Below are 55,253 nucleotides of genomic sequence, written 5' to 3'. Positions count from 1 at the left end.
GCTGTGGTGGTGGCTGCGGGGGCGGCTCCGCAGACCTCGCCGCCGCGGTCCGGGAGGCCGTACTGGCGGTGGCCCCGGAGCTGACCGAGGTGGAGATCGTGCCGGACGGCGAGGAGCGCAAGGCCGCCCCCGCCTTCGTACCGCTGAACACGATCAAGCGCCGAGCCGTGCCGCAGGAGGCGGGGTGAGCGTGGACGGGGCACTCGGCCGGGTCATCCGCTCCGCCGCCGACCGCGCGGCCACGGCCGACGCGGAGAGCTGCGAGCTGTGCGCGGCCCGGGTGGCGGACGAGCACCCGCATCTGTACGACACCGGGGCCGCCGAGGTGCGCTGTGTGTGCGGCCCCTGCTCGGTGCTGTTCGCGGACGGCGCGGCGGGCGAGGGCCGCTACCGGCTTGTGCCCCGGCGCCGGCTGCGGCTCCCGCCGGTCGACACCGGGGTGCTGGGCGTCCCGGTGGGGCTGGTGTTCTTCGTGCCGCGTACCGACGGGGCGGTCACCGCGCAGGGGCCGAGTCCGGCCGGGGCGATGCGCTGGGAGGTGGACGCGGACGCCTGGCGGCGACTGGCCGCCGAGGTCCCGCAGGTGGCGTCCATGACCCCGGACGTGGAGGCGCTGCTGGTGAACACCGTGCGCGGGCTCTCGGAGCACTGGATCGTGCCGGTCGACGACTGCTTCCGGATGACGGCGCTGGTCCGCCGCGAGTGGCAGGGCCTCTCCGGTGGCGGGCAGGTCTGGGCCGCCGTAGAACAGTTCTTCAGGGACCTCACCGAACGGTCGTAGTCGTACGGCCTGGAAGGAGAGCGGACATGGGCACCATCCGAGTGGGCCGCCCCGAGGCGAAGCCCGACACCCCGAGCCATGTTCCCGGGCTGCACCAGGGCAACAAGGGCCCGTACCAGGAACAGACCGGACACCACCGGGACGGCAGCTCCGACGCGCGCCGCTCCACCGGTATCCACTGGAAGCGGCATGACGCCCTGGGCGAGAGCATGCCGAACATCTCGCCCGGCTGAGAGAACGGAAAGTGACCGCCATGAGCGATTGCAGAAGCAGAAGGCGCGCGCGATCGGGGATGTCCGGACGGCAGCTGCTGCTGCTCCAGGCCGCGCTGGTCGGCGGCGTGATCACCGCCCTGGTCATCAAGGAGTTCCCCGGGATCGTCCGGGAGCTGCGGATCTTCCGGATGACCGGCGGTCCGGGCGCGAACCGGCGCTACCCCTGAGGCGGCCGTGCACGAACTGTCGATCGCGTCGGCGATCGTGGAACAGGCCGAGGAGATCGCCCGCGCGGACGGTGCGGACCGGGTGTCCGCGGTGACCGTCCGGGTCGGCGAGCTGTCCGGGGTGGTGCCCGACGCGCTGGACTTCGCCTTCGAGGTGGCCCGCGACGGTACGGCGCTCGCGGACGCCCGGCTCGTGGTGGAGCCGGTGCCCGCGCTGGCGTGGTGCGACGGGTGCGCCGAGGAGTTCGCGGTGGGCATACCGCCGTTCTTCTGGTGCCCGCACTGCGACCGCCCCTCCCAGGAGCTGCGCAGCGGACGCGAGCTGGAGATCACGGGCGTCGACACGTAGGAAGCAGGAAGTGGTCCGGCCCCCGCCGAGGACGGCGGGGGCCGGATTTTTCCGTGGCGCTTGCGGTCCCGGTCAGCAGATCCGGGGCAGTTGCTCGCCCAGCGGCAGGTCCACGACCCGGGTGCCGCCGAGGCCGGTGGCGACGACGACCATGCCCGGGTGGTCGGCCACGCACTCCCCGATCAGCGCCGCGCCGGTACCCTGCGGATGGGCGTGCATGGCGGCGAGCACCGCCTCGGCGTGCTCGGGGGGCACGAAGGCCACGAGCCGGCCCTCGTTGGCGACGTACAGCGGGTCGAGGCCCAGGAAGCCGCAGGCGTTCGCGACCTCCTCCGGGACCGGGACGGCCCCCTCGCGCAGCAGCACCCCGGTGCCGGAGGCGCGGGCGATCTCGTTCAGGGAGGCGCCGAGGCCGCCCCGGGTGGGGTCGCGCAGGACGTGCAGGTCCTTGGTGACCTCCAGCATGGCCGCGACCAGACCGGCCAGCGGGGCGGTGTCGGAGACGATCTCGACACCGAACTCCAGGCCCTCGCGCACGCTCATGACGGCCACGCCGTGCTGTCCGATCGGCCCGCTCACGATGACCGCGTCGCCGGGCCGGGCGCGCTGCGGGCGGATGTCGACGCCGTCGGGGACCAGGCCGACGCCCGCCGTGGTGACGTAGACGCCGTCGCCGTGCCCGGACTCGACCACCTTGGTGTCGCCGGTGGCCACGGTGACGTCCGCGGCCCTGGCGGCGGCGCCGATGGCGCGGGCGATCCGCCCGACCACGGCCAGTTCCACGCCCTCCTCCAGGACGAAGGCGGTGGACAGGAAGGCGGGCCGGGCGCCGCTCATCGCGAGGTCGTTGACGGTGCCGTTGACGGCGAGGTCGCCGAGGCTGCCGCCGGGGAAGAACAGGGGCCGTACGACGTAGGAGTCGGTGGAGAAGGCGAGCCGGGCGCCGCCGAGGTCGAACACGGCGGAGTCGGTGAGGGCGGCGAGCACGGGGTTGCCGTAGGCCGGGGCGAAGACCTGCTCGATCAGCTCGGCGGAGAGGGCACCGCCGCCGCCGTGGCCCATGACGACGACCGGCTGGTCGCGCAGCGGGGCGGGGCAGGTCCAGTTCGCCGGGTCGACGGCGATGTCGGGGGCGGTGTCGGGGGCGGCGCTGCCGGAGGTGGCGAGGTGTGGGGCGGCGAGGTCAGCCAACGGGGTTCATCTCCTCCCGCGGGATCCGCGATCCCTGCGGTGCCGGGGTGTTCATGCGGCGGTAGAGGTAGTAGGCGGCGCAGGCGCCCTCGCTGGAGACCATGGTGGCGCCGAGCGGGGTGCGCGGGGTGCAGGCGGTGCCGAACGCCTCGCACTCGGTCGGCTTGATCAGGCCCTGGAGGACCTCGCCTGCCCGGCACACGGCCGGTTCCTCGGTGCGGATGCCCGAGACGTCGAAGCGGTGCTCGGCGTCGTGGGCGCGGAAGGCGTCGGTCAGCCGCCAGCCGCTGGCCGGGATCTTGCCGATGCCGCGCCAGTTGCGGTCGGTGACCTCGAAGACCTCCTCCAGCATGCGCAGGGCGGCCGGGTTGCCCTGCTCGCGCACGGCCCGCGGATAGGCGTTCTCCACCCGGTGCTCGCCCCGCTCCAGCTGGTGCACGGCGCGCCGGATGCCCTCCAGGATGTCGAGGGGTTCAAAGCCGGTGACGACGAGGGGGACGCGGTGCTTCTCCGCGAGGTCGGGGTACTCGGCGGTGCCCATCACGCTGCACACATGTCCGGCGGCGAGGAAGCCCTGCACCCGGCAGCTGGGCGCGGTCATGATCGCCTCGATGGCCGGGGGGACCCGGACATGGGAGACCAGCAGGCTGAAGTTGCCAAGGCCGAGGCGGCGGGCCTGGTGGACGGCCATGGCGTTGGCGGGGGCGGTGGTCTCGAAGCCGATGGCGAAGAACACCACCTCGCGGTCGGGGTTCTTGCGGGCGAGGTCGAGCGCGTCCAGCGGGGAGTACACCACGCGTACATCGCCGCCCTCGCCCTTGACCCGGAACAGGTCCCGGTCGGTGCCGGGCACCCGCAGCATGTCCCCGAAGGAGCAGAAGATCACCTCGGGGCGGGCGGCGATGGCCAGGGCCTTGTCGATGACGTCCAGCGGGGTGACGCACACCGGGCAGCCGGGGCCGTGGATCAACTCGACCTCCTCGGGCAGGAGTTGGTCGATGCCGTGCCGGATGATGGAGTGGGTCTGGCCGCCGCAGACCTCCATCAGGGCCCAGGGGCGGGTGACCGTGGCGCGGATCTCGTCCAGCAGCCGGCGGGCGCGCTCGGGGTCGTTGAACTCCTCGATGTACTTCACCGGACCTCACTCTCGTTCTCCTGGCGGGCCGCCTGTTCCCACGCGTCGCCGAACTCCTCTTCCAGCAGCCCGAGTTGGTCGAACAGCTCCAGGGAGGCGCGGGCCGACTCCTCGTCGAGGCGCTGGAGCGCGAAGCCGACGTGCACGATCACGTACTCGCCGACCCGCACATCGGGCAGATACTCCAGGCAGGCCTGCTTACGGACGCCGCCGAAGTCGATCAGGCCGGTGAGGGGGTCGGCCTGGTGGTCGATGGACACGACCTTGCCGGGCACTGCCAGACACATGGCTCACTCCGTCTCGTGATGGGGTGCGGTGGCCGCGACCATCAGCTGGCCGAGCGCCAACCCGCCGTCGTTCGGGGGGACTTCGCCGTGCCGCAGGACCGTGAAGCCGTCCGCGCGCAGCAGGGCCGTGCACTTCTCCTCCAGCAGGGCGTTGGCGAACACCCCGCCGGTGAGGGCGACCGTGTCGAGGCCGGTCGCGCCGCGGGCCCGGCGGCAGATCTCGGTGACGGCGCGGGCCACGCCCCGGTGGAAGCGGGCCGCGAGGACCGGGGCCGGGGTGCGGCGGCGCCGGTCGGCGAGCAGCGCCCGCAGCATCGGCGCGGGGTCGCAGGCGAGGGTGGCGCCGCCGGTGAGCCCGAAGGGGTACGCCACCGCGTCCGCGTCCCGTGCTTCGAGGGCCGCGGCCTCCAGCTCAAGGGCGGCCTGTGCCTCGTATCCGGCGCGGTGGCAGACTCCGGCGAGGGAGGCCACGGCGTCGAAGAGGCGGCCCATGCTGGAGGTGGGGACGCAGGCCACCTGGCGGTCCAACTGCCGCTGCAAGAGGGTGAGTTCGGACGGGGAGCAGGCGGTGACGCTGGGCAGTTCCGCCGCCCAGGGCAGGCCCGCGGCCCACAGCCGGGCCAGGGCCAGCCGGCAGGGGTTGGCCACGCCCGCGTCACCGCCGGGCAGCGGGGCGGGGGTCAGATGGGCGAAGCGGCGGTAGCCGGTGTAGTCGGCGAGCAGGATCTCGCCGCCCCACACGGTGCCGTCGTCGCCGTATCCGGTGCCGTCGAAGGCGACGCCGATGACCGGGGTGGTGCCGTCGAGGCCGTGTTCGGCCATGGCGGAGGCGATATGGGCGTGGTGGTGCTGGACCAGTCGCAGCGGGAGCCGGGCGCCCGCGCGTCTGCGGGCCCAGCCGGTGGAGTGGTACCCGGGGTGCCGGTCGGCGGCGATCAGCCCGGGGGTGACCTTGGTCAGCCGGCTCAGCTGCCGTTCGGCCCGCCGGGCGGCGTCCAGTGTGGCGAGGTCGCCCATGTCGCCGATGTGCGGCCCGAACCAGGCGAGTTCGCCCTCACCGAGGCAGGGCACGTTCTTCAGGTCGCCGCCGATGGCGAGCGCGGGCCGCACCGGGACCGGCAGCCGCAGCGGGCGCGGGACATAGCCGCGCGAGCGGCGCAGCACCTGTTCGGTGCCGTCGGGGCGGATCCGCAGCAGGGAGTCGTCGCAGGGCGCGGCGATGGGCCGGTCATGGGCGAGCCAGGCGTCGGCGAGTCCCGCGAGCCGGTTCAGCGCCTCGGTGTCGTCGGTGACGATGGGTTCGCCGGAGCGGTTGCCGCTGGTCATGACCAGTGCCCGGGGTCCGGGTGGGTCGCCGGGCAGCCCGAACAGCAGGGTGTGCACGGGGGTGTAGGGCAGCATGATCCCGAGGTGCGGGCTGCCCGGGCAGACCTGGTCGGCCAGCTCCCCCGCGGGGGTGCGGCGGCGGACCAGCACGATGGGGCGACGGGGTCCGCTCAGCGCGGCGCGCTCGGCGGGGGTGAGCACCGCGAGGCGCTCGGCGACCGCGAGATCGGCGCACATCACGGCGAACGCCTTGCCGCCGCGCTCCTTGCGGCCGCGCAGCGTGGCGACGGCCGCCGGGTCGGTGGCGTCGCAGGCCAGGTGGTAGCCGCCGAGCCCCTTGACGGCGACGATCCGTCCGGTGGCGAGCAGTTCCCGGGCCGCCGCGAGCGCGTCCGCGTCCCGTGCCGGGCGGACGCCGGGGCCCGTCAGGGTGAGCCGGGGCCCGCAGTCGGGGCAGGCGACGGGCTGGGCGTGGAAGCGCCGGTCGGCGGGATCGCCGTACTCCCGGGCGCAGTCGGGGCACATCGGGAAGCCTGCCATGGTGGTCGCCACCCGGTCGTAGGGCATGCCGGTGGCGATGGTGAAGCGGGGGCCGCAGTGGGTGCAGGTGACGAACGGGTGCCGGTGTCTGCGGTCTTCCGGGTCGGCGAGTTCGCGCAGGCAGTCGGCGCAGGTCGCGGTGTCGGGCGGGAGCTGGGTGCGGCCGCTCGCCCGTTCGGTGGAGCGGATCGCGAAGGGTCCGGCGGCGCCGGTGGCGGGCAGCTCCTCGTGGGCGACCCGGGTCACCGTGGCCAGCGGCGGGGGCCGGTGGGCCAGCAGTTCGCAGAACCGGGCCACCTCCGCCGCCGGGCCCTCGACCTCGATCAGCACGCCGTCACCGGTGTTCCCGACGAACCCGGCCAGGCCCGTCTCGGCCGCCAGGCGGTGCACATACGGCCGAAAGCCCACCCCCTGCACGGTGCCGTGCACGGTGAGCCGCCGACGGACCGGGCCGGTCCCGGTCGCGGGAGCGGTCATGCGACGGGCGCGGACTCGGTGTGGTGGTGTCCGTGCTGGTGGTGGTGTCCGTGCTCGTGGTGGTGTCCGTGCGGATGCGGGGCGAGCGGCGGCCGGTGCGCGGGGGCGCCGTCGCGGGCGGCGAGAGCGCGGTCGAGTACGGTGCCGACGCCGTCGCCGGTGCGGGCGCAGGACCGTACGATCTCCACCCCCGGGTTGACCCGCTGGACGTTCGCGCGGAACGTGCTCTCGTCGAATCCCGCGGCCTCGGCGAGGTCGGTCTTGGTGATGACGACGACATGGGCGGAGCCGAACGCGGTCGGGTACTTCAGCGGCTTGTCCTCGCCCTCGGTGACCGCCATCAGTACGATCCGCAGGTTCTCGCCGAGGTCGTAGGAGGCCGGGCAGACCAGGTTGCCGACGTTCTCCACGAAGAGCACCGAGGTGTCCTCGGGCAGCCAGCCCGCGAGCCGTTCGCGCACCTGGCGGGCCTCCAGGTGGCAGAGCCCGTCGGTGAGGACCTGCTGGACGGGGGCGCCGGAGCGGGCGAGCCGGGTGGCGTCGTTCTCGGTGGCGAGGTCGGCGGTGAGCGCGGCCACGGGCACGCCCCGCGCCACCGCGTCGGCGAGCATCCGGCCGAGGAGTTCGGTCTTGCCGCTTCCCGGGCTGGACAGCAGGTTGACGACGGCCACCCCCCGCTCCGCCAGTTCCTCGCGCAGGTGCGCGGCGAGGTCGTCGTTCTTCGCCAGGACGGCCTGTCGGACGTCGGACCGGCACATGGGCGCTGCTCCTCGGGTTCGGCGGCTGGGCCCCGGGCCGCGTCCCGCGCGGCCCGGGTGTCATCGATCTTGGGCCGTCGCGGACGTGGGGGCGGGCAGCGCAGCCGGGTGCGGCGGGCCGTTTTCCATCGAGCGGCCCAATGCGGTCGCCGGTGCGGCCGGGTCGGCCAGCAACAGCGGCACGAACGCGTGCAGCGCGGTGACGGCGGGTTCGACGGCGGCGCGCACGGCCGCGCTGAGCCCGGGCAGGATGTCCTCGTCCCCGGCGGGCAGCACCTCCGGTTCGCAGGCCAGCACCAGCACCCGGGGCAGCGGCTCCTCGCCCAGGTGGGTGGCCAGGGCCAGCACCTTCGCCGGATCCATGCCGTGGGCCTCCGGCGGCACGGTGCCGTCGGGGGGTTCGGCCTCGATCAGGGACAGCGTCCCGGGCCGCTGCCCGCGCCGGGCGGCGTCCACGAGTACGGCGGTGGCGCAGCCGCCGAGCAGGTCGTAGGCGAGGTCGAGGCCGCGGATGCCGTAGTCGCGCACCCGCACCTCCGTGGGCAGCGGGCGCTGTTCGAGGGCGCGGATCACCTCGGGTCCGAAGGCGTCGTCGGCGAGGAAGATGTTGCCGACACCGGCGACCAGGAGGGGGGCGGTCATCGGGAGGCTCCGGCTTCGGCGGGGCCGGTGCGACGGGTGAGCGGCTGCCGCGGGTCGGGCGGTGCGGCCAGGGGGCGGGTCGAGCCGCTCGGGGTCTTGCGGACGAAGGCCGCGCGATGGGCGTGGTACGGGGCGTGCGGGTCGAAGAACAGGGCGTGCATCCGAGTCAGTTCGGCCCGCCGGTACGCGGCCAGGGGCCGGTGCCGTTCGTCGGCGGCGCGGGCGGACGCCTTCGCGGCGATACGGCGGTCCAGGTCGGGGGCGGCGGCGAGGACGGCCGCGAGCCGCTGAACCGCCGCGGCGAACTCCCCCGGCGCGGCCGGTACGAGCCGGTCCACCAGGCCGATCCGTTCGGCGTGCGCCGCGCTCACCGGCAGCGCCTCCTCGGCCAGCCGGCGGGCCTCGTCCTCGCCGACGCGGCGGGGCAGGGTGTACGTCCAGAACTCGGAGCCGTACAGGCCCATGCGCCGGTAGTGCGGGTTGAGGACGGTGCCGGTGCGGCTCCAGACCTGGTCGGCGGCGAGGGCGAGCATCGCGCCGCCCGCGGCCGCGTTGCCGGCGAGGGCCGCCACCACGAGCCGGTCGGTGGTGCGCAGCACCGCCTCCACCAGGTCGTCCATCGCATTGAGGTTGACCCAGGACTCCTGACCCGGATCGGCGGCCGCCTCGATGACGTTGAGATGGATGCCGTTGGAGAAGAAGTCACGTGGGCCGCCGAGCACCAGGACCCGGGTGGGGCGGGTGAGCGCGTGCTCGTAGGCGGCGAGCAGCCGGCGGCACTGGTCGGTGCTCATCGCGCCGCCGGGGAAGGAGAAGCTCAGCAGGCCGACGTCGCCGTGCTGCCGGTAGCGGATGTCGGTGTAGGTGCACCGGTCCTGGGGCAGCTCCAACGGGGCCGGGATCTCCGGGAGTTCAAGGCCGGGATCAAGTGCGGCGAGGACCGCGGCGGCGGGGCGGCGGAAGGGTGCCGGGTCGCCGGAGTTCTTGCGCGGGCGCAGTTCCGGGATCCAGACCGCGCCGTCCCGGGTGGCCCGGCAGACCGCTCCCGCGCGGCGGGCCAGCAGTTCGCCGGGCCGGCCGCGCAGCTCGTCCTCGGGGTGCCCGCCGTGCAGGAACAGCTCCCGGCCGAGAAGTTCGTCGAGGACACCGGGCCGGGAGTCGGCGCCGCGCAGTTTGCGCAGCACCGTGGCGGTGTCGTCGTGCGCCCAGTCGACGCGGCGCCGCTCCTGGCGGAAGGGGTCCCGCCGGACGACGTCGATCGCGGGGTCGCTCTGCGGGCGGGGCTTGTACGCGCCCTCCGCGTACCGGCGTACGGCCGTGAGCACGGCGGTGACGGCGGCGTCGGCGACCTCGTTGCGGTACAGGTCGCTCTTGCCGACCGGCGCCACTCGGAACGGCTCGGCCGCCCAGAGGGGTCCCGCGTCCATCCCGGCCTCCGCCTGGAGCACGGTGACGCCCCACCGCGGGGCCCGGTCGGCGACGGCCCAGTCCAGCGCGGCGGGCCCCCGGTCGCCGGGCGGTCCCGGATGCACGATCAAGCAGGTGTGCTCCCGCCACACGTCCTCCGGCAGGGCGGTCGTGAGCATCGGGGCGATCACGAGATCCGGGGCCCGCTCCCGTAGGGCGGCCCGCACCGGCTCCGCGCCCTGCGCTGCCAGGACGACGTCCACGCGGTGCCCCCGGTCGGACAGTTCGGCGTACACACGCTGGCAGAGGCTGTTGAACGCGCTGGCCACGAGCAGGATGTCCATGACGCGGCATGCTCACCCCTGCGGCGCGCCCCGCGAAGGACCGCCACGGGGATTCACCCCCGCCGCGCGGCGCTCTTGCGCCATCCGGACCGCGCGGCCGGGATCCGGACGGCGCCCGCCGGATCGGCGAGGCGGTGGACCGGGCCTCACTCCTCGTCGGACGCCGGGATCAGCTCTATGTCGAGCACGCCCTCGTCCTGGAACAGTTCCGAGGTCAGCCGGGCCGGGTCCTGGGTGCCCTCCAGTTCGAGGAGGACGCGGGCGGCGTCGTCCGTGCGGCCGGGCAGCCGTTCGAGTTTGACCTGGATGATGCGGAAGCCGAGCCGGGTGCAGGTCTCCATCAGGCGGGGCAGCAGGGCGGAGCCGGTGCGATAGGTCAGCCGGGCCTCGAAGGCGGCGGCGGTCGTGCCGGGGACCAGCCGGCCGGAGAAGTACGAGTAGCCGCGCACCACCAGGAAGTGCAGCGCCGTCACCGCCAGCGCGAGCACGGGCAGCCCGCCGCCGCAGGCCATGCCGACGGCGCAGGTCAGCCAGACGGTGGCGGCGGTCGTCAGGCCCCGTACCGCGTCCCGTCGTACGAAGATCAGACCACCGCCGATGAAGCCGATGCCGGAGACGATCTGGGCGGCGACGCGGGAGGGGTCGAAGGAGACGTGCTCCAGGCCGAGCACCGCGGTGAACCCGTGCTGGGAGACCTCCATCATCAGCGCGCTGGCGATGCCGACCAGGGTGTGGGTGCGCAGGCCCGCGCTCTTCTGCTGGGCCGCGCGCTCCCAGCCGATCAGGGTCGACAGCACCAGCGCGAGTCCCAGCTCGGCCAGCTGTCTGGGTCCCTGGCCGTTGTGTATGTCCCACAACGGTGCCGCCAGCCACACTCCCGCCATGCACACCTCGCCTCTCATCGCGCCGATTCGTCCTGCCGCTGGCGTCTACCCCCGAGGTGGTCTCCTGACGCTACCGGCCCGGCTCGTGCGGCGCCCGTCGGCCATCCGCCGACCGGGAGAGGGGTACTCGGCCGGGGCAGTCGCGCGCCGACGAGGCTTCGTGCGGCGTGGGGAACGCGGGGAACGTAAGGAAGGGGACGGACGCATGCGGCACGACGAGATGATCGGAAAGGTGCAGGCACTCGCCCAGCTGCCCGACCGGGGCACCGCCGAGCGGGCCGCGCACGCGGTCGTGACGACGCTGTCGGAACGGCTGCCGTCCGGGCTGGCCCGGCATGTGGCCGCCCAGCTGCCACCGGACATGGCCGACGCGATGCGGCGGGCGGCGGACGCGGGGGCGATGGCCGGCCCCCGGGAATCGGGTGCGCAGGAAGCACGGGCACCGGGTTCGGGCGCCCGTGCCGCGGACGGCTCGGGCACGGCGGGCGAGCGGTTCGGGCTGACCGTGTTCGCCGGGCGCATCGCCGACCGGGCGGGCACCGACGAGGACACCGCGCTGCGGGACGCCGCCGCCGTACTGGAGGTCCTGGACGCCGCGCTGGCACCGGAACTGACCGAGCGGATGGCGGGCGCGCTGCCGGCGGACATCAGGGAGCTGCTGCCGGTGGAGCGGGCGAGCGAGGCGGACCGCTGAGCCGGGGGAGGGACACGGGCAGCCGCGGCGGTCAGCGACGCTCGGGCCTCACCCGGCGGCGTCTGCGCACGCGGGCGGTACGGGGCTTCGAGGGGCGGGTCACCCATCGGTCCTCGACCTGATCGAGACCGAAGAGCAGAAGGCTGAGAACGGGGAGCAGCAGAACCGCGACGGTGATCACTGGAGGCACACCTCCTGGCCGACGACACCCCGCGAGTGCCCCGACGCGAACCCGCCCACCGGGGAGAGTTGTGAAGGCCCCGTGACCGCCGTCCGCACCAGGGCCGCGTGGCCCACGTCCACTGTCACATCACTCGGCGCCCGCCACATCTCCTGGCGGGCGCGCGGACATCGGGGCCCGGCGGGCGGTCACGTTCGTGTGCGGGGTGTGACCCGGGCGCGGGCGCTGGGCGGGCCGGGTGGGTGGGGCTGTGCTTACGGTGCTTCCAGGAGCGTGGGACGGGAGCGACGGTGGGCGATGCGCGGCGGCGGGCGGCCGGGCCGGGGGGCGGCGGGCGCCGGGCGGGGCTCGGCAGCCGGCCCGCGTACTCCGTGCGGCTCGCGGCCTCCCCGCGGCCCGAGCCGTCGGAGCCGGTGACCGAACGCACCGTGCCCTGGCTGCGCGTCGCCGCGGCCTACGCCTGGCGGCTCATCCTCGTCGGCATCGTCGTCTACGGCGTGTTCATCGTCCTCGGCAGCTTCCAGCTGATCGCCGTCGCCCTGTTCCTGGCGCTGGTCATCACCTCGGTGCTGCGCCCGCTCGCCGACCTGCTGGACCGGTTCCTGCCCAGGCCGCTGGCCGTCGCCGCGGCGCTGGTCGGCAGCCTGCTGGTGCTCCTCACGCTGCTCGCGCTGGTGGGCAACGCGGTGGCGGGCGAGTCGCCCCGGCTCGCGGGCGAGTTCCGCGGCGGTGTGCACCGGATCGAGGAGTGGCTCCAGCGGCCGCCGTTCCGGCTCAGCCCCGGCCGGCTCTCCGCGCTCGAACGCCAATTCACCAACTACCTCGCAGCACACCGCTCCAACCTGCTCAGCAGCGCCGTCAGCGGCCTCGGCCGGGTGGTGGAGCTGGTGACCGGCGGGGCGCTGGCGCTGTTCGCCTCGGTGTTCTTCATCCACTCCGGGGAGCGGCTGTGGGCCTGGGCGCGCGAGCAACTGCTGCCGGCCGGGGCGCGTACGGCCTGGGACCGGGCGGGGCGGGCGGCCTGGCGGACCTTCGCCGGGTACACGCGCGGCATCATCATCGTGGCCGCCACCAACGCCGTCCTGGTCGGCGTGGCGCTGCTGTTGCTGCGGGTGCCGCTGGCGCTGCCGCTGACCCTGCTGGAGTTCTTCGCCGCGTTCGTGCCGCTGATCGGCTCGCCGGTGGCGCTCGCGGTCGCCACGGTGGTCGCGCTGGCCGGTCGGGGGCCGCTCACCGCCCTGGCCGTGCTGGCGCTGATCGTGGTGATCGGCCAGCTGGAGGGGCATGTGCTGCACCCCGTGGTGATGAGCTGGGCGGTCCGGCTGCATCCGCTGGTCGTCGCCGTGTCGGTGATCGCGGGCAGCATCGTGGCGGGGGTGATCGGCGCGATCGTCGCGGTGCCGCTGATCTCGGTGGTGTGGGCGGTGCTGCGGGCGCTGCGGGCCGTACCGCCCTGAGCGGCCGCTACGTCACCCGAACATGGGATCACCTGTTCCCTCGAACAGGTGGACGTCGTTCATCAGACCGCTCCGGCTACTCCGACCGGGTGATACTTACGTTGTGCGAGTGACGGGCTGCAGACCGTGTTCGAGCACAGGTCCCATCAGAGATACACCGCAAGGAGCAGCACGACCATGAACATCCTCACGAACGTCCTCGCCGGCCTCGTCCACCTCGTCGGGTGGCTGGTCTGACGCCGGGGGGCGAGTGAAGCAGAGCGGCGCCGCCTCCTCGTCCCAAGGAGGCGGCGCCGCCGTCGTGTCGCCCGGATCGGCCGGGCGGGACATTCAGCGCAGCGCCGCGGCCACCAGTCCGGCGATCTCCGCCTCCCGGACGCCGCCGCCGTTCACCAGCCGGTCGAAGACGAGCCCGTCCACGCAGAGCAGCAGCCAGATTGTCCGCTCCTCCGCGTCCGCCACGCCCTGGGCCGCGAGGAAGTCGCACACCGAGCGCCGCGCCAGGTTCTCGCGCGGCACGAGGATCTCGCGCAGCGCGGGGTCATGGACGCTCTCCACGGCGCAGGCATAGCGCGCGAGCGTACGACGCCGACCCTCCCCGGTGAGCCGCGCCCGGATCAACTCGCCGATTCCGGCGGCCAGTTCGGCGGAGGACCGGGGCACCGGCAGCAGCTCCCCCATCCGCTCCAGTTCCGCCTGGTCGAGGGCCACCAGACGGCGCACCAGCGCGGTCAGCAGCGCCTGGCGGGTGCGGTAGTAGGCGGAGGTGGTGCCGGCGGGCAGCTCCGCCGCGCGGTCGACGGCGCGATGCGTCAGCCCCCGGATGCCGGTGTCGGCGAGCACGGCGATGGCCGTGTCGGCGAGGAGAGTACGTCGATCTGTGGACACCCCCTCTTTCTACACCCCGCCTTCTACATCCGTAGAACCACGCTGTACGGTCTTCTACAGCTGTAGAAGCATCAAGGCGAAGGGGGCCGGCATGGGTGACACGGCGGTGGTGGTCGGGGGCGGCATCGGCGGGCTTGCGGCGGCCGTCGGACTGCGCCGGATCGGCTGGCGGGTACGGGTCGTGGAGCGGGCTGCGGTACCGGCGGACGCGGGTGCGGGCATCTCGCTGCACGCCAATGGGCTGCGGGCCCTGGACGCGCTCGGCGCGGGGGCGGCGGTACGGGCGGCGGCGCACCCGCAGTACACCGGGGGCACCCGCACCCCCTCGGGCCGCCGGCTGGCGCGTATGGACGGCCGAGCGCTGGAGTGGGCGCTGGGCACGCCGATCGTCGGCATCCGGCGCTCGGTCCTGCACCGGCTGCTGCGCGAACGGCTCCCGGACGACTGCCCGTACATCGCCGCGACCGTGCCCTCGCTGTACCGCTCCGACCCCGCCGAGGTGGGCGTGCCGCTCCCGGACGGCATCATGGCGGCGGACCTCGTGGTCGCGGCGGACGGGGTGCACAGCCGGATGCGCGCCCAGCTGTTCCCGGACCATCCCGGCCCCTCCTACAGCGGCTCCACCGTGCTGCGGGCCATCACACGGAGCCCGCTGGACCTGTCCAGCGACTTCGAGCTGACCTGGGGCGGGGGCGCGGAGTTCGGGCACATCGGCCTGGCGGACGGCCACGCCGAGTGGCACGCGGTGCTCAACTCGCCGCCCGGCGTACGGCATTCCGATCCGCTCGGCATGCTGCGCCGCCGTTTCGAGGGCTGGCACGAGCCGGTCCGCACCCTGCTGGCGGCCACCCGGCCCGAGGACGTCCTGCACCACGACATCCACGAACTCGCCGCTCCCCTGCCCTCGTTCGTCTCCGGCCGGGTCGTCCTGCTCGGCGACGCGGCCCACGCGATGACCCCGAACCTCGGCCAGGGCGCCTGCCAGGCCCTGGAGGACGCCGCGTCACTGGCCGCCGCGCTCGCCGAGGCACCGTCCCTCGCCCAGGCGCTGGCCCGGTACGACGCCGAACGCCGGCCCCGCGCCCAGGCGGTGGCCCGCGCCGCCCGCCGGGCGGGCCGACTGGGCCAGCAGCTGTCCGGCCCCCTGGCCGTCGGCCTGCGCAACACCGCGATGCGGCTCGTCCCGGCCAGGGCCGCCATGCGGACGATCTTGCGCCACGCCGACTGGACACCGCCGGTGATTCCGGTGGTGGATCGGGCGTCGTGACGCCGGGCGTGCCGTGCGCCACCGTTGCCGCGGGTCAGCCGGAGGCGAAGGTCTTCAGTTGTGCCGTGCTGCCGTTGAAGCGGTCGTGGTCGCCGACCGTCTTGCCGGTGGAGGTGTACTGCCACATCGTGTAGTACGCCCAGCCGGCCGGCAGCGTGCCCGCCGTCGAGGCGTAGCGGGCGATCCACAGCGGGTTGCTCGCGCTGAAACCGCTGTAGTTCCCGGTGCACTTGGTCCACCAGTTGGTGGCGGTGTAGATCACCGCGGCGCGGCCGGTACGGGTTTTGTAGCGGTTGAGGAAGTCACGGATCCAGGTGACCATCTGGCTCTTGGACTTGCCGTAGCAGTCGCCGCCGTACGGGTTCCACTCGATGTCGAGCACCCCGGGGAGCGTCCTGCCGTCCGCCGACCAGCCGCCGCCGTGGTTCACGAAGTAGTCCGCCTGGGCGGCGCCGCCGGTGGTGTCCGGGGTCGCGAAGTGGTAGGCGCCGCGCACGATGCCGACGTCGTAGGAGCCGGTGTACTGCTGGGTGAAGTAGGCGTTCTTGTACGACGTTCCTTCCGTGGCCTTGGTGTACGCCCAGCGCACCCCACTGCCGTACAGGGTCGACCAGGCGACGTTGCGCTGGTAGCTGGAGACGTCCACGCCCTCGGTCAGGCCGGTGCGGGAGTCGGAGAGCGAGTCGGCGGTGGGGCCGGGGGCGGCACCGTCGTGGGCGAGGACGCCCATGCCCATGTAGGCGCTGCCCCGCTCGGGGATCACGGCGCCGCTCTCGGGGACGGCGGCCGGGACGGACAGGGTGAGGAGGAGGCCGGTCAGCACGCCGGTGACGGTCAGGCGTGAGCGGCCGCGGGAAAGAACCATCGAGCTTCGCACGGCTTCCATCTGACCCGGCATCGGGCCGCACCGCACTCCGGGTTCCGCCCAGCGAAGGCGGCTACTCGCCGGTTTGGGCCATCCGGGTGGCCCGAAGGCCGGTCGGGGGCGCCCCTTGCGGAGCTCCCGCGACCGGCCGGGGGTCCGTCAGCCGTCGATGCGGTGCTGGGTCCAGAAGGAGGTCAGGTCCGTGCTGGTGGCGGCCTGGGCCGCGGCCTTGAACTCGGCCGTGGTGGAGACGCCGTACCAGTGCGCGGTCGCGTAGTCCTTCAGCAGCTTGGTCATGGCGGTGTCGCCGATGAGGCGCCGGAGGTCGTGCAGGGCGCACTTGCCGTAGCCGTAGACCACGGTGGAGTAGCGGGAGGAGTGGGCGTCCCAGTACGCCATCGAGTTGGTGATCTTCTCCGCGCTGGAGGCCCAGGAGACGCTGTTCCAGCAGTTGGCGCCGGTGATGCCCTGGGCGAGGTCGGTCGAGTAGTCCGCGAACGACTCGTCCAGCCAGGGGCTGTTGTACTCGTCGTCGCCGACGATGCCGTACCACCACTGATGGGCGATCTCATGGGTGAGCGCGGTGCTGCTGACCAGGTCGAGGACGAAGCCGGGGTACTCCATTCCGCCGAACCAGTAGTTGTTGTCGAGGACCGCGTCGAGCTCGCCGTACGGGTAGGCGCCGAAGCGGCCCGCGTGGGTGTCGACGGCGGACTTGGCGGTGCTGAGCATCGACTGGGCGCTGGCGGAGCTGATGCCGGACACCGAGTAGACGTTCACGGCGACACCGGCCGGTGAGGTGCCGGAGATCTTGCTGAAGGGCCCGGCGGCCCAGGCGAAGTCACGGACCTGGGAGGCGGTGGCCGTGGTGATCGTACGACCGCTCGTGCCGGGGGTGTCGGTGGAGGTGCCGGTGGCCGGGACCAGCAGGCTCGTCGGATGGTCGAGGGTGACCTTGAAGTCGGCGGCCAGGGAGTAGAAGGCCTCGCCGTTGTTCGTGTACGGGTCGAGGTGCCAGCCCGCGCCGTCCCGGATCGCGAGGACGGGCAGGGCGTTGCCGATGTTGCTGTACGCGCCGTCGTGCCCGAAGCGGTCGGCGCCGCTGGGCACGGTGATGCCGAGGTCGAAGCCGATGGTGGCGCTCTGCCCCTGGGCGAGCGGGGCGGGCAGTGTGATCTTCAGCGCGGTGCAGGCCACGGAGAGGTCGCCCGCGGTGCCGCCGGTGACGTTGGTGACCTTGATGGGCATCGCGGAGCAGGTGCCGTGGTAGTTGTCCCACAGCCGCAGATAGACCTCGTTCAGCGCGGTGGCGGAGGCGTTGGTGAAGGTCACGCTCTCGTGCCCGGTCCAGGCGGTGCCGCTGGAGTCGCTGCTGAGGTTCACCGTGTAGCCGGGTGCGGCGGGGGTGCGGGTGGTGTCGGTGGCGGGGGGCGTGCTGCCGCCGGAGGTGTCGAGGGCGATGTCGTCCAGGACGAAGCTGGTCTGGAGGCTGGAGTCCTCGGTGCCGGTGAAGGACAGGTTCACCGTCTGCCCGGCGAAGGAGGACACGTCGAAGGACTTCTGCACGAAGCCGGTGTTCTTGTCGAGGTTGGACCAGCTGCCCAGCGTGGTGCTGCCGATCTTGGCGGTCAGCTTGTCGTAGGCGGTGCTCGACGTGGTCTCGGCGGTGTCGATGTGCAGATAGAAGCTGAGGGTGGCCGCGCCGCACCCGCTCGGGATGGTGACGCTCTGGCCGAGGCTGTCGGTACGGCTCTTCCCGGTGCCGTCCAGCCAGGCGTACGAGCTGCCGCCGTGCGGGCTCTGCCCGGTGCGGTCGGTGATCACGGTCGACGGGGACGGGGTCCACGCCGGACTGCCGTTCTCGAAGCCGCCGTCGGTGACCACCTGGGCGGGTGTGCAGTCGGCGGCCGCGCGCGCGGGGGCGGGTGCGGTGTGCGCGGCGGCGGGTACGGCGGGGAGGAAGAAGGCGGCCAGTGCGGCGGCGGTGAGCGCGGCAACGCCTGCGGCCTTGTGGGGGGTCGGTCTCACACGCTACTCCTTTTGCGGCGGCCGGGGTTCCGGCCTGCTCGACGGCCGCCCGGCCGACTGGGATGCGCCGGGGCGGTCGGGTACGGGGCTTGCGCGAGCGCGGTGCTGAGGAAGCGGTCGCCGCCCCCGCTGGGGTCGGGGCGACGACTGCCGAAAGAGTGCCAGATTTGACCCGTCCATGCCAGAGCGTTCATTCCGGACGGCTCCGCCGGTTCGACGTGGGAGGGGTGGGGAAGGCGGGGCGGCGGGCGGGAATTCGGGAGCCGGACCGGAGCGGTCGGGCCGCTCGGCCGCCATCCGCACGGGCCGCCCGGCCGCCGTCCGCACGGGCCGCCCGGCCGCCGTCCGCACGGGGCGGGCGGCGGCCGGGCGGCCCGGTCGGGTCAGCGCTGGTGCACGGTCAGGAGTACCGCGCGCAGGCGGTCTCCCGAGGGCGCGGGCCAGCCCGTGGAGACATGGCCGAGGGCGGGCGTCGCCGGGACCGGGGGGTTGTCGTCCGCCGGGGTGAGGACGCGGTGCAGGCGCAGGGCCGTGCCGTGCGGGGTGGGCAGATGGGTGCCGTCCGCGTCGTCGGCCGGGGTCGGGGTGAAGCCCACGGGGGTGAAGGGCGCGCCCGTGTAGGCGTGGGTCACCTCGTGGTCCGGGAAGTCGGTGATGCTCTGCGCCATCGCCTGTGTCCGGCCCGCGACGAGCCGCAGCAGCTCGGTGACCAGCACCGGGTCGCGCATCCCGTCGTACGCCCAGCGCTTGCCCAGGACGCCGTGCTCCATGGTGCCGACGAGCGCGTGCTCGGCGCCCTCCAGCGGCGCGCCCCGGTAGCTCAGCGGCACCAGGTACGCGGTGCGCTCGGGGCTCGCGGTGTCGGTGGCGATCATGATCTCGATGCCGACCTCGCCCTCGGGGTCGTCCAGCCGGAAGCCGCCGGTCTTCTCCAGGACGGGGGTGCCGGAACCGCCGCGGTACCACGGGCGGGTGGGCAGCCACTCGGTGAGCAGTTCGACCTTGGAGGGGGTGAGGGTCGTGTGGTGGATGACGGCCATGACGGTGGTGGTCTCCCCGGTGTGAGCGTGCTGATCGGGCTCAGCCTCGCACACCGTCCGAGAACTCCAGCGCGGGACTCAACCCCGCCCAGGGATTGGGCCCTTCACCGGTCACCGGCCCGCAGACCCCGGCCCCCCGCTGCCGCGCGGTGCGCACCGCGAGCGGGACCAGGGCGGCGGGGACGCCGTACACCAGATGGCAGATCCCGTCGGGTGGCTGACGCGCCGCCCAGGACGGCCGGGTGAACGCGGAGACGTACGTCGACCAGTGTCCCTCGAACGTGACGGTGAGATCGGCGAGCCGGGCGTACCCCGGCGCCGGATGGACGCCGGGGTTGAGCACCACGCTGCCGGTGCCGAGCCGCCGCAGTTCCCGGACCAGGCGGCGGCAGTCGGGCAGGCCCTCGGCGGTCGCGGTGACCCGGTCGAGGAAGCAGCCGTCGGTCCGGTACCAGAGCCGGTGCCGGCGCACGTCCTCGGTGATCGCGGCCCGGTCCCGCGTCCCGTAGTCGGTGTCGACGTACCCGAGCAGCCGGGCGCCCGCCGTGCGCAGCGCCCGCGCCGCCGCGGTGTACGCGGGGTCGGGCGCGGCGCCGGGTCCGCTGGCGGGGTTGAGGACGACGGCGTGGGTGCGGGCGGCCGCCGTGATCAGCCGGTGCCAGGCGCCCGGGTCCTGTGCCGGGTGCACGTACAGCGGTATCAGCAGGCTCACGGCGTCGCCGCCCACAGCGCGGCGAGGGCGTCGTCCAGGCCGTGGGCCGGGCGCCAGCCGAGGGCGCGTTCGACGGCGCCGATGTCCGAGCACTGCCAGGACACCTGGGCGGAGCGCGCCGAGCCGCCGCCGTCCTCCACCAACTGCCCCTGGAATCCGGCGAGTCGGGCCAGACCGTGCACCAGTTCGCGCACCGGTACGGCCCCGCCGCCGCCGATGTTGAGCACGGGCGGCAGCGGTCCGGGCGCGGTGACGGCGAGGGCGACGGCCCGGGCCACATCGCGGACGTCCACGAAGTCACGGTAGGCCGACAGGTCCCCGAGCCGCAGCACGGCCCCGGGATCGGAGCCGGCCGCCCGCAGCAGCGCGGCCATCCGGCCGGGCAGGCTCGCCGCGGGCGCCCCGGGCCCCACCGGGTTGCCGATCCGCAGCACCACCGCGTCCAGGCCCGCCGCGGTCACCGCGAGGGTGCCGGCGAGCTTGGTGGCGCCGTACGGGGTGACGGGGCAGGCGGGCGCCGACTCGGTGACCGCCGCGCAGGGGGTGCCGGGGCCGTACTCGGCGGCGGAGCCGAGATGCACCAGGCGGGCCGCGGGGGCCGCCTCGCGCAGCGCGGCGCAGAGCACGGCGGGCCCCCGGGCGTTGACCTCCGCGAGCGTCACCGGGTCGCCGCCGGTGGCGCCCGCGCAGTTGACCACGGCGTCGGGCGCGGCCGCCGCCAGGGTCTTGGCCAGCCGCTCGGGCCGGTCGGCGGCGAGGTCGACGGCGTACTCGGCGCCGGTGCGGCCCCCCGCGAGCAGGTGCGCCCCCGGGAGGGCGCGCACCTGCTCGGTCACCCGGCGGCCCAGATATCCGGTGCCGCCCAGGACGAGAATGCGCATGCGGGACTCAGGCTCCCTTGAGCAGCAGGGACTTGCGGCTGGTGAACTCGGCGTTGGCCCGGTCGTAGTCGTCGGGGCGCCCTATGTCCAGCCAGTAGCCGTCGAACTCGTAGGCGTGCGGCGGGTTCTGGGCTCTGAGCAGGTCGAGGACGAGTTCGTCGAAGCCGAGCGGAAGGCCGGGGGTGTAGCCGTCGAGGGTGGCGCGGGAGAGGCCGTAGACGCCCATCGAGACCCGGTAGTCCATGCTGGGCTTCTCGGTGAACGCGACGACCTTGCTGGCGTCGGTGGTGAGCACACCGAAGTCGATGTGCACCTTGCGGGCATAGGTGGCGATGGTGAGCGGCGCGCCGGAGACGCGATGGCGGCGCAGTACGTCCGCGTAGTCGAGGTCGGTGAGGATGTCGCCGTTCATCACCAGGAAGTCCTCGGGCAGCCGGTCCTTCAGATTGAGCAGGGGGCCCATGGTGCCGAGCGGGCTCTCCTCGGTGGCGTAGTCGACGGCCATGCCCCACTGGGAGCCGTCGCCGACGTAGGCGCGGATGATCTCGCCGAGGTGTCCGATGGCGAGGGTGCAGCCGGTGAAGCCGGCCGCGGAGAGCTGGCGCAGCACGATCTCCAGGATGGCGTGCTGGTCGCCGATGGGCACGAGCGGTTTGGGCAGCGCGGTGGTGTAGGGCCGCAGCCGGACGCCCTTGCCTCCCGCCAGGATCACTGCGTGCATGGGGTGCCTCCTTGAGAAGACGACGTGACGTGCCGGACGGGTCAGATGTTGTAGATGCCGGTCTTGTAGCGGGCCAGGTTGGCCGGGTCGCGGAAGAACTCCACGGTCTGCGCGAGGCCTTGTTCCAGGGTGTGCACGGGCCCCCAGCCGGTGGCGGCGGTGAGCCGGGTCGCGTCCGCGACGAGCCGCATCACCTCGGAGTTCGCGGGCCGGATGCGCGCGGGGTCGGCGCGGACGTCGAGAGCGGTGTCCATGACCTTGCCGATCAGGGCGACGAGGTCGCCGACCGAGATCTCGCCGCCGGTACCGGCGTTGAAGGTGCGCCCGACGACCTGCTCGGCGGGGGCGCCGCCCACGGCGAGGAAGGCCCGCGCGGTGTCCTTGACGAACAGGAAGTCCCGGGTGGGCCGCAGATCGCCGAGGGTGATGGTCCGCTCCCCCGCCGCGACCTGTCCGATGACGGTGGGGATGACGGCGCGCATCGACTGGCGCGGTCCGAAGGTGTTGAACGGCCGCAGGGTGACCACCGGGGTGCCGAAGCTGGCGTGGTAGCTGTCGGCGAGCCGGTCTCCGCCCGCCTTCGAAGCGGCGTACGGGGACTGGGTGTTGATGGGATGGTCCTCGGTGATCGGCACGGTCCGCGCGGTGCCGTAGGTCTCGCTGGTGGAGGTGTGCACCAGCCGGGGGGTGCCGAGGGCGCGGACCGCTTCGAGCACGTTGAGGGTGCCGGTGACGTTGGTCTCCACATAGCTGTGGGGTGCCTGGTAGGAGTACGGGATCGCGATCAGGGCGGCCAAGTGGTAGGCCACGTCCGCCCCTTCGATGAGGCCGCGCACGGAGCCGGGGTCGCGGACGTCGCCGAGGACGATCTCCACCTGGTCCAGGACGTCCGGGGCGAGGGTCTCCAGCCAGCCGTAGGAGGAGAAGGAGTTGTACTGGGCCATGGCCCGCACCCGGTGCCCGGAGGCGACCAGGGCCTCGGTGAGATGGGAGCCGATGAAGCCCTCCGCGCCGGTGACGGCGGCGAGCGGTTGGGAGGTCAACTGGTTGGTCCTTCCAGTGAGTCGAGGAAGAAGAGGATCTGGTTCAGGCGTGCCGGGCCGGGCGGCCGAGCAGCCGCAGCGCGCACGCCAGCAGACACGGCACGGCGGCCGCGCAGGCGAGCGGCAGGGCGGCCGGGCCGGGTGGCAGATGCAGCGCGGTGACCGCGCCGGCCGTGCCCGCGGCGGCCAGACAGATCACGGCGGGCGGCCAGGCGGTCCCGAACGCCTGGAGGAGCAGCGCGGTCCACAGGGTGGCCGCGAGCAGCAGGAGCGGTGCCGGTGGGGCGCCCGTGAGGTACGCGGCGGGCAGCAGCGGCAGCAGATAGCCGAGCAGGCACAGGCCGAGGACACCGGCGGAGCGCAGCAGGAATCCGGCCGGGGTGGCGGTGGCGCGCAGGGCGGCGACGGACAGGCCGCGGTAGCGGTAGAGCAGCCATTCGGCGGGCCCCATGCTGAGGGTCAGCACGATCACCGCGTACGGCTCCCGGCGGCCTTCGAGCAGCACCAGCAGCCCGGCGGCAAGACCGAACAGGCCGTACGGCAGCGACCAGCGCAGCGGGGGGCGCCTGCCGCCGTCGGCGCCGGGCTCCTTGAGCAGGCCGCGCAGGGCGTGCGCGGTGACGGCGAGGGTGGAGAGCAGCGCCAGCAGGGGGAGGCCGAGGCGCGGTACGGGGCCCGGGTCCCAGCGGAGCAGGCAGGCGGCGCCCACGAGCAGCGGGCTCAGCGCGGCGAGCAGTGTCTTCTCCCGGGCCAGGACCAGCAGGACACCGGCGGCCGCGAGATAGAGCGACTGGGCGGCGACGGCGACCAGGACCGGGCCGCCGCCGGTGAGCGGCGCGGCGAGGGCGGTGGCGAGCGCGGCTCCCAGGGGTGCGCCCGCGGCCAGGGTGCGGGCGGCCTCCCGGGGGCCGGTCGCCTTGCGTAAGTGGGCGCGGTGGCCGAGCCCTTGGCCAAAGGCCCAGGAGATCAGGCCCGCGAGGATCAGCGCGGCGGCGTGCCGGCCGGGGTGCCACAGGGGCGCGGTGAGCGGGTAGGCGAGGCCCGGCAGGGCGAAGAGCAGCCCGCGCAGCAGACAGCGGAGATGGTCGGGACGCCAGGGGTCGGCGGTCGGCGCGGGCTCGGGGAAGGTGCGGGGCACCTGCTCGTAGAGGGCGGTGGCCAGCGAGAACAGGTTCGGATGGCCGTACCGGTCCTTGATCGTCTCGGCGGTGAGGCCCTCGGCCTCCAGCAGGGCGGCGACCTCGTAGGGGTGGACGGCGGGGCCGATCCGGTCGGCGAGTTCGGCGGCCAGCAGGCTGACGGCCGCCTCGTCGGTGCCGAGGGCGGGCAGCCGCAGGGACAGGGTGCGGTCGTCGGGGCGGGCGAGCCGGAGGGCGAGGGTGTCCTGTTCGGCGCCGCCCGGCTCCAGGGCCATGGGTCCGCTCATCCGGCCAGGCTCCCCGCGGCGGTCCGGCGCCCGGACTCGCGCTCCGGTGCGGCTGGGGTGAGGAACTCCCGTGTGTGATAGGGGAGTTCGAGGTATATCGAGCGGAAGGTGTCGATGGTCTGGCGGAGGGTGAACTGCTCGATCACCCGCAGCCGTGCGGCCTCCCCCATGGCCCGGCGCCGGTCGCCGTCGCGGAGCAGTTCCAGGGCGGCCGCCGCCATGCGTTCCGGGTCCCGCGGCGGTACGACGAGGCCGGTGTCGCCCACCGCCTCGCGCACCCCGCCGACATCGGTGGAGACGGTGGCCCGGCCGCAGGACATGGCCTCGATCAGGGTGAAGGGAAAGCCCTCGCTGATGCTGGAGAGCATCACCACGTTCCCGGCCGCGTAGGCGTCCTTGATGTCCTCGACGCGGCCCTCGAAGGCGACGGCGTCGCCGTGGCCCAGCTCGGCCGCCAGCGCGGCACAGCGCTCCCGGTACGCCTCGCCGCCGCGGGGCGTACCGCCGAAGAGCCGGAGCCGGGCCTCGGGTATCTCGGCCCTGACCAGGGAGAACGCGCGTATGAGCGTCTCCAGGTCCTTGATCGGGTCGACCCGGCCGGCCCAGCTCAGGGTCGGTGTCTCCGGTTCGGGTCCGGCGGGCGGGAAGGCGGCCGGGTCCACGCCGTTGTAGACGGTGCGGATGGCCTTCGGGTCGGCGCCGCCCTGTTCCTCCCAGAGCCGGTTGTAGCGGTTGCCGGGGGTGATCAGGGCGGCCCTGCGGTAGCTCTCCTCGGCGAGCAGCCGGAAGAAACCGAGGACGACGGCCTTCACCGGCCAGCGGTAGGGGGCGGTGCGGTAGCCGAGGTAGCGCTCGCGCAGATAGACGCCGTGCTCGGTGAGCAGCAGCGGGACGCCGTGCCGGTCGAGGGCGGCGAGTCCGGGCAGTACGGCCACTCCGCCGCTGACCGCGTGGGCCACGCCGTGCCGGGGCGCGGGCGCGGCGAGCGGGCGCAGGGCGTGTTCCAGCAGGGCGGTGGCGGTGACCGCGTCATGCAGGGTGGGGCGGGCCTCGCGCGCGGCGAGCCCCGGGCGGTTCCACACGGTGGCGAGCAGGGCGATGGCCCGGTCGCCGCGCAGGAACGGGCTCAGTGTCCCGTCGGCGGCGGCCCGCGCCAGCAGATAGAGCGCGGGCGGGAACTGGTCCTCGGCGCACGGGTCGAGGAGGGCGGTGAGGAAGCGTTCGTAGGCGGCGGTGAGCCGGGTGAGGGCGCGGCCCCGGGGCGCGCGGCCCTCGGGCGGCTCGCCCCACATGGGGACGGAGAGCACCTGGTGGACCTGGGCGGGCAGTTCCCAGACGACGGGTTCGCGTCCGGTGCCGGTGACGGCGATGACGTCGAAGTCCAGGTCGGGCATGCCCTGGACGAGTTGGTCGCACCAGACGCTGACACCGCCGTGGCTGTGCGGGTAGGTGCCTTCGGTGAGCAGGGTGACGTGCGCCGCGCCGGGGCGGCGCGCACCGTGGTGAACGTGCATCGATCGGGCTCCACGGCCAGAGTTGTGGGGTGGTCGTGCGGGTCCCGGCCGCGTCGGGGCGGCCGGGATCCGGGGCCCGTCCGAGGGTGTCGGACGGGCCCTTGGGTCGGTGCGCGTTCAGTGCTGCGAGGAGTGCCTGGCCTGGTGCCGCGGTGCGTACGGGACCTGCTTGGTGACGCCCTTGGGGAGCCTGGTGCGCGGGGCCGGTGCGGTGGCCGCCGGGTGGGTGTGGCCGTGGCCGCCCGGGATGGCGGCGGGCGCGGCGGCGGGCAGGGTGAAGGTGAGCGGGGTGGCGGTGGCGGCGGTCCAGCCGGACAGCTCGCCCGCGTACGCGCTGCCGAAGGCGCCGGTGCCGAGGGTGCTGCCGGTGGGCAGGGTGGCGTTGGTGTAGGTGCCGCTGGGCGCCTGGACGGTGACCGCGTTGCCGATCCGGTAAGCGGTGACCTGCCCGGCGTTCAGGGCGTCGGTCCAGGCGGCGCGGCGCTGGAGTTCGGTGCCGATGTCCTTCATCCGCAGGTTCACCAGCGGGGTGTTGGCGGCGAACAGGTCGTTGTAGCCGTCGAGCACACCGTTGAGGACCGGGTAGGCGATGCGGTCCTCGGCGAGGTTGGACTGGTGGATGAAGTGCGGCTTCGGGTCGTTGGAGAGCACATGCCCGAGGTCGATGCGGGTCTCCAGCGGCACGATGTAGTCCTGGTAGCCGGTGCTGGTGTCCAGCGGGGCGGCCAGGCAGGTGGTGGTCGCGGGGTTGTCCTCGCACAGGCCGCTGCCGCCCTGGGCGCGGCTGGTGTACAGCCAGTTGTACTCGTCGGTCTCCTCGGAGGCCTTGCCCGCGTTGTAGAAGACGTTCATCGGGTAGCGGGCGACCGTCGAGGCGGGGCCGACCTGGCGCTGGGCGGGGTCGCGGGAGGCGTCCGCGCCGAGCCACTTGACGCCGCTGTCGGTGAGCGCGGGGCCCAGGTTGGGGTTGTCGTCGGGCTGCTGCGGCAGGATCCGCATCCCGGAGTGCTCGCCGGTCACCAACTCGGTGTTGTCCAGGGGCAGTCCGTTGGTCTGGCCCCAGGCGCGGTTGTTGGCGATCTCGTCGTCGATGGTCTGCCGGCTGACCCACTGGGTGCTGCCGTCGGGGTTGGTCTCGCACTTCCACGGCACCACGGTGGTGTCCTGCTCGCAGCCGAGGAAGGCGTGTGTGTAGGTGTGGTTGATCCAGCGGAACTGGTTGCGGTCGGCGATGAACCTGTCGGCGAGCTGGTCGACGCCGTTGTTGTCCGCGCGCTGGTCGACGCTGCCGGAGCCGTTGAAGGCGAGGTCGAGGGTGAAGTTGTGGCTCTGCTCCCAGGCGGCGGCGTAGTCGACGTCCGCCGGGGTCATCCGGATCGGGCTCGGTGTGCCGGAGCTGTTGGTGCAGTCGACGTCGCCGGGCGTGCAGTTGAGCTGGGTGTCCCAGCGGTCGTCGGCCGCGAACACGTCGTCCACGTGCACGGCGAAGTAGTTGCGGGAGGAGCCGAGGTGCACCCCGCCGGTCATCCAGTCCACGATGCCGCGGGCCAGCAGCCGGAACTGCTGCTGGTACTGGTTGTAGACGAAGGTGATGACCAGCTCGCGCCGTCCGTCGTGCCGGTACTCGCCGACGAGCGAGCCCTGGGTGGTGGTGCCGGGGATGGTCGCCTGGACGTACGGGGTGAAGTCGGCGCCGGGTGCGGGCGTCGACAGATAGGCGTAACTCTCGCCCACGGTCGGCGAGTTGTCCTCGAAGGGCACGGCACCCTTGAGGTAGTCGAAGGGCCCCGCCTCACCCGCCGCGGTGACCTGGGCCTGGACGCCGTCCACGCTGCCGGAGTAGCCGCCGGTGGTCGGGACCTGGAGCCCGGCCTGGGGGCGGGCATAGGTGTAGGCGTCGACCTGCGGGATGCCGTACGTCTGCTCGTAGGCCGCGAGCGCGCTCATCTCGGCGCTGCCGGTGGCGAACGGGTTGTCGTTGGGCAGGACGACGGCCTGGTACTTGGCGCGGGCCCGGCCGTCCACGGTGTCGGCGAGGAAGCCGGCGTCGATGGTGGGCCGGCTGCCGCTGGTCAGATCGACCTCGGTGAACGGCGTTCCCTCCGAGGTGAGTTCGGCGGCGATGGCGTCGGTGGCCGGGCCGCCGTCGCTCACCACCAGGACTCTGAGGTCGATACGTGGTGTGCCGCTGTCGGCCTGGGCCGGTCCGGCCTGCAGGCCCAGTGCGGCGATGAGCGCGCCCACCGTCAGCGCGGTGGTGCGAATGGTCCGCTTCATGCGGTGAAGTTCCCCTCCCCGGACAGGGGTGAGCACGGCTCACATGGAGCGGACGCACCCCCTCGCACGACTCCGGCGTCCCCCTCAGAAGCCGGCCGTCGTGCATCCGTCGCGTCACATAGTGATGGATGTGTGTAGCTTTTGTGGTCGGGTCACGAAACCTGACGGAAAATGGCGGGTGTCCAACTGCCTTGTGACGCAACCCGATTGAGCTTTTTCCCGTCGTGCCCCGCGTCGCCCGGCGAACCATCGGGTCCACCGGGCGACGTAACCGCTCCTGCGGATGGTGCGGAAGGTCCGTCAGGAACAGAGCACGCGCGTCTCGGGCGTGTAGACGGGCCCGCCGTTGCTGCTGGTGCCGTCGCTGAACTCGGCGTAGAAGTACGAGTAGAAGCCGATGTTGCCGTTGCAGCCGGAGTCGGCGGCGACCTGGAGGGTCAGGGTGACGGTACGGCTCTGGCCGGGCGGGATGGTGGCGCCGTAGTTGGTGCCGAGGTTGGTCGGGCCGGTGCCGGAGCAGGAGGTGCTGCTGCCGTCGGCGGCGGCCAGGGTGCAGCCGGCGAAGCTGTACTTCAGGTCCGGACGCTGGGTGGTCAGCCAGGTCGGATCGATCGTCTGGTACACGAACAGGACGTCGTAGGTCTTGTTGTTGGTCAGCGTCATCGACAGCTTGACCGAACCACCGGGGGTGGTGGTGGCGCTGTCGGTGCTGAAGGTGAGGGCGGCCGGGTCCGGGTCCGCGCTGGCGATGGTGCTGAAGCCGAAGACGGCGAGGAGGGCGGCGAGGACGGCGGTGAGACCGAGGCGTCTCAGCAGAGGTGATCGCATGGCCCGGGACGCTAGAGGCGGGGCGCGCACCGCGTCTGCCCCGTCACGAGGACCCGGAACACGATCGGCCGAAAGCGGTCGTTCGGTGAAGGCTATGTGATGACGATGTGACGATCTTACGGGAGGGGCATCCCTGCACGGTACGGGCGGTGACGACGGGGGCGCGTGGGGTTACCGGAAACGTCGTCGCAAAGCCGGGGTAATGGCGAAGACCCGACCCGCGCGCACGCACGGAATCGGGTCATCCGGTTGTATGACCGCACTCTTCTCGGCCAATCGATGAATTCCGGCCGCGCCGGTCCCCGTATGGGGAGTGGCGCGGCCGGAACCGGGTCACCCCCGGGCGTGCGCCCGCTCGAACGCCGCGAACGCGGCCTCCTGGCGCCACTCCAGGCGTGCCCTGGCGCTGCCGTCGAGGAGACGGCGGCAGGCCGCGCTGTGCACGGGCTGCCCGGGGCGCTCGGCGCGGCAGGCCGCGACCGGGTGGTAGCCCTGGGCGGTGGGGTTGCCCTGCCACAGGCTCGCGCCGGGCAGGAAGGCGTACTGGAGGGAGGCGCGGGCCAGGTCCTTCAGCTCCGGGTAGCCGAGGCCGTAGGTGGCGGCGGCGTACTGGTACTCGTGACTGATGTCGATGCGCGAGACGCCGGGGTCGTCGGTGGCGAGGACGACCGGGACGCCGTAGCGGCGATACGTGGTGAAGGGATGCTCGGCGCCCTTGACGCCGAGGATCTGCGCGTTGCTGGAGAAGGGCACCTCGACGGCGATCTGCCGGGCCGCCATGGTGCGGGCGGTGCGCTGCCAGTTGTCCTCGTGGACGAGGTCGACACCGTGTCCGACACGCTGGGTGTGCGCGACGTCCACCGCCTCGGCGATATGGAACTTCAGCGCCTCCGGCTTGACCAGACCGGGCCACAACTCGCCCGCGTGCAGGGTGACATGGGCCTTCGGGTACACGGTGCGCAGATAGCCGACCATCCGCATCTGGAGGCTGTAGTTCTCCAGCGAGCTGTCCCAGTCCTCCGGCTGCACCAGGTTGACCGCGACGAAGCGGGAGTCCGCCTCGGCGAGCCGCATACCGAGGTCCAGCTGGGTGAAGACCCGCACCGGTGAACTGCCCCGGGACGCCTGGGAGATCCAGCGGACGGTGAGCCCGCAGGCGGGCCGCGCCTTGGCGGTGCCGCAGTGCTCGGTGGCGCGGAACTCCGCGTCGCCGTCGTCGGCCTCCTTGCGGGCGTCCGCGACCAGCTTGTCCAGCTTGCCGCCCGCGGCCAGCTTGCGGTGCAGGGCGGTCAGATCGGCGTCCCAGCCCACCTGGTCGGCGAGCTGCTTGGCGCCGTCGGAGGCGGGGGTGACCATCGTCTCCAGATACGACTGGTTGTTGGCGACGACGGTGTCGGCGACCTGCGCGAGCAGCTTGCCCCGGTGCCGCCAGGTGACCTCGCCGAACTTGCCGAAGGTGTCGAAGAAGTGGTCGTGCCCGTTCTCGTCGGGCGGGAAGTCCTGCATGGACCAGGCGCGCACGATCGCGTCATGGAAGGCGCGGTCGGTGCGGGCGTCGGCGGCGGGGCGGGTGCCGGGGCCGCAGGGCGGGGCGACGGCGGTCATCGTCGCGTCGATGCACAGGCCGTCCTCGGCGGCCAGCTCGATGAGGTAGTCCGTGCTCACCGCTCCGGAGAGGTGGTTGTGCAGGTCCCCGCCCTTGGGGAGCTGCCGGAAGAAGGCCCGCAGGGCCGCGGGCCGGTCCTTGACCGAGCGGAGGTAGGCATCGGTCCGCGCCTCGGCGGCCGTGGCCTGCCGGGGCGGCGGCGCGGCGGGCCGGGCCGCGGCACGCGCGGGCTGCGCGGCGGCGGGCAGGGCGGACAGCAGGGACAGGACACTGAGGGTGCCGAGCACGGCCGGAACGACCCGGCGCGGTACGGCACTTCGGGTGTGCAGACTCACAGCTGCATGATCAGCGAAGGAGGGCGGCGACGGGGGCGCGACCGGCGCATACCGGCCGGAGAGCACCCGTGCGGGTGACGTGTCCGTCTCCCTGTCCGGAAAGGACGGTGCGCGCGAGGCCGGGGACCACCGGGGTGGCATGCGGGGCGCGGGGCCGGGTAGTCGCGCCCCTGACGTCGTACATCGGCGAGACACCAGGAGGCCGACCCCATGCTGATGGCACACCCCGCCGTGCTGAAGGACCTCATCACCCAGTACGAGACCCTCGCGCTGCTCGGCGCCGAGGAAAGCACCCCGAGGGCGCGGCAGCGGCTCGCGGACATCTCGTACACGCTGTGCGTGGCCACCGGGACGCGGGATGTCGACATGGCCCTGATCGCCGCGCGCCACCGGCTGTCCGGGGCCCGGCCGGAGGACGACTCGCTGCTCCGGGAGCCCGCGCCGGCCGTCGCCGCGTCCGGCGCCTGAGGCCGGGAACGCCGAACCGCCCATCGCCACCGGCACCGGCGGCTCCCCGCCGCGCTCCTCCCGAACTCATGGGTTCCCGCTTCTGGTCGGCGGGACCTACCGGACGGTATACAGACCCAGTCAATCGCGTGAGGGCAGCTCCACGGCGCCGCCGTCCGCGCCGTGTACCGGTCCCAGGGGGGAACGATGACGAACGACAGGCGTCCGGCGGACGGGGCGAGAGCCCGGCGGCGGGCCGCGGTGCTGGCGGCGGCGGTGGGCGGCTGCGCCCTGGTCGCCGCCGCCACCACGCCGGCCGCCGCGCGTCCGGCGAGCCACGGATACGGCCACGGCCACCGCCCCGACTACGTGGCGCTCGGCGACTCCTACACCTCGGGACCGGGCATACCCACCCAGGTGGACGCCGATTGCGCCCGCTCCGACCAGAATTACCCGTCGCTGGTGGCGCGGCGGGCGAGGGCGGCCACGTTCACCGACGTCAGCTGCTCGGGCGCGACGACCGTGCAGATGTGGCAGGCCCAGGGCACCAACCGGCCCCAGCTGGACGCCGTTTCACGGAACACGGACCTGGTGACGCTCCAAATAGGCGGCAATGACGTCGGGTTCGGCACCATCATCGCCACCTGCGCCCGGCTCGGTGTCCAGGACCCCACGGGCAATCCCTGCGAGCGCTCCTACGAGGCGTCCGGGCAGGACGCGCTGGCGCTCGCGGTGCGGCAGACCGCGCCGAAGGTCACCGAGGTGCTGCGGGCCGTGCACGCGCGGGCGCCGCACGCCCGGGTCGTGGTCGTCGGCTACCCCGATCTGCTGCCCGACGACGGGGTGGGGTGCTTCCCGCAGGTCCCCTTCGCCCAGGGCGACTTCGCCTATCTGCGGGACACCGAGAAGCGGCTGAACCTGATGCTGCGCACGGTGGCCGGGCACAACCGCGCCGAGTACGTGGACACCTACGGTCCGACCGTGGGCCACGACATGTGCAAGGCGCCCGCGGACCGCTGGATCGAGCCGCTCCAGCCGGCCGCGCCCGCGGCCCCCGCGCACCCCAACGCCAGGGGCGAGGAGGCCATGGCGGGAGCGGTCCTGCACCGGCTCACGGGGAACCGCGGGCACCACTGAGCACGAACGGCGGCCGCCACGCATCGGTGTGGCGACCGCCGTGCCCGACGCCGGCAGGTCGTCGCTCAGCCGCCCAGCGCGCTCTGCACCACCGCCCGTGCCTCCTCCTGCACCCGGGCCAGATGGTCCGGGCCGTGGAAGGACTCGGCGTAGATCTTGTAGACGTCCTCGGTGCCCGAGGGACGGGCCGCGAACCAGGCGTTGTCGGTGCTGACCTTGATGCCGCCGATGGCCGCGCCGTTGCCGGGCGCCTCGGTGAGCACGGCGGTGACCGGCTCCCCGGCGAGGGTGTCCGCGCTGACCTGGGCGGGCGACAACTTGCCGAGCAGGGCCTTCTGTTCGCGGGTGGCGGGGGCGTCGATGCGGGCGTAGGCGGGCTCGCCGAAGCGTGCGGTCAGACCCGCGTAGTGCTCGGACGGGGTCCGGTCCGTGACGGCGGTGATCTCGGAGGCGAGCAGGGCGAGGATGATGCCGTCCTTGTCGGTGGTCCACACCGAGCCGTCCCGGCGCAGGAAGGAGGCGCCGGCCGACTCCTCGCCGCCGAAGCCGAGTTCCCCGCCGATCAGCCCGTCCACGAACCACTTGAAGCCGACGGGCACCTCGACCAGGCGGCGGCCGAGGTCGGCGGCGACCCGGTCGATCATGGTGGAGGACACCAGGGTCTTGCCGACGCCCGCCCGGGCGGACCAGTTCTCGCGGTGCCGGAAGAGGTAGTCGATGGCGACCGCGAGGTAGTGGTTGGGGTTCATCAGGCCCGCGTCCGGGGTGACGATGCCGTGCCGGTCGGCGTCGGCGTCGTTGCCGGTGGCGATGCGGTACCGGTCGCGCTGCTCGATCAGCGAGGCCATCGCATAGGGCGAGGAGCAGTCCATGCGGATCTGGCCGTCCCAGTCCAGCGTCATGAACCGCCAGGTGGGATCGGAGCCCGGGTTGACCACCGTGAGGTCGATGCGGTGCTGCTCGGCGATCCGGCCCCAGTAGGCGACGGAGGCCCCGCCGAGCGGGTCGGCGCCGATGCGCACCCCGGCCGCGCGGATCGCGTCGAGGTCTAGGACGCCGGGCAGGTCGTCGACGTAGGTGCCGAGGAAGTCGTAGCGGCCGGTGGTGTCCGCGGCGAGCGCGCGGGCGTACGGCAGCCGTCGTACGTCCTTCAGGCCGCCGGTGATGATCTCGTTGGCGCGGTCCTGGATCCAGGAGGTGGCGTCCGAGGCGGCCGGGCCGCCGCTCGGCGGGTTGTACTTGAAGCCGCCGTCGGCGGGCGGGTTGTGCGAGGGGGTCACGACCACGCCGTCGGCCAGGCCCGTGGTGCGGCCCCGGTTGTGCGTGAGGATGGCGTGCGAGACGGCGGGGGTGGGCGTGTAGCCGTCCGCGCTGTCGATGAGCACGGTCACGCCGGCTGCGGCGAACACCTCCAGCGCGGTGACCTTCGCGGGCTCCGACAGGGCGTGGGTGTCGGCGCCCAGGAACAGCGGGCCGTCGATGCCCTGCCCGGCGCGGTACTCGCAGATGGCCTGGCTGGTGGCGGCGATGTGGTCCTCGTTGAAGGCGCTCGCCAGGGACGAGCCCCGGTGTCCCGAGGTGCCGAACGCCACCCGCTGGGCCGGGTCGGCCGGGTCCGGGTGCAGCGCGTAGTACGCCGTGACCAGCCTCGCCACATCGACAAGATCCTCGGGACCGGCCGGCCGGCCGGCTCGCTCGTGCGCCATGAGTGCGTTCCTCCGCATCGGTTTTGGTCACTCGCCGACGCCCATCTTTCCTCGTCAGGAGCATGACGCGCGAGTACGCCCCACCTTATGATCCGCTGATCTCCGCACCGTCCGGCCGGCGCCGCATGCGCTGCCCGCGGGGTCCTGGGTCACGACGCTCTGCCTGTGGGGGACGGTCCTGACGACGGCGGTGTTCCTGGTCTGGTTCGCCCGCTGCCGTCGGACCGCCGACCTGCTCTCCCCCGGCGTGGTGCGGGGGTCCGCCGCCTGGGGTGTCCTCGCCTGGCTGATACCGGTGGTCTGCCTCTGGGCGCCCCGGCCCCTGGTGCAGGACGTGCTGCGCGCGAGCACTCCCCGGGCCGGTGACGCCGCCCCCGCGCGGTCGGACACGCTGGTGGACGTCTGGTGGGGAGCCTGGGTGGGGCACGCCCTGTTCGCCGTGGTGTGCAACGGGTACGGCGCGCCCGGGTCGCCGGCCCTGACCGTGGCGGCGGACGTCCTCTACGGCGCGGCGGCCGTCCTGGCGGTCGCCGTGATCCAGCGGATCACGGCGCGGCAGGCCGCCGGGATCGCCGCGGGGGCCGTGGCGCCGGCGCGGGCGGTGGCGCCCACGCCCGCCGGTCCCCCGCAGCTCCCGCAGCTCTCGTAGCTCCCGCAGCCCTCGGAGCTCCCGCAGCCCTCGTAGCCGTCGTAGTCCCGCGGCCCGCGTAGCCCTCGTAGCCGCGGGCGGCCGTCAGCCGATGTGGTAACTGTCCCCGTACACCTTCCAGTCGAGCGGTGTCTTCAGGTCGAGGTTGCCCTTGCGCAGGAAGACCCGCTGTTCGGTGTCGACGCGGGTGGTGTCGCTGTGCGCCTCCTCCTGCTTCATGGCCCAGACCCGGGCGTCGAGGAAGGCGTTGAGGTACGCCGTCTCGTCGCCGCCCCGCGCCGGGGGCTCGGCGGTGCGCAGGGCGCGCTTGCGGATGTTGCGGAAGCTGGTGGAGTCGTCGCCGTCGCCGTGCATGACGATGGCGTCGTAGTAGCAGAACTGGCCGAGGGCACGCAGTCCGTCGGTCCTGCCCTGGGCGACGGCGGGGTCGAAGTAGACGCGGTCGCGCTCGTCGTCCTGGCACTTCTGGAACGCCGTGTCCTGCGCGGCCCTGCGCCAGTCCTTGGGGAAGTCCGGGTCGAGCCCGGAGTGCGAGTCGCTGCCGTTGACCTTGCGCAGCGCGGGCAGGTACGTGGCGAGGACGTTGCCCGACTTGCGGTCGGCGTACAGCTGGACGAGGTCGAGCATGTCGCCGGTGCCGGAGCAGAAGCCGATGATGCCGGCGGTGTAGCCACGGCCGTCGCCGATGTCCTCGATGTACTTGTACTGGGCCTTCCAGTCGAGCGAGGAGTTCTCCGCGCTCGACACCAGCTTCATCGCGATCTCCTTCTTCGCGGGATCGTCGAGGCCGGTCGCGGCGGCGGTGCCGGCCCCCGCCGCGACGGCGCGCGGGACACCGAGCGCGGCACCGGCGGCCACGGCGCCGAGCGCGGCGACGAGGGTACGGCGGGAAAGGCGGGCGGAGGCTGCTGAATCGCGGTGTTCGTGCACCACTGGGGGCTCCAAGTAGGTGTGGGGGGTGGTGAGTCGGGCCAGTACGAAGGTGCTGCGAGTACTGGTAGGAAAGTTTCCTATCAGAGCCGGAAGGGGCCGGTAACCCGGTCCGCGCGAAGTTCGTAGGATCGGACAGCCCCCGATCGGAAAATCGGACAGACCCCACTCAGAAACGGGACCGCTCAATCCCATCCGGCTGCGCAATTGGACTTATGGATCACCTCGGCGCAGGGTGGACAGACCCCCTCGTACCTCTGGGGGCGACCCGTACCGCACCACCCGGAGAACACCCGATGACCCACGTCGCGGACCCCGCTCGCTACGACGGCACCATGCGCTACCGGCGCACCGGCCGCTCAGGCCTCGACCTGCCGGTTCTTTCCCTTGGCTACTGGCACAACTTCGGCGACGACCGCGCCTTCGAGACCCAGCGCGAGATCGCCCTGCGCGCCTTCGACCTGGGGATCACCCACCACGACCTGGCCAACAACTACGGCCCGCCGTACGGCTCGGCGGAGGCCAACTTCGGCCGGCTGATGCGCCGGGACCTCGCGCCGTACCGCGACGAGATGGTGATCTCCACCAAGGCGGGCTGGGACATGTGGCCGGGCCCCTACGGGCAGGGCGGCGGATCCCGTAAGTACCTGCTGGCCTCGCTGGACCAGTCGCTGCGCCGGATGGGCGTGGACTACGTGGACATCTTCTACTCCCACCGGCTGGACGCGAGCACGCCGCTGGAGGAGACGATGGGCGCCCTCGACACGGCCGTCCGCCAGGGCAAGGCGCTCTACGTCGGCATCTCGTCATACGACGCCGAGCGCACCCGGCAGGCCGCGGCGATCCTGCGGGACCTGGGCACCCCGCTGCTGATCCACCAGCCGTCGTACAACATGTTCAACCGCTGGATCGAGACCGAGGGCCTGCTGGACGTGGCCCAGGAGGAGGGCTTCGGCGTCATCGGCTTCACGGCGCTCGCCCAGGGCCTGCTGACCGGCCGCTACCTGGACGGCGTGCCGGGTGACTCGCGGGCCGCGCGCGGCGACTCCTTCGACCGCTCCTGGCTGACCGAGGACGTGCTGCGCCGGCTGCGCGCCCTGAACGGCATCGCCGCCCGGCGCGGCCAGACCCTGGCCCAGCTGGCGCTCGCCTGGGCGCTGCGCGACCGGCGGGTGACGTCCCTGGTCATCGGCGCCTCCCGCACCGAGCAGCTGGAGCAGAACGTGGCCGCGCTGGACCACCTCGACTTCACCGACGGGGAACTGGCCGAGATCGACACGTACGCCACCGACGGCGGCGTCGACCTGTGGCGCGAGGCCCGGCTGGGAAATCTCGGTTAATCCCGACGGATGTGACGTACATCACAGAAATGAGGGATAAATAAGACTTAATCTGGCAACTCGGACATCCTTACGACTCCCTCACACCGCAAGGAGCCGCTCGCCGCATGGTGCACGCAGCCCGTCCCAGCCACGTCCCCCCGCCCCACCCGGATCTGAGCCGCGCCCGCGACTGCGAACGCTGCCTCGGCTGGGGAACCGTCGTCAGCCCGGGCGGCGAGCACGAGCTGTGCCCCAGTTGCCAGCGGGCCCCCGGTACCGCCGGGGGCCCCGTCCTCTGACCGCCCGTACCGTGGAGGCATGGCCGCCCCTCCGCTTCCGGGACCACTGGCCCATCTGGCGCCGCTGCTCGGCCACTACGGCTACTGGGCCGTTGGGGCCGTGATCCTCGTGGAGGACTTCGGCATCCCGGCACCCGGCGAGACGATCCTGCTCGCCGCCGGGGTGTACGCGGGCGCGGGTGAGCTGGACATCGTGAAGGTGGCCCTCATCGCGTTCGCCGCGGCCGTCGTCGGGGACAACATCGGCTATCTGATCGGCCACTTCGGCGGGCGCGCCTTCGTGCACCGCTGGGGGAAGTACGTCTTCCTGACCCCGAAGCGGTTCGCGGCCGCCGAGGACTTCTTCGCCCGCCACGGCGGTGTGATCGTGACCGTGGCCCGGTTCATCGAGGGCCTGCGTCAGGCCAACGGCATCGTCGCGGGCACCTCGGGCATGCACTGGCGCCGCTTCCTCGCCTTCAACGCCCTCGGCGCCGCCCTCTGGGTGGGTCTGTGGACCACCCTGGCCTATCTGGCGGGCAGCCATATCGACACGGTCTACGCGGACATCAAGCGCTACGAGCTCTACTTCCTGCTTGCCCTCGCGGTCCTGGTCCTCGCGCTCGTGGCCCGTCATGTCCTGCGACGGCGCCACGAGCGCGCCGGGTCCGAGGGACCCGGCTGACCCGGGGTCCGGGGCTCAGGAGGGGCGCGCCGCCCCGCTCGGCTTCGGCTCCGGGTGCCCGGTGCCGGTCGTCGGCGCCTCGTCGGCGCGTTCATGGCCGCCGCGCAGCGCGGAGGCCACCGCGGAGACCAGGGCCATGCCGGCGGCCACGCTGAAGACGATGGTCAGGCCGTGGTGGAAGGGCCCGGAGACCAGCTCGGGGAAGAACGTGTGGCCGGTCAGGGTGGCGCGCTGGGCGGCGGTCAGCTGGTCCAGGGTGCCGCCCGCGAGCAGATGGCCGATGGGGTTGTTGCCGAGGAACGTGGCGAACAGGGTGCTCACCGGCGGCAGCGAGGCCACCTGGTGCGCGGTCGCGGCGGGCACACCGTGCGCCGCCAGGCCGCTGCTCAGCGTCTTCGGCAGGGTCGCGGCGAGGCCGGAGACCATCAGCGAGAAGAACACGCCGATGGACAGGGCCGTGCCCGAGTTCTGGAAGGTGGAGCGCATCCCGGAGGCCACGCCCCGGTACTTCGCCGGCACGCTGCCCATGATCGAGGAGGTGTTGGGCGAGGAGAACATGCCCTGGCCCAGCCCGTTGAGCAGCAGCAGCGCGGCGAACGGGCCGTAGTCGAAGTCCACCGGCAGGGCCAGCAGCCCGAGGAAGGACCCGGCGACCACCAGCAGCCCGGCGGTGGAGAAGATCCGGGCGCCGAACCGGTCGGAGAGATAGCCGGAGACCGGACCGGCGAGCAGGAAGCCGAGGGTCAGCGGCAGCATGAAGATGCCCGCCCACAAGGGGGTGTCCTCGAAGTCGTAACCGTGCAGCGGCAGCCAGATGCCCTGCAGCCAGATGATCAGCATGAACTGGAGCCCGCCGCGGGCGATCGCGGTCAGCAGGGCGGCGAGGTTGCCCGCCGCGAAGGCCCGCACCTTGAACAGCGAGAGACGGAACATCGGCTCGGCGACCTTGTTCTCCACCACGCAGAAGACGAGCAGCAGGAACACGCCGCCGATCAGCCCGGTGAGGACGAGCGGGTTGGTCCAGCCGGTCGGGTGGCCGCCGTAGGGCTGGATGCCGTAGGTGATGCCCGCGAGCAGGATGCCGGCGCCCGAGGCGAAGGTGAGGTTGCCGAGCCAGTCGACCCGGCCGCGCCCGCCGGCCGCGGTCTCGCGCAGGCTCAGATACGACCAGATGGTGCCGGTGATACTGATCGGGACGCTCACCCAGAACACCGCCCGCCAGTCCACGGCGGCCAGCAGACCACCGGCGAGCAGGCCGAGGAACTGCCCGGCGAGCGCGGTGATCTGGTTGATGCCGAGCGCCATGCCGCGCTGCCGGGAGGGAAAGGCGTCGGTGAGGATCGCGGCCGAGTTGGCGGTGAGCATGGAGCCGCCGAACGCCTGCACGATGCGCCACAGGATCAGCCACAGCGCGCCCGCCCCGGCCCGCAGCGGATCCAGGGAGAGGGCGACGGAGGCGATGGCGAAGACCAGGAAGCCCAGGTTGTAGATGCGCACCCGGCCGAACATGTCGCCGAGCCGGCCGAGGACCACCACCAGGACGGCCGAGACCAGCAGATAGCCGAGGATCATCCACAGCAGATAGCCGATGTTGCCCGCGGCGAGCGGGTCCAGGCCGATGCCGCGGAAGATGGCCGGCAGCGAGATGATCACGATGGAGGCGTCCATCGTGGCGATCAGGACGCCGAGCGTGGTGTTGGACAGGGCGACCCACTTGTAGCCGGGGCCGGGCGGTGTGGCCCGCTGCCGGGCCGAGCGGGCGAGGATCCGGGCGCGTATGCCGCCCTCGGGCGTACCGGCGCTCACAGCTGTTCCGCCAGTCGGTCGAGGAGGGGCAGTACGTCGGTCAGCGCCTGCCGCTCCTGCGGGGTGAACCCGGCCAGGGCGTGGGCGAGGCGGTCGGCGGACTCGGAGCGGCGCCGCTCCAGCACGGTCCGGCCCTCCTCGGTGATCGCGATGACGGCCCGGCGCCGGTCGGCCGGATCGGGCGCCCGGCTGACCAGTCCGCGCTGCTCCAGACCGGCCAGGGTGCCGGCCATCGCCTGCGGCCGCACCCGCTCCAGCTCGGCGAGCGCGCCCGGCGAGTCGGGTCCGCCGCGGGAGAGCCGGGCCAGCACCGAGGCGCCGGAGAGGGTGAGGTCGCCCACCGCGTGGGCCTGGCGCAGCCTGCGCACGATCCGGCCCATGGCCAGCCGGAGCGCGCCCGCGAGCGCGCTGGTCCCCGGGTCGCCGCCCGGGTCGGCGGGGGCTGTACCCGCCATGTCTTCCGTCGCCACATCCATGATTAGTAACAATAGGTTTAGCAGTCTGGCCTGTACAACCAAGGGCGGGTAATCGGTTTGAGGGGCGTCGCAGTGGCAAACCGAATGGCGAACGGAACATCACGAGACGTTGGGAAGTGAGACTCCGATGGCAGGCAACCAGAAGGCGAAGGGCAAGGCGGAGCAGGCCAAGGGCAAGGCCAAGGAGGTCGTGGGCCGCGCCGTCGGCAACGAGAGCATGGAGGCCGAGGGCCGGATGGAAGGCGCCAAGGGCGATGCCCGGCAGGCCAAGGAGAAGGCCAAGGACACCTTCAAGCACTGAGGCCCGCCGTCGGCCATGGCGCTGACCCGGACGATCGGCTCCGACGGGTCCCGGGAGTCCGCCCCCAGCGGATTCCCGGGGCCCGTTGTCGCGTCCGGCACCCGCTGTCAGCAGGGATTGATGTGCAACCGAAGGATTCCCGGTGCACGTCCCCTTGATCGACGGACCAGCGGGTAGCCGAGCTACAGGACGGCACGTTCCCCGCACGCTCGCAGGAAGGGACCCCGAACCCCGGAGGGAAAAGGGCGACGAGGTATGGACATCTCGCTGAGGACGCATCCGAGGACACAGGACCTGGGCTACAGCCGCACGTGGGACACCGGCGGGTGCAGCAGCGCCGACGCGCGTGACGCCGTCGCCGCGCTGCTCGCCGCGGCACGCCCGGCGCCGGTGCGGCGCTCGGTCCAGGACGCACAGCTTGTCGTGAGCGAACTGGTGACGAACGCGGAGAAACACGCGCCGGGCCCGTGCGCCCTCAGCCTGGAGCTGAGGCCCGGTGCCCATGCGCTGCGCATCTGCGTGACGGACACCTCCAGCTCGCCGCCGCGTCCCCGGCCGCCGGACCCCGGGCGGGTCGGTGGCCACGGTCTGCACCTGGTGCGGATGCTCTCGCGGGAGCTGGAGGTGACGGTGCTGCCGGACGGCAAGCGGGTCACCGCGACGGTCCCGCTCGTCACCGAGGGCGGCGGGGCGCGGGGCGAAGGGTGAGTCCGCGCCGCACGGCGGGCGACACCGTTTCCGGGCGCGCGGAGTGCGGGCACTCGTGCCACGCTCGGGGGAGACCACGGGTCCCCCTGGAGGAATCGGCGCTCCACAGCCCGCTGATGCCGGTCCTCATGAGAAGTCGGTCATGAGTCGGTCATGAGCGAGGAGGCATGCCATGGGCGAGGGCTCCGAGGTCCACGGCAACCAGTGGTACGGCCCCCAGCCGGACGTGGCCGGCGCGTCCGGCTATCCGGACGCCCCGCCCCGGATGGGCTTCTTCACCGACACCTCGGTGTGCATCGGCTGCAAGGCGTGCGAGGTGGCCTGCAAGGAGTGGAACGCGGTCCCGGAGGACGGCCTGGAACTGACCGGCATGTCCTACGACAACACCCAGACCCTGGGCGCCGACACCTGGCGGCATGTGGCCTTCATCGAGCAGAGCAAGCCGTTCGGCGGGCAGGAGCCCGGCGTCCGCCACGAGGACACGGATGTCTTCACGGCGGCCTCCCGACTCGGCGCCGGCGCCCCCGCCGGGCAGATCTCCCCGCTCTCCCCCGACGGCCGCACCGAGCTGCGCTGGCTGATGTCCTCGGACGTGTGCAAGCACTGCACCCACGCGGCCTGTCTCGATGTGTGCCCCACCGGAGCGCTGTTCCGCACCGAGTTCGGGACGGTCGTGGTGCAGTCGGACATCTGCAACGGCTGCGGCTACTGCGTGCCCGCCTGCCCGTACGGAGTCATCGACCAGCGCGAGGACGACGGCCGGGTGTGGAAGTGCACGCTGTGCTACGACCGGCTGGGCGTCGGCATGGAGCCCGCCTGCGCCAAGGCGTGCCCGACGGACTCCATCCAGTTCGGGCCGCTGGACGAGCTGCGGGAGCGGGCGGCGGGCCGGGTGACCCAGCTGCACGCGGCCGGGGTGGCGGACGCCCGGCTGTACGGCGAGGACCCGGGGGACGGGGTCGGCGGTGACGGGGCGTTCTTCCTGCTGCTCGACGAGCCCGAGGTCTACGGCCTGCCCCCGGACCCGGTGGTCACCACCCGGGACCTGCCCGACATGTGGCGGCACGCGGCGCTGGCGGCGGTGACGCTGGTCGGGCTCGCGGTGGGCGGTTTTGCGGTGGGCGGTTTCGCGGTGGGCGGTTTCGCCGGTCGTCCGGGGAGGGCGCGATGAGCGGATCGGATGCGGGGCGGGGCGGTGCCGGGGGCGGGCGGCCGGGCCGGGAGGCGCCGACCGGGGCGTACGCGGGGCGCAGGCGCCGACGGCGCGGGCGGGGCGAGCGGTCGATGGTGCCGGACGCGTCGTTCTCGTCGTACTACGGCAAACCGGTGCTGAACAAGCCCACCTGGAAGGCGCTGGACATCGCCGGGTACCTGTACCTGGGCGGGCTCGCGGGGGCCTCCTCGCTGCTGGCGGCCGGAGGTGAGCTGACGGGCCGGCCGGGGCTCGCGGCACCGGCGAAACTGGGGGCGGCCGGGGCGATCTCGCTGTCGCTGGCCGCGCTGGTGCACGACCTGGGGCGCCCGGCTCGGTTCCTGAACATGCTGCGGGTGTTCAAGCCGACCTCGCCGATGAGCGTGGGTTCCTGGATCCTGGTGGGCTACGCACCGCTGACCATGGCCGCCGCGGCCACCGAAGTAGCGGGCCGCTACCGGCTGTTGGGCTCGACCGCCGCCGAAGTGGCAAGCCGTTATCGGCTGCTGGGCTCGGCCGCCACCCTCGCGGCGGCGGTGCTCGGTCCCGCCGTGGCCACGTACACCGCGGTCCTGCTCTCGGACACGGCGGTCCCCTCCTGGCACGAGGGTTACCGTCAACTCCCCTTCGTCTTCGCGGGGTCCGCCGCGGCCGCCGCGTCCGGTCTGGCCCTGGCCACCGCGCCGACCGCACAGGCGGGACCGGCCCGCCGGACGGCACTGCTCGGCGCCACGCTGGAACTGGGCGCCTTCCAGCTGATGAAGCGCCGGATGGGCATCGCGGCCGAGCCCTTCGACCAGGGCAGGCCCCGGATCCTGCTGCGCGCCTGCGAGGCCCTGACCGTCACCGGCGCCGCCCTGGCCCTCCTCTCCGGCCGCCTGCGCGACCGACGGGTGGCCCTGGCCGCCGGCGCCGCCCTCCTCACCGGCTCGGCCGCCCTGCGCTTCGGGGTCTTCCACGCCGGGGTGGCCTCGGCGGAGGACCCGCGCTACACGGTCGTACCGCAGCGGGAGAGGCTTGACGCGCAGGGGAGTTGAGCGGGTCCGCCGGTCGCGGCGACCGGAGGGCGGTCACCCGGGACGGGCAGGGATCGCCTCCCGGCGCGGGCAGGACGAAGCGCCACACCGCGCCGTCCCTCTCGCGCCGTCCCTCTCGCGCCCGCCGCGTGCTCACTTCCGACGCCCTCGTCCGGGGCCGTACGTGTTCGGACGGGAATCGAACCCGCCTGCCCGCCCGCGGCCGCGATCGCCCGCACCGCGCAGGTCCCGCCCAGGCCGTTTTCCCCCACCGCCCCGGGGTACCCCCACGCCCCGCCGCACAAGATGCCGCAGCAGCGCCGGCACGGGACAATCGGGACGACGAGTGGGAGGAGTGGCCATGGGCGTACGCACCTGGATCGACTCCTGGCCGGTCTACCGCCAGCTCACCGGGACGGACCCGCTGGGCCGGGGTGCCGCCGCGAAGAGCGGACCCAGTGAACGGCTCACGCCCCGGGTGGCCTCGGCCGACCGGGTGGTGAAGTCCGTCTGCCCGTACTGCGCGGTGGGCTGCGGCCAGAACGTGTACGTCCAGGAGGGGAAGGTCACCCAGATCGAGGGCGACCCGGACTCCCCCGTCTCCCGCGGCCGACTGTGTCCCAAGGGCTCGGCGAGCCTCCAGCTGACGACCGGTGGCGCCCGCGAGCACCAGGTGCTCTACCGGCGCCCGCACGGAACCGGATGGGAGCGCCTCGACCTCGACACCGCGATGGACATGATCGCCGACCGGGTGATCGCGGCCCGCCGGGCGGGCTGGGAGTGGGAGGTCGACCAGACCCGCACCCGGCGCACCATGGGCATCGCGAGCCTCGGCGGGGCCACGCTGGACAACGAGGAGAACTACCTCATCAAGAAGTTGTTCACGGCGCTCGGCGCGATCCAGATCGAGAACCAGGCGCGCGTTTGACACTCCTCCACCGTTCCCGGTCTGGGAACCTCGTTCGGACGCGGCGGCGCGACCACCTTCCAGCAGGACCTCCAGAACGCGGACTGCATCGTCATCGAGGGCTCGAACATGGCCGAGTGCCATCCGGTCGGGTTCCAGTGGGTGATGGAGGCCAAGGCGCGGGGCGCGAAGGTGATCCATGTCGACCCGCGGTTCACCCGCACCAGCGCGCTCGCCGATCTGCATGTGCCGCTGCGCGCGGGCTCGGACATCGCCTTCCTCGGCGCGATCGTCAACTACGTGCTGGAGGAGGAGAAGTACTTCCGCGACTACATCGTGGCGTACACCAACGCGCCGATGATCGTGCGCGAGGACTTCTGTGACACCGAGGACCTGTCCGGCGTCTTCTCCGGCCTGAACAGCGAGACCCGCTCGTACGACAACTCCAGCTGGCAGTACGAGGGTACGGAGACGCAGGCGGCCTCCGGCGAGCGCGACCGGGAGTACGACGAGCGTACCGGGGGCGGCAGTTCGGTGACCGAGGCGGCGCGCGGCGAGGCGCACGGCGCGGGCGGTGCGGTGATCGGCGAGGGCGAGCCGGAGCGGGACGAGACGCTGACGCATCCGCGCTGTGTCTTCCAGGTGCTCAAGCGGCACTTCGCCCGCTACACACCGGAGATGGTGGAGCAGGTGTGCGGGGTGCCGCCGGAGCTGTTCTTGCAGGTGTGCGAGCTGGTCACGGAGAACTCCGGGCGGGAGCGTACGACGGCCTTCGCCTACGCGGTGGGCTGGACCCAGCACACCGTGGGCGTGCAGTACATCCGCACGGCCTGCATCCTCCAGCTGCTCCTCGGCAACATCGGCCGGCCGGGCGGCGGCATCCTCGCGCTGCGCGGGCACGCCTCCATCCAGGGCTCGACGGACATCCCGACGCTGTTCAACCTGCTGCCGGGCTACATCCCGATGCCGCACGCGCACCAGAACCAGGACCTGGCCGCGTTCGTGGCGGCGGAGGCGGCGCACAAGGGCTACTGGGGCAACATGCGCGCGTACCTGGTGAGCCTGCTCAAGGCGTACTGGGGCGACCACGCGACCGAGGAGAACGACTTCTGCTTCGACTACCTGCCGCGGCTGACCGGTTCGCACTCGACGTACGAGACGACGATGGCGCAGCTGGAGGGCGTCTGCAAGGGCTACTTCCTGATGGGCGAGAACCCGGCCGTCGGCAATGCCAACACCAAGCTGATGCGGCTCGGCATGGCCAATCTGGACTGGCTGGTGGTACGCGACTTCTCGCTGATCGAGTCGGCGACCTGGTGGAAGGACGGCCCGGAGATCGAGACCGGGGAGCTGCGCACGGAGGACATCGCTACCGAGGTGTTCTTCCTGCCGGCCGCCGCGCACACCGAGAAGGACGGCAGTTTCACCAACACCCAGCGGCTGCTGCAATGGCACCACCAGGCGGTCGAGCCGCCCGGCGAGGCGCGCAGCGACCTGTGGTTCACCTTCCATCTGGGGCGGATCATCCGGGAGAAGCTCGCCGGGTCGGCCGACGAGATGGACCGGCCGGTGCTGGAGCTCGCCTGGGACTATCCGACGAAGGGCCCGCTCGTCGAGCCGGACGCGGAGGCGGTGCTCGCCGAGATCAACGGCCATGACGCGGCGGGCGAACCGCTCTCCTCGTACGAGCAGTTGAAGCCCGACGGCTCGACCACCTGCGGCTGCTGGATCTACTGCGGGGTGCGCGCCGACGGCGTCAACCAGGCCGCGCGCCGCAAGCCCGGCGGGGAGCAGGACTGGGTGGCCGCCGAGTGGGCCTGGGCGTGGCCCGCCAACCGCCGGGTGCTGTACAACCGTGCCTCCGCCGACCCCGAGGGCAGGCCCTGGAGCGAGCGCAAGGCGCTGGTGTGGTGGGACGCGGACAAGGGCGAGTGGTCCGGGCACGACGTCCCCGACTTCACGAAGGACAAGGCGCCGGGCTACGAGCCGGACCGGGACGCCACCGGTCCCGCGGCGCTGTCCGGCCGGGACCCGTTCATCATGCAGGCCGACGGCAAGGCGTGGCTGTATGTGCCGTCCGGGCTCACGGACGGTCCGCTGCCCGTGCACTACGAGCCGCAGGACTCGCCGTTCCCGAACCTGCTCCACGACCAGCAGCGCAATCCCGTACGGCAGTTGCTGCCCACGCTGCCCGACAACCGCTACCAGCCGAGCGGTGACGAGCGCGGCTCCGAGGTCTACCCGTACGTGGCGACCACCTACCGGCTCACCGAGCACCACACGGCGGGCGGCATGTCCCGCTGGCAGCCCTATCTGGCCGAGCTCCAGCCGGAGTTCTTCTGCGAGGTCTCCCCGGAACTGGCCACCGAGCGGGGTCTGGAGCACACCGGCTGGGCGACGATCGTCAGCGCCCGCGCGGTGATCGAGGCACGGGTGCTGGTCACCGACCGGATGGCCCCGCTGACCGTGCACGGCCGCCGGCTGCACCAGGTGGGCCTGCCCTACCACTGGGGCTCCAACGGCTACACCACCGGCGACGCGGCCAACGAGCTGCTGCATCTGTCCCTGGACCCCAACACCCATATCCAGGAGGCCAAGGCGATCGCGGTGGACATCCGGCCGGGGCGCCGGCCGCGGGGTCCCGCGGCCGCGGAGCTGGTGCGGGCCTACCGGGCGCGGGCGGGCATCGACGCGCACACCGGTACCGAGCCGTAAGTCCCGTGTGCCGGTGGGTCATTCGAGGACGATGGTGTGGGAGCCGTCGTACGGCACCAGCTCCCCCACCACCGGCGCGCCCGGCACCTCCCCGGCGACCAGCAGTCCGCCGGAGGTCTGGGCGTCGGCCAGCAGCAGCCGGGTGTCGGCGTCGGTGGTGCCGAACCCGGTCCAGGGGGCGACCCATTCGAGGTTGCGCTGGGTACCGCCGCTGACGAAGCCGTCCCGTACGGCCTCGCGGGCGCCGTCCAGGTAGGGTACGGCCGCGGTGTCGAGCACGGCGGTCACCCCGGACGCCTTGGCCAGCTTGTGCAGATGGCCGAGGAGCCCGAACCCGGTGACATCGGTGGCGCAGCTCGCCCCGGCGGCGAGCGCGGCCTCGGCCGCGTCCCGGTTGAGGGCGGTCATGGTGGCGACGGCCTGTGCGAAGCGTTCGCCGGTGACCTTGTGCCGGTTGTTGAGCACGCCGAGGCCGAGCGGCTTGGTCAGGGACAGCGGCAGTCCGGGGCGCCCGGTGTCGTTGCGCAGCAGCCGCCCGGGGTCGGCGACGCCGGTGACGGCCATGCCGTACTTCGGTTCCGGGTCGTCGACGCTGTGGCCGCCGCCGACATGGCAGCCCGCCTCGGTGGCGATGTCCAGGCCGCCGCGCAGCACCTCGCGGGCCAGTTCGAAGGGGAGCCGGTCGCGCGGCCAGGCCAGCAGATTGACGGCGAGCACCGGGCGGCCGCCCATGGCGTACACATCGGACAGCGCGTTGGCGGCGGCGATGCGCCCCCAGTCGTAGGGGTCGTCCACCACCGGGGTGAAGAAGTCGGCCGTGCACACCACGGCCGTGCCCGGCTGTCCTGGCAGGGTGACGACGGCCGCGTCGTCGCCGGTGGCGAGGCCGACCAGCAGCGGGGTGTCGCCCCCGGCGAGCTGAGGCTCGGACAGCCCGCTGACCACTTCCTCCAGCTCACCGGGCGGGATCTTGCAGGCGCAGCCGCCGCCATGGGCGAACTGCGTGAGTCGGACGGTCGCTTGGCGGGTCGGTGTCATCGCGGTCTCCTCGGGCACTAGCCTGGCGAGCGGTGGAGGCGTGTGGGTGCCTGGTGGCCCTCCCGGTCTTCAAAACCGAGGTGCCCGAGGATCTCGGGCAGGCAGGTTCGATTCCTGTCCGCCTCCGCTCCCCGGCCCGCTGCGGCAGCGTCTGCGCTGGTCGTCGACGCGTTCCGTGTGTCCCTCGGCGTCCAGGAACTCCAGCAGCGGTACGGCCACCCGGCGGGTGGTGTCCAGGGCGCGCCGGGCCTCGCTGAGGGTGAAGGGCTGGGGCAGGGCGCGCAGTACGGCGGCGGCCTCGGCGTCGGCGCCGGGCAGCAGCACGATCCCGTCGGCGATCCGCAGCAGCGCCCCGGCGCCGACGGCGGCGGCCAACGTCCGGCGGTCCAGGCCCAGTTCGGCGAGCCGCCCGGCCTCGGGCGCGCGGAACGGCGTCCGGTCCAGGTCCCGGCGTACGGCGTCCACGGCCGGAGGGAGGGCGGGGCGGGAGTTGTCCGACGCGAACAACCTGCCCTGATCGGCGCGGAGTCGGGAGGCGGTCTCGGCCAGCGCGTCGACGAGGGCGCGGTCGGGCAGGGCGAGCAGGCGGCGGGCGGCCTCGGCGGGCAGGCCGGGGTCCAACGGGTGGGCGCGGGCGTGCCGTTCGACCTCGGTGGTGAGCCGGTCGCGCAGTGCGGCCCAGTGCGCCGGATCGGCCAGCCAGTCGCCGGTGACGGGGTCGGCGGGGGCCGGGACGCCCATGGCGGTGAGGTCGGCGCGGCGGATCAGTTTCCGGCGGCGGAGTTCGGCGGCCGGGTCGGGTCGGCCGGTCAGGGCGGCGAGTTCGGCGGCGCGGGTCCGGGCGGCGCCGCGCCGGGTCAGCCGGGGCGGTCGTACGTCGAGGACGGTGACCCCCCGGGGTGGCCGGCCGCCGCCCGGCGCGCGCAGCACCGCGCGGTCGCCGATCCGCAGGGGCAGGGGGCGGGCGAGGGTGAGCCGGGCGGTGTCGGTGCCGAGCGGGCGGACAGTGACGGGCACGGCGGCGGTCCCGAGGTGCAGGGTGACCTGGCGGGGCAGTCCGGCCACCGGCTCGCCGTCGATCCGCGCGTCGAGCACCCCGGTGGCCCGCCAGCGGCCGGGGCTCAGCAGCACCTGGCCCCGGCGCAGTGCGGTGTCCCCCGGCCCGTGCACATTGACCGCGACGCGGGCCACCCCACTGACGGCCTCCCGGTCCTCGTGCAGGCTCTGCAGCCCGCGCACCCGCAGCACCGCCGGGCCGTCCCCGGTGACCAGCCGGTCGCCGACGCGCAGGGTGCCCGCGCCGAGCGTGCCGGTCACCACGGTGCCATGACCGCGGACGGTGAACGCCCGGTCCAGCCACAGGCGTACGTCGGCGTCCGGATCGGGATCGGGCAACTCCCCAGCCAACCCGGCGAGTTCGACTCGCAGTTCGTCGAGTCCCGTGCCGGTGAGGGCGCTCACCGCGACCGATGCCACCTTGCCGAGGGAGGTGTCCCCCAGCCGTGCCACGGCGTCGGCGCGCACCGGTTCGGGGTCGGCGAGGTCGCTCCGGGTCACCGCGAGGACGGCGTGCCGGACGCCGAGCGCGTCGAGGACGGCGAGGTGCTCCCCCGACTGGGGCTGCCAGCCCTGGTCGGCGGCGACCACGAACAGCACGGCGGGCACCGGCCCGACCCCGGCGAGCATGGTCGGCACGAACCGCTCGTGGCCGGGCACGTCCACGAAGGCCAGGTGGTCGCCGAGCGCGTCGAGCCGGGTCCACACGAAGCCGAGATCGAGGGTGAGACCTCGGCGACGTTCCTCCTCGTACCGGTCGGGTTCCATTCCGGTGAGTGCCCGGACCAGGGCGGACTTGCCGTGGTCGACATGCCCGGCGGTCGCGAGGACCCGCATCAGGTCCGTCCCTTCCCGGCGGCCCGATCGTCGCTCGTGCGCACCGCGCGTACGGCTCCCGCGAGCCGTTCGTCGTCGGCCGGGGGCACGGAGCGCAGGTCCAGCAGACAGCGCCCGGCCTCCAGGCGTCCGACGACCGGGGTACGGCCGGTGCGCAGCGCGGCGGCGTACGGCTCGGGCAGGGAGAGCGCGGCGCTGGGCAGAGCGACCCCTGGTGCCCCTCCCCCGCCGACCGTGGCGGTGCTTCCGACGGCGCGGGCGTCGATCCCGTGGGCGCCCAGCTCGGCGGCGAGCCGGTCGGCGCGGGCCCTGAGGGCGACCGGGTCGGCGGTCAGGGCGTGGGCGGTGGGGGTGGGCGGTCCGGTGAGGGTGGCCTCCAGGGCGGCCAGGGTCAGCTTGTCGACGCGCAGGGCGCGGGCCAGCGGATGCCGGGCCAGGGCGCGCACCAGGTCGCCGTCGCCGAGCAGCAGCCCGCACTGGGGGCCGCCGAGCAGCTTGTCGCCGCTCGCGGTGACCAGGGCGGCGCCCGCGCGCAGCTGGGTGTCGGCGTCGGGTTCCTCGGGCAGGCCCGGGTGCGGGGCGAGCAGTCCGGAGCCGATGTCCACGACGACCGGGACGCCCAGCGAGGCGAGTTCCCCGGCCTGGGCCGCACGGGTGAAGCCGGTGACGCGGAAGTTGGACGGGTGCACCTTGAGCACGAACCCGGTCTGCGGGCCGATCACCTCGGCGTAGTCGGCGGCGGTCGTACGGTTCGTGGTGCCCACCTCGCGCAGCCGTGCGCCGGTGGAGACGAGCAGGTCGGGCAGCCGGAAGCCGTCACCGATCTCCACCATCTCGCCCCGGCTGACGACGATCTCCTTGCCGGCCGCGAGCGCGGTGGCGGCGAGGACGAGGGCGGCGGCGCCGTTGTTGACGACATGGGCGTCACCGGCGGCGGGCACGTGGGCGCGCAGGGCGGCGAGGGCGGAGCGGCCCCGGCGGGCCCGGGTGCCGGTCGCCAGGTCGAGTTCCACGTCGGTGGGTCCCGCGGCCTCGGTCACGGCCCGCCGGGCGGCGTCCGACAGGGGGGCGCGGCCGAGGTTGGTGTGGAGCAGCACCCCGGTGGCGTTGAGCACCGGGCGCAGTCCGCTCGCGGTGTCGGGGAGCAGGCCCCAGGCCGCTTCCGGCACCTGCTCGGGCGCGAGCTCCCCGTCCCTGGCCCGCTGCTGTGCCTTCCGTACGGCCCCTTTGACGACCGCGGTCCCGAGCCGGTCCACGGCCTCGGCCAATCGGGGGTCGCGCAGCAGCTCGTCGGTACGAGGGACACGGCGGCGGGGATCGGGAGCGCCGGGACTTCGGTCCGCGGGAGGCGTCGTGGCCGCCGTATCGGCCGCGCGCGCACCGGTCGTACCGTCCGCCGGGACCGCCTCATGTCCCGCATCGGCGGCGCCGTCCTCCGTGCCCGCCGCTCGCGCGGTCACCCGCTGTTCCATCGCGCCCTTGCCGCCCTTCCCTCCGGTCCGGTCCGCGCCGCCCCTGGCGGGGTCCGTCCATCGTCCCCCAGTGCCCTGGGGCGGCCGTCCGACACGCCGGGAGGGACGTTGCGGCGGCCGGGGCGGGGGTACTCGGCGCCGTATGAACGCACGTGATGACCAGCGTCAGAGCCGACAGGAACAGCGGGACGCGAACCGTCGCAACGAGACGGAGCGCCGTCACGCCGCCGAGTCGTCCGGCAACTCGCCGACGCCCACACCCACGCCCCGCGACATCGCCGAACGCAGCTCCAGGAGCAGGGGCTCCGAGGAACGGGGCGGCGACCAGGAGCCGCATCGGCCGCACTGAGGAGACCACCGAAGACAGCAAGGAAGGGCGGCACGCCTCACGGGCCCGGCGACGACCGGCCCCCGGTGTCGTCGCTGTCCCCGGTCCCGTCGGCGTCGGTGTCCGTCTGGGGCCGGGGCAGCGGAACATCGCCGGCGGTCAGGTGTTCGAGGATCTCGACCAGTTCCTGGCATGCCCGCTCCACCGAGCGGCGCGTGTTGCGCTGCTCGGTGATCAGGGCGGACATCAGGAGCGCGGTGAGCGCCATCGTCCCGTTGAACGCCTGGAGCTTGGCCATGATCTCGACCGGGCTCAGCCCCTGGAACGCGCCGCTGCCGTCCGTGGCGGCGATGGTGGCCATCACGGAGGTGAACAGCGCGCACAGCACGGCACCCGCGAGCTGGAAGCGCAGCGCGGCCCAGATGATCAGCGGGTAGACCAGGAAGAGCAGGCTGAGCGAGCTGTAGGCGGCCAGCGGGACGAGCACGCAGGTGATGACGGTGAGCGCGGTCGCCTCCCGCCATCGGCCCAGGGGCAGCGGCCGCCGGATCCGGTGCAGCATCAGCAGCAGCGGGGTGACCAGCAGGACCCCCATCGCATCGCCGACCCACCAGGCGAGCCACACCGGCCAGAAGTCGTGTGCGGCCAGCTTGTCCGTGAGCACGAGCATTCCGACGCCGACGGTGGCGCTGATCGTCATGGCGGCAAGGGCGCCGAGGAACACCAGGGCGAGGCCGTCCCGGAAGCGGCTGAGGTCGGGGCGGAAGCGCGCCCAGTGCAGCAGGATCGCCGCGCAGACGGGGGCGGCGGTGTTGCCGAAGAGGATGCCGACCAGATCGGGGCCGGGCGGTGAGATGGTCAGGATGAGGGCGAGGGCGCCGAGGGTGATGCCGGGCCAGCAGCCGATGCCGAAGATCAGCAGGGCGGCGACCGAGACGCCGGTCGGCGGGTAGATCGGGGTGAAGACGGCGTTCCCCACGGACAGCTCGCGCAGCAGGCCGAGCCGGGCGGACCCGTAGTAGAGGGCCGCGACGGCGAGCACCTGGACGACATAGCCGCCCGGCCGGCGCAGTTCCGCGATACCCACCACAGCAGCCATCTCACACCGCCCGGCGCGGCTCGGCGAGGCGAGAGCCGCCGGGGTCCGGCCCTCTGGCCGAACCGGGGGACGCTACGGCCGTGCGGGCCCGTCGAGGCCGACGACGAGTACGGCGGCGTCGTCCTCGTGTCCGACGCTCTCGGCGCCCTTGATCACGGCGGCGGCCAGGGCATGGCTCTCCAGACCCGCGACGGCGGCGATGCCCGCGAGCCGTGTCACCTGCTCCAGGCCGTCCTCCACGGCCAGCGAGGGCCCCTCCACCACACCGTCGGTGAGCAGCACGAACAGTCCGCCGGTGGTCAGCCGGTGCCGGGTCACCGGGTAGTCGACGCCCCGCTGGATGCCGAGCGGCGGGCCGCCCTCGTCGTCGACGACGCCGGACTTGCCGTCCGCCGTGGCCCAGACGAAGGGGATGTGGCCGGCGCGGGCGCTCTCCATCGCGCCGGTCGCGGGGTCGAGGCGCATGAAGGTGCAGGTGGCGAAGAGTTCGCTGCCGAGGGAGAGGAGCAGGTCATTGGTGCGGGCGAGCAGTTCGCCGGGCTCGCCGGTGGCGAAGGCGAGGGCGCGCAGTCCGGCGCGGACCTGGCCCATGAAGGCGGCGGCCTCGATGTTGTGCCCCTGTACGTCCCCGATGGCAAGCCCGATCCGGCCGTCGGGCAGCGGGAAGGCGTCGTACCAGTCGCCGCCCACGTTCAGGCCGTAGCAGGCGGGCGCGTAGCGGACCGCCAGATGCAGTCCGGGGGCGGTGGGCAGGTCCCGGGGCAGCATGCCGCGTTGCAGGGCGATGGCCAGCTCGACCTGGGTGCGCTGGAGTTCCGCGCGCTCGCGCGCCTGCGCGGTGAGCGAACCGAGTCTGGCCAGCAGTTCGTCGCCGTCGTCGGTGGAGCGCTTGCGGGGCATCGGTTCACTTCCGGCGGTGGGTGCCCTCGGAGACGGCCGCCTCGGCGGAGCACGGCTGTCTGAATCATTGGCAAACGCCTAGATTTTACCTAAATTGACCGAACTCGGCGCGGCCCGCCGGGCGGGCCGCTCAGCCGGTGTCCGCGTCGGTTCAGCCCGCGTCGGAGTCGATCCCGGTGATCACGGCGGGCCCCAGCGGCGCGCTGCGTTCGTCCAGGCCCGCGCCGCGCAGCGCCGAGTCCGCGAGCCTGCGGGCCGCCTCCTCGGCGTGCGGACCGGTGTCGGCCTCGACGGTCAGGCGGAGGGTGAACGTGTTGTCGTCGTTGACATTGAGTACATCCAGGTCCTCGCTGCTGCCCATCCGGGTGCCGTGCGGGTCCACGGGGCGCAGCGCCCGGGTCAGCCGGGTCCGGGTGTCCGCGCCGACCCCGGCGGTGAAGGTGCCGGGGACGCTGATCAGGTAGGTCGTCATGACGGTCCTTTCCTCGGGCGTCCCCTCGACTACCCCGTTTCCCGGCCTTCGCACGGGGCGCCCCGGGCGATCGGCTTCTTACGGACTCCTCACCGGGGTCGAGCGCTCACAGCGGGGAGTGGGCCACCGCCAGGACGTAGGCGCCGAAGAACAGGGACACCAGGGTGAGCGCGCCGTAGACGAGGACCGCCTGGCCGGGCCGCCCCCGCCAGGTCCGGGCGAGGGCTCGGGCCATGGGGATGAGCAGGGGGAAGGCCGGGAGCAGGAAGCGGGGCTTGGAGGAGAAGGATCCCGAGCCGCCGAGCACCAGCAGGATCAGTACCCCGGAGAAGACGACCAGGACCAGCGGGGGACGCTCCAGGCACAGCAGCGCGAACAGCAGCACCCCGGTGGCCACGACCAGCAGCGCGACCGTGTAGACGACGCCGCCGCCGTGCAGCAGCAGCGCCTTGACGAAGCGGGCGGCCCCGACGCCGAAGTCGAAGCGGGAGTCCCAGGCGCTCTGCACCTTGAAGTAGCCGCCGAACAGATTGCCGACCTGGGTGCCGACCCACAGCACATAGCCGAGGAAGCCCAGCGGGGCGAGGACGGCACCGGCCCACAGCCGCCAGGAGACCCGGCCGCGCCCCCGCCACGCCTCGCAGGCGGCCGCGAGGGCGACGGCACCGGCCACCGCGAAGCCGCTGGGCCGGGCGAGGCCCGCGAGGGCGGCCAGCGTCCCGGCCCACAGCCAGCGGCCCTTGAGCACGCAGTACAGGGACCAGATGGCGAGGGCGGCGAACAGCGACTCGGTGTAGGCGATGGTCAGCTCGACGGCGTGCGGCATGACCGCCCACAGGCCGACCAGCGCGGTGGCCACGCCCCGGCCGTACAGCAGATGTCCGATGACGTAGACGCCGTACGCGGCCACGCCCGCCGCGAGCCAGGCGATGAGCAGCGCGGCCTGGCCCGGGGTGAGCGGCAGCACGGTGGTGAGCGCTCGGATGAGCGCCGGGTAGAGGGGGAAGAACGCCCAGTCGGTCTGGACGGCACCCTGCGGGGTGATCCACATCTTGTGGCCGTAACCCTGGGCGGCGATGTGCAGGTACCAGCGGGAGTCCCAGGAGTGGGCGAGGGTCCGGACGAGCGGATGGCCGCGCAGGGCGTTGGTCAGGATCACCGCGAGTATCCCGGCGAGCCGGACGCCCGCGAACAACGCGAGGGCCGGTACCGCCCCTTCGGGGATCCCGCGGCGGACGATCCGGGGCAGATCGAAGCGGCCTGCGGGGCGGGACGGGGCGGCCGGTTCGGGCCGGGGAACGGAGGAGGTGCTCACGCTGTTGACCTTGGGCACGCCGGGTAAGACGTGCAATCCACGACTCGGGTTTCTTACGTACTTCCACCCTGAATCAGGAATTGGTCAAGAAATGGGTGTAAGTCCCTTACGGTGCCTTACCCGACGGGTCGAACC

Annotated in this window: 51 protein-coding genes, 1 tRNA gene and 1 pseudogene (1 of these 53 only partly in view); 21 read left to right on the top strand and 32 right to left on the bottom strand. The window is 73.2% G+C overall.

The window, feature by feature from the left end; all coding sequences use genetic code 11:
* The 5 genes in view from AB0N90_RS02950 to hypA are tightly spaced (at most 59 nt apart) and all read left to right on the top strand, a layout consistent with a single transcriptional unit that may run on beyond the window.
* A protein-coding gene (locus AB0N90_RS02950; RefSeq protein WP_365192513.1) for a NifU family protein crosses the window boundary here: on the top strand, positions 1-188 show its end. 379 nt of this gene lie to the left of the window's left edge; 188 of the gene's 567 nt are visible here — the last part of the coding sequence; the start codon falls outside the window, past its left edge; the stop codon is at positions 186-188.
* Positions 185-781 carry a DUF5947 family protein gene (locus tag AB0N90_RS02945; RefSeq protein WP_365192511.1) on the top strand — a complete coding sequence of 199 codons (597 nt, stop codon included), beginning with the start codon at positions 185-187 and terminating at the stop codon, positions 779-781. The genes AB0N90_RS02950 and AB0N90_RS02945 overlap by 4 nt, the downstream gene beginning before the upstream one ends.
* A 26-nt stretch (positions 782-807) precedes the next feature.
* On the top strand, positions 808-1,014 hold the full coding sequence (locus AB0N90_RS02940) for a hypothetical protein (protein ID WP_037653844.1): 207 nt from the start codon (positions 808-810) through the stop codon (positions 1,012-1,014).
* Positions 1,015-1,073: 59 nt separating this feature from the next.
* Complete coding sequence (locus AB0N90_RS02935; protein ID WP_361679844.1) at positions 1,074-1,223, top strand: hypothetical protein; 150 nt, start codon at positions 1,074-1,076, stop codon at positions 1,221-1,223.
* 7 nt (positions 1,224-1,230) lie between these two features.
* Positions 1,231-1,572 (top strand): hydrogenase maturation nickel metallochaperone HypA, encoded by a 342-nt coding sequence (gene hypA, locus AB0N90_RS02930; RefSeq protein ID WP_085563341.1) that lies wholly within the window; start codon positions 1,231-1,233, stop codon positions 1,570-1,572.
* A 72-nt stretch (positions 1,573-1,644) separates the two neighbouring features.
* On the opposite strand, the gene hypE is transcribed toward hypA, so the two are convergent.
* The 8 genes from hypE to AB0N90_RS02890 form a co-directional block, all read right to left on the bottom strand.
* Positions 1,645-2,634: a hydrogenase expression/formation protein HypE gene (hypE, locus tag AB0N90_RS02925; protein ID WP_361679913.1), complete on the bottom strand. Its 990-nt coding sequence runs from the start codon at positions 2,632-2,634 to the stop codon at positions 1,645-1,647.
* Between the two features lie 121 nt (positions 2,635-2,755).
* Positions 2,756-3,898 (bottom strand): hydrogenase formation protein HypD, encoded by a 1,143-nt coding sequence (hypD, locus tag AB0N90_RS02920; protein WP_365192508.1) that lies wholly within the window; start codon positions 3,896-3,898, stop codon positions 2,756-2,758.
* Positions 3,895-4,185 (bottom strand): HypC/HybG/HupF family hydrogenase formation chaperone, encoded by a 291-nt coding sequence (locus AB0N90_RS02915; RefSeq protein WP_361679851.1) that lies wholly within the window; start codon positions 4,183-4,185, stop codon positions 3,895-3,897. Before AB0N90_RS02915 ends, hypD begins: the two co-directional genes overlap by 4 nt.
* A 3-nt stretch (positions 4,186-4,188) precedes the next feature.
* Positions 4,189-6,528, bottom strand: a complete 2,340-nt coding sequence (gene hypF / locus AB0N90_RS02910; protein ID WP_365192506.1) for a carbamoyltransferase HypF — start codon at positions 6,526-6,528, stop codon at positions 4,189-4,191.
* Positions 6,525-7,286, bottom strand: a complete 762-nt coding sequence (gene hypB, locus AB0N90_RS02905; RefSeq protein WP_365192504.1) for a hydrogenase nickel incorporation protein HypB — start codon at positions 7,284-7,286, stop codon at positions 6,525-6,527. Before hypB ends, hypF begins: the two co-directional genes overlap by 4 nt.
* Positions 7,287-7,346: 60 nt before the next feature.
* Positions 7,347-7,928, bottom strand: coding sequence for a hydrogenase maturation protease (locus AB0N90_RS02900; protein WP_365192502.1), 582 nt, complete (start codon positions 7,926-7,928; stop codon positions 7,347-7,349).
* Entirely contained in the window at positions 7,925-9,679 is a 1,755-nt protein-coding gene (locus tag AB0N90_RS02895) for a hydrogenase maturation protein (protein WP_365192500.1), read from the bottom strand. The genes AB0N90_RS02900 and AB0N90_RS02895 overlap by 4 nt, the downstream gene beginning before the upstream one ends.
* Before the next feature lie 146 nt (positions 9,680-9,825).
* Positions 9,826-10,563: an MgtC/SapB family protein gene (locus AB0N90_RS02890; RefSeq protein WP_365192498.1), complete on the bottom strand. Its 738-nt coding sequence runs from the start codon at positions 10,561-10,563 to the stop codon at positions 9,826-9,828.
* A 205-nt stretch (positions 10,564-10,768) separates the two neighbouring features.
* Here AB0N90_RS02890 and AB0N90_RS02885 point away from each other — a divergent pair, with 205 nt between their 5' ends.
* Both AB0N90_RS02885 and AB0N90_RS02880 read left to right on the top strand, forming a co-directional pair.
* Positions 10,769-11,257 (top strand): DUF2267 domain-containing protein, encoded by a 489-nt coding sequence (locus tag AB0N90_RS02885; protein ID WP_361679868.1) that lies wholly within the window; start codon positions 10,769-10,771, stop codon positions 11,255-11,257.
* A gap of 471 nt (positions 11,258-11,728) precedes the next feature.
* Positions 11,729-12,895 carry an AI-2E family transporter gene (locus AB0N90_RS02880; protein ID WP_361679871.1) on the top strand — a complete coding sequence of 389 codons (1,167 nt, stop codon included), beginning with the start codon at positions 11,729-11,731 and terminating at the stop codon, positions 12,893-12,895.
* 330 nt (positions 12,896-13,225) lie between these two features.
* Here AB0N90_RS02880 and AB0N90_RS02875 read toward each other — a convergent pair whose 3' ends face one another.
* Positions 13,226-13,783, bottom strand: a complete 558-nt coding sequence (locus AB0N90_RS02875) for a TetR family transcriptional regulator (RefSeq protein ID WP_365192495.1) — start codon at positions 13,781-13,783, stop codon at positions 13,226-13,228.
* Positions 13,784-13,874: 91 nt separating this feature from the next.
* On the opposite strand from AB0N90_RS02875, the gene AB0N90_RS02870 reads away from it, so the two are divergent.
* Positions 13,875-15,050, top strand: coding sequence for an FAD-dependent monooxygenase (locus AB0N90_RS02870; RefSeq protein ID WP_365192493.1), 1,176 nt, complete (start codon positions 13,875-13,877; stop codon positions 15,048-15,050).
* A gap of 34 nt (positions 15,051-15,084) precedes the next feature.
* Here AB0N90_RS02870 and AB0N90_RS02865 read toward each other — a convergent pair whose 3' ends face one another.
* The 12 genes from AB0N90_RS02865 to AB0N90_RS02810 form a co-directional block, all read right to left on the bottom strand.
* The gene (locus AB0N90_RS02865) at positions 15,085-15,915 is read right to left on the bottom strand and encodes a lysozyme (RefSeq protein ID WP_361679916.1); all 831 of its coding nucleotides are present in this window, start codon (positions 15,913-15,915) and stop codon (positions 15,085-15,087) included.
* Positions 15,916-16,074: 159 nt separating this feature from the next.
* A complete protein-coding gene (locus AB0N90_RS02860) occupies positions 16,075-17,943 on the bottom strand; it encodes a M1 family aminopeptidase (protein WP_361679880.1) in 1,869 nt (622 codons plus the stop codon).
* A gap of 383 nt (positions 17,944-18,326) precedes the next feature.
* On the bottom strand, positions 18,327-18,983 hold the full coding sequence (locus AB0N90_RS02855) for a 1,4-alpha-glucan branching protein (RefSeq protein WP_361683133.1): 657 nt from the start codon (positions 18,981-18,983) through the stop codon (positions 18,327-18,329).
* Positions 18,984-19,023: 40 nt separating this feature from the next.
* Positions 19,024-19,695 carry a spherulation-specific family 4 protein gene (locus AB0N90_RS02850; protein WP_365192490.1) on the bottom strand — a complete coding sequence of 224 codons (672 nt, stop codon included), beginning with the start codon at positions 19,693-19,695 and terminating at the stop codon, positions 19,024-19,026.
* Positions 19,692-20,576 carry an NAD-dependent epimerase/dehydratase family protein gene (locus AB0N90_RS02845; protein WP_361683114.1) on the bottom strand — a complete coding sequence of 295 codons (885 nt, stop codon included), beginning with the start codon at positions 20,574-20,576 and terminating at the stop codon, positions 19,692-19,694. The genes AB0N90_RS02850 and AB0N90_RS02845 overlap by 4 nt, the downstream gene beginning before the upstream one ends.
* Positions 20,577-20,583: 7 nt before the next feature.
* Positions 20,584-21,297, bottom strand: coding sequence for a nucleotidyltransferase family protein (locus AB0N90_RS02840; protein ID WP_365192488.1), 714 nt, complete (start codon positions 21,295-21,297; stop codon positions 20,584-20,586).
* A gap of 41 nt (positions 21,298-21,338) precedes the next feature.
* Positions 21,339-22,340, bottom strand: coding sequence for a GDP-mannose 4,6-dehydratase (locus tag AB0N90_RS02835; protein WP_365192486.1), 1,002 nt, complete (start codon positions 22,338-22,340; stop codon positions 21,339-21,341).
* A 43-nt stretch (positions 22,341-22,383) separates the two neighbouring features.
* A complete protein-coding gene (locus tag AB0N90_RS02830; RefSeq protein ID WP_365192484.1) occupies positions 22,384-23,766 on the bottom strand; it encodes a hypothetical protein in 1,383 nt (460 codons plus the stop codon).
* Positions 23,763-25,280, bottom strand: a complete 1,518-nt coding sequence (pelF, locus tag AB0N90_RS02825; RefSeq protein WP_365192482.1) for a GT4 family glycosyltransferase PelF — start codon at positions 25,278-25,280, stop codon at positions 23,763-23,765. Before pelF ends, AB0N90_RS02830 begins: the two co-directional genes overlap by 4 nt.
* 117 nt (positions 25,281-25,397) lie before the next feature.
* A complete protein-coding gene (locus tag AB0N90_RS02820; RefSeq protein ID WP_365192480.1) occupies positions 25,398-27,557 on the bottom strand; it encodes a hypothetical protein in 2,160 nt (719 codons plus the stop codon).
* 300 nt (positions 27,558-27,857) lie between these two features.
* A complete protein-coding gene (locus AB0N90_RS02815) occupies positions 27,858-28,385 on the bottom strand; it encodes a hypothetical protein (protein ID WP_361683103.1) in 528 nt (175 codons plus the stop codon).
* 333 nt (positions 28,386-28,718) lie between these two features.
* Positions 28,719-30,326 (bottom strand): adenosine deaminase, encoded by a 1,608-nt coding sequence (locus AB0N90_RS02810; RefSeq protein ID WP_136099752.1) that lies wholly within the window; start codon positions 30,324-30,326, stop codon positions 28,719-28,721.
* 210 nt (positions 30,327-30,536) lie between these two features.
* On the opposite strand from AB0N90_RS02810, the gene AB0N90_RS02805 reads away from it, so the two are divergent.
* Positions 30,537-30,794 (top strand): DUF5133 domain-containing protein, encoded by a 258-nt coding sequence (locus tag AB0N90_RS02805; RefSeq protein WP_365192477.1) that lies wholly within the window; start codon positions 30,537-30,539, stop codon positions 30,792-30,794.
* A gap of 186 nt (positions 30,795-30,980) precedes the next feature.
* A complete protein-coding gene (locus AB0N90_RS02800; protein WP_365192475.1) occupies positions 30,981-31,910 on the top strand; it encodes an SGNH/GDSL hydrolase family protein in 930 nt (309 codons plus the stop codon).
* Positions 31,911-31,975: 65 nt separating this feature from the next.
* Here the strand turns inward: AB0N90_RS02800 and pgm are convergent, their stop codons facing one another.
* Positions 31,976-33,616: a phosphoglucomutase (alpha-D-glucose-1,6-bisphosphate-dependent) gene (gene pgm / locus AB0N90_RS02795; RefSeq protein WP_365192473.1), complete on the bottom strand. Its 1,641-nt coding sequence runs from the start codon at positions 33,614-33,616 to the stop codon at positions 31,976-31,978.
* A 130-nt stretch (positions 33,617-33,746) separates the two neighbouring features.
* Between pgm and AB0N90_RS02790 the strand changes: the two genes are divergently transcribed.
* Positions 33,747-34,265: a DUF4328 domain-containing protein gene (locus AB0N90_RS02790; protein WP_365192801.1), complete on the top strand. Its 519-nt coding sequence runs from the start codon at positions 33,747-33,749 to the stop codon at positions 34,263-34,265.
* 84 nt (positions 34,266-34,349) lie between these two features.
* Here the strand turns inward: AB0N90_RS02790 and AB0N90_RS02785 are convergent, their stop codons facing one another.
* Positions 34,350-35,198 carry a chitosanase gene (locus tag AB0N90_RS02785; RefSeq protein ID WP_361683091.1) on the bottom strand — a complete coding sequence of 283 codons (849 nt, stop codon included), beginning with the start codon at positions 35,196-35,198 and terminating at the stop codon, positions 34,350-34,352.
* A gap of 293 nt (positions 35,199-35,491) precedes the next feature.
* On the opposite strand from AB0N90_RS02785, the gene mgrA reads away from it, so the two are divergent.
* From mgrA to AB0N90_RS02770, 3 genes are all read left to right on the top strand, one after another.
* Entirely contained in the window at positions 35,492-36,535 is a 1,044-nt protein-coding gene (gene mgrA, locus AB0N90_RS02780; protein ID WP_365192471.1) for an L-glyceraldehyde 3-phosphate reductase, read from the top strand.
* Positions 36,536-36,642: 107 nt separating this feature from the next.
* Positions 36,643-36,816 (top strand): hypothetical protein, encoded by a 174-nt coding sequence (locus tag AB0N90_RS02775; RefSeq protein ID WP_361683087.1) that lies wholly within the window; start codon positions 36,643-36,645, stop codon positions 36,814-36,816.
* Positions 36,817-36,835: 19 nt separating this feature from the next.
* Positions 36,836-37,480, top strand: a complete 645-nt coding sequence (locus tag AB0N90_RS02770) for a DedA family protein (protein ID WP_365192469.1) — start codon at positions 36,836-36,838, stop codon at positions 37,478-37,480.
* A gap of 15 nt (positions 37,481-37,495) precedes the next feature.
* On the opposite strand, the gene AB0N90_RS02765 is transcribed toward AB0N90_RS02770, so the two are convergent.
* Positions 37,496-39,247, bottom strand: coding sequence for an MFS transporter (locus AB0N90_RS02765; RefSeq protein WP_365192800.1), 1,752 nt, complete (start codon positions 39,245-39,247; stop codon positions 37,496-37,498).
* A 35-nt stretch (positions 39,248-39,282) separates the two neighbouring features.
* On the bottom strand, positions 39,283-39,741 hold the full coding sequence (locus tag AB0N90_RS02760) for a MarR family transcriptional regulator (RefSeq protein WP_361683083.1): 459 nt from the start codon (positions 39,739-39,741) through the stop codon (positions 39,283-39,285).
* 148 nt (positions 39,742-39,889) lie between these two features.
* Between AB0N90_RS02760 and AB0N90_RS02755 the strand changes: the two genes are divergently transcribed.
* The 5 genes from AB0N90_RS02755 to fdh all read left to right on the top strand — a co-directional run bounded on the left by AB0N90_RS02755 (position 39,890) and on the right by fdh (position 46,601).
* Positions 39,890-40,063 carry a CsbD family protein gene (locus tag AB0N90_RS02755; protein ID WP_365192467.1) on the top strand — a complete coding sequence of 58 codons (174 nt, stop codon included), beginning with the start codon at positions 39,890-39,892 and terminating at the stop codon, positions 40,061-40,063.
* 255 nt (positions 40,064-40,318) lie between these two features.
* On the top strand, positions 40,319-40,771 hold the full coding sequence (locus AB0N90_RS02750) for an ATP-binding protein (RefSeq protein WP_365192465.1): 453 nt from the start codon (positions 40,319-40,321) through the stop codon (positions 40,769-40,771).
* Positions 40,772-40,943: 172 nt separating this feature from the next.
* Positions 40,944-41,942 carry a 4Fe-4S dicluster domain-containing protein gene (locus AB0N90_RS02745; RefSeq protein WP_365192463.1) on the top strand — a complete coding sequence of 333 codons (999 nt, stop codon included), beginning with the start codon at positions 40,944-40,946 and terminating at the stop codon, positions 41,940-41,942.
* Positions 41,939-43,000, top strand: a complete 1,062-nt coding sequence (nrfD, locus tag AB0N90_RS02740; protein ID WP_365192461.1) for an NrfD/PsrC family molybdoenzyme membrane anchor subunit — start codon at positions 41,939-41,941, stop codon at positions 42,998-43,000. Before AB0N90_RS02745 ends, nrfD begins: the two co-directional genes overlap by 4 nt.
* Positions 43,001-43,340: 340 nt before the next feature.
* The gene (gene fdh, locus AB0N90_RS02735) at positions 43,341-46,601 is read left to right on the top strand and encodes a formate dehydrogenase (RefSeq protein WP_365192459.1); all 3,261 of its coding nucleotides are present in this window, start codon (positions 43,341-43,343) and stop codon (positions 46,599-46,601) included.
* Between the two features lie 18 nt (positions 46,602-46,619).
* On the opposite strand, the gene selD is transcribed toward fdh, so the two are convergent.
* Entirely contained in the window at positions 46,620-47,639 is a 1,020-nt protein-coding gene (gene selD / locus AB0N90_RS02730; RefSeq protein WP_365192457.1) for a selenide, water dikinase SelD, read from the bottom strand.
* 34 nt (positions 47,640-47,673) lie between these two features.
* Between selD and AB0N90_RS02725 the strand changes: the two genes are divergently transcribed.
* Positions 47,674-47,766: transfer RNA gene (locus tag AB0N90_RS02725), tRNA-Sec, on the top strand.
* 35 nt (positions 47,767-47,801) lie between these two features.
* Here AB0N90_RS02725 and AB0N90_RS02720 read toward each other — a convergent pair.
* Positions 47,802-49,532 (bottom strand): annotated as a pseudogene (locus AB0N90_RS02720) (SelB C-terminal domain-containing protein); the annotation flags it as partial.
* Positions 49,532-51,004: an L-seryl-tRNA(Sec) selenium transferase gene (gene selA, locus AB0N90_RS02715; protein WP_365192455.1), complete on the bottom strand. Its 1,473-nt coding sequence runs from the start codon at positions 51,002-51,004 to the stop codon at positions 49,532-49,534. The gene selA and the pseudogene AB0N90_RS02720, both read right to left, overlap by 1 nt.
* Before the next feature lie 142 nt (positions 51,005-51,146).
* Between selA and AB0N90_RS02710 the strand changes: the two genes are divergently transcribed.
* The gene (locus AB0N90_RS02710; RefSeq protein WP_365192453.1) at positions 51,147-51,353 is read left to right on the top strand and encodes a hypothetical protein; all 207 of its coding nucleotides are present in this window, start codon (positions 51,147-51,149) and stop codon (positions 51,351-51,353) included.
* Between the two features lie 37 nt (positions 51,354-51,390).
* Here AB0N90_RS02710 and AB0N90_RS02705 read toward each other — a convergent pair whose 3' ends face one another.
* The 4 genes from AB0N90_RS02705 to AB0N90_RS02690 all read right to left on the bottom strand — a co-directional run bounded on the left by AB0N90_RS02705 (position 51,391) and on the right by AB0N90_RS02690 (position 55,118).
* Positions 51,391-52,431 (bottom strand): MASE1 domain-containing protein, encoded by a 1,041-nt coding sequence (locus AB0N90_RS02705; RefSeq protein WP_365192451.1) that lies wholly within the window; start codon positions 52,429-52,431, stop codon positions 51,391-51,393.
* Between the two features lie 72 nt (positions 52,432-52,503).
* Positions 52,504-53,331, bottom strand: coding sequence for a PP2C family protein-serine/threonine phosphatase (locus AB0N90_RS02700; protein ID WP_361683063.1), 828 nt, complete (start codon positions 53,329-53,331; stop codon positions 52,504-52,506).
* A 151-nt stretch (positions 53,332-53,482) separates the two neighbouring features.
* On the bottom strand, positions 53,483-53,803 hold the full coding sequence (locus AB0N90_RS02695) for a hypothetical protein (protein WP_037660752.1): 321 nt from the start codon (positions 53,801-53,803) through the stop codon (positions 53,483-53,485).
* Between the two features lie 106 nt (positions 53,804-53,909).
* Positions 53,910-55,118 carry a hypothetical protein gene (locus AB0N90_RS02690; RefSeq protein WP_361683061.1) on the bottom strand — a complete coding sequence of 403 codons (1,209 nt, stop codon included), beginning with the start codon at positions 55,116-55,118 and terminating at the stop codon, positions 53,910-53,912.
* Positions 55,119-55,253 lie beyond the last annotated feature (135 nt).

This window comes from Streptomyces sp. NPDC093018, from assembly GCF_040684035.1.
Lineage (GTDB): Bacteria > Actinomycetota > Actinomycetes > Streptomycetales > Streptomycetaceae > Streptomyces > Streptomyces murinus.
This window is presented reverse-complemented; position numbering and strand designations above follow the sequence as displayed.

What these genes read in the sequence shown, in the direction of transcription:
- AB0N90_RS02755 (WP_365192467.1), top strand. Translation starts at nt 39,890, where the DNA reads ATGGCAGGCAACCAGAAGGCGAAGGGCAAGGCGGAGCAGGCCAAGGGC.
- AB0N90_RS02705 (WP_365192451.1), bottom strand. Translation starts at nt 52,431, where the DNA reads ATGGCTGCTGTGGTGGGTATCGCGGAACTGCGCCGGCCGGGCGGCTAT.
- AB0N90_RS02760 (WP_361683083.1), bottom strand. Translation starts at nt 39,741, where the DNA reads ATGGCGGGTACAGCCCCCGCCGACCCGGGCGGCGACCCGGGGACCAGC.
- AB0N90_RS02890 (WP_365192498.1), bottom strand. Translation starts at nt 10,563, where the DNA reads ATGGCGGGAGTGTGGCTGGCGGCACCGTTGTGGGACATACACAACGGC.
- AB0N90_RS02840 (WP_365192488.1), bottom strand. Translation starts at nt 21,297, where the DNA reads ATGCACGCAGTGATCCTGGCGGGAGGCAAGGGCGTCCGGCTGCGGCCC.
- AB0N90_RS02935 (WP_361679844.1), top strand. Translation starts at nt 1,074, where the DNA reads ATGTCCGGACGGCAGCTGCTGCTGCTCCAGGCCGCGCTGGTCGGCGGC.
- selD (WP_365192457.1), bottom strand. Translation starts at nt 47,639, where the DNA reads ATGACACCGACCCGCCAAGCGACCGTCCGACTCACGCAGTTCGCCCAT.
- pgm (WP_365192473.1), bottom strand. Translation starts at nt 33,616, where the DNA reads ATGGCGCACGAGCGAGCCGGCCGGCCGGCCGGTCCCGAGGATCTTGTC.
- AB0N90_RS02775 (WP_361683087.1), top strand. Translation starts at nt 36,643, where the DNA reads ATGGTGCACGCAGCCCGTCCCAGCCACGTCCCCCCGCCCCACCCGGAT.
- AB0N90_RS02845 (WP_361683114.1), bottom strand. Translation starts at nt 20,576, where the DNA reads ATGCGCATTCTCGTCCTGGGCGGCACCGGATATCTGGGCCGCCGGGTG.
- hypE (WP_361679913.1), bottom strand. Translation starts at nt 2,634, where the DNA reads ATGGGCCACGGCGGCGGCGGTGCCCTCTCCGCCGAGCTGATCGAGCAG.
- AB0N90_RS02800 (WP_365192475.1), top strand. Translation starts at nt 30,981, where the DNA reads ATGACGAACGACAGGCGTCCGGCGGACGGGGCGAGAGCCCGGCGGCGG.
- nrfD (WP_365192461.1), top strand. Translation starts at nt 41,939, where the DNA reads ATGAGCGGATCGGATGCGGGGCGGGGCGGTGCCGGGGGCGGGCGGCCG.
- hypF (WP_365192506.1), bottom strand. Translation starts at nt 6,528, where the DNA reads ATGACCGCTCCCGCGACCGGGACCGGCCCGGTCCGTCGGCGGCTCACC.
- AB0N90_RS02745 (WP_365192463.1), top strand. Translation starts at nt 40,944, where the DNA reads ATGGGCGAGGGCTCCGAGGTCCACGGCAACCAGTGGTACGGCCCCCAG.
- AB0N90_RS02710 (WP_365192453.1), top strand. Translation starts at nt 51,147, where the DNA reads ATGAACGCACGTGATGACCAGCGTCAGAGCCGACAGGAACAGCGGGAC.
- mgrA (WP_365192471.1), top strand. Translation starts at nt 35,492, where the DNA reads ATGACCCACGTCGCGGACCCCGCTCGCTACGACGGCACCATGCGCTAC.
- AB0N90_RS02750 (WP_365192465.1), top strand. Translation starts at nt 40,319, where the DNA reads ATGGACATCTCGCTGAGGACGCATCCGAGGACACAGGACCTGGGCTAC.
- AB0N90_RS02770 (WP_365192469.1), top strand. Translation starts at nt 36,836, where the DNA reads ATGGCCGCCCCTCCGCTTCCGGGACCACTGGCCCATCTGGCGCCGCTG.
- AB0N90_RS02915 (WP_361679851.1), bottom strand. Translation starts at nt 4,185, where the DNA reads ATGTGTCTGGCAGTGCCCGGCAAGGTCGTGTCCATCGACCACCAGGCC.
- selA (WP_365192455.1), bottom strand. Translation starts at nt 51,004, where the DNA reads ATGGAACAGCGGGTGACCGCGCGAGCGGCGGGCACGGAGGACGGCGCC.
- AB0N90_RS02830 (WP_365192484.1), bottom strand. Translation starts at nt 23,766, where the DNA reads ATGAGCGGACCCATGGCCCTGGAGCCGGGCGGCGCCGAACAGGACACC.
- hypB (WP_365192504.1), bottom strand. Translation starts at nt 7,286, where the DNA reads ATGTGCCGGTCCGACGTCCGACAGGCCGTCCTGGCGAAGAACGACGAC.
- AB0N90_RS02855 (WP_361683133.1), bottom strand. Translation starts at nt 18,983, where the DNA reads ATGGCCGTCATCCACCACACGACCCTCACCCCCTCCAAGGTCGAACTG.
- AB0N90_RS02815 (WP_361683103.1), bottom strand. Translation starts at nt 28,385, where the DNA reads ATGCGATCACCTCTGCTGAGACGCCTCGGTCTCACCGCCGTCCTCGCC.
- AB0N90_RS02695 (WP_037660752.1), bottom strand. Translation starts at nt 53,803, where the DNA reads ATGACGACCTACCTGATCAGCGTCCCCGGCACCTTCACCGCCGGGGTC.
- AB0N90_RS02805 (WP_365192477.1), top strand. Translation starts at nt 30,537, where the DNA reads ATGCTGATGGCACACCCCGCCGTGCTGAAGGACCTCATCACCCAGTAC.
- AB0N90_RS02865 (WP_361679916.1), bottom strand. Translation starts at nt 15,915, where the DNA reads ATGGTTCTTTCCCGCGGCCGCTCACGCCTGACCGTCACCGGCGTGCTG.
- AB0N90_RS02820 (WP_365192480.1), bottom strand. Translation starts at nt 27,557, where the DNA reads ATGAAGCGGACCATTCGCACCACCGCGCTGACGGTGGGCGCGCTCATC.
- AB0N90_RS02885 (WP_361679868.1), top strand. Translation starts at nt 10,769, where the DNA reads ATGCGGCACGACGAGATGATCGGAAAGGTGCAGGCACTCGCCCAGCTG.
- AB0N90_RS02700 (WP_361683063.1), bottom strand. Translation starts at nt 53,331, where the DNA reads ATGCCCCGCAAGCGCTCCACCGACGACGGCGACGAACTGCTGGCCAGA.
- pelF (WP_365192482.1), bottom strand. Translation starts at nt 25,280, where the DNA reads ATGCACGTTCACCACGGTGCGCGCCGCCCCGGCGCGGCGCACGTCACC.
- AB0N90_RS02870 (WP_365192493.1), top strand. Translation starts at nt 13,875, where the DNA reads ATGGGTGACACGGCGGTGGTGGTCGGGGGCGGCATCGGCGGGCTTGCG.
- AB0N90_RS02895 (WP_365192500.1), bottom strand. Translation starts at nt 9,679, where the DNA reads ATGGACATCCTGCTCGTGGCCAGCGCGTTCAACAGCCTCTGCCAGCGT.
- AB0N90_RS02900 (WP_365192502.1), bottom strand. Translation starts at nt 7,928, where the DNA reads ATGACCGCCCCCCTCCTGGTCGCCGGTGTCGGCAACATCTTCCTCGCC.
- AB0N90_RS02940 (WP_037653844.1), top strand. Translation starts at nt 808, where the DNA reads ATGGGCACCATCCGAGTGGGCCGCCCCGAGGCGAAGCCCGACACCCCG.